This is a genomic window from Actinophytocola sp., assembly GCF_050699935.1.
Taxonomy (GTDB): domain Bacteria; phylum Actinomycetota; class Actinomycetes; order Mycobacteriales; family Pseudonocardiaceae; genus Actinophytocola.
In genome coordinates this window covers 1-57671 of the sequence record NZ_JBOHGB010000026.1, presented here as the reverse complement: position 1 = coordinate 57671, position 57671 = coordinate 1, and the positions used below count along the sequence as shown (strand labels likewise).

The 57671-nt window shown below is 68.7% G+C and carries 43 protein-coding genes, 1 tRNA gene and 1 pseudogene (1 of these 45 running past the window's edge); 22 read left to right on the top strand and 23 right to left on the bottom strand.

Annotated elements, in window-relative coordinates:
- The 5 genes and pseudogenes from ACRDTB_RS12000 to ACRDTB_RS11980 form a co-directional block, all read right to left on the bottom strand.
- A protein-coding gene (locus tag ACRDTB_RS12000; protein ID WP_431430188.1) for a phenylacetate--CoA ligase family protein crosses the window boundary here: on the bottom strand, window positions 1–743 show its 5' portion. It extends 673 nt beyond the left edge of the window; only the first 743 of its 1416 coding nucleotides appear in the window; it begins with the start codon at window positions 741–743; the stop codon falls past the left edge of the window.
- A gap of 269 nt (window positions 744–1012) precedes the next feature.
- Window positions 1013–1531, bottom strand: a complete 519-nt coding sequence (locus tag ACRDTB_RS11995; protein WP_431430187.1) for a hypothetical protein — start codon at window positions 1529–1531, stop codon at window positions 1013–1015.
- Window positions 1532–1806: 275 nt separating this feature from the next.
- Window positions 1807–1917 (bottom strand): annotated as a pseudogene (locus ACRDTB_RS11990) (hypothetical protein); the annotation flags it as partial.
- 25 nt (window positions 1918–1942) lie between these two features.
- On the bottom strand, window positions 1943–3376 hold the full coding sequence (locus tag ACRDTB_RS11985; RefSeq protein ID WP_431430185.1) for an MFS transporter: 1434 nt from the start codon (window positions 3374–3376) through the stop codon (window positions 1943–1945).
- A gap of 102 nt (window positions 3377–3478) precedes the next feature.
- Window positions 3479–5008, bottom strand: coding sequence for a flavin-containing monooxygenase (locus ACRDTB_RS11980; RefSeq protein WP_431430184.1), 1530 nt, complete (start codon window positions 5006–5008; stop codon window positions 3479–3481).
- Between the two features lie 147 nt (window positions 5009–5155).
- On the opposite strand from ACRDTB_RS11980, the gene ACRDTB_RS11975 reads away from it, so the two are divergent.
- The 4 genes from ACRDTB_RS11975 to ACRDTB_RS11960 all read left to right on the top strand — a co-directional run bounded on the left by ACRDTB_RS11975 (window position 5156) and on the right by ACRDTB_RS11960 (window position 10210).
- Window positions 5156–6655 carry a flavin-containing monooxygenase gene (locus ACRDTB_RS11975; RefSeq protein WP_431430183.1) on the top strand — a complete coding sequence of 500 codons (1500 nt, stop codon included), beginning with the start codon at window positions 5156–5158 and terminating at the stop codon, window positions 6653–6655.
- A gap of 17 nt (window positions 6656–6672) precedes the next feature.
- Window positions 6673–7536 (top strand): SDR family NAD(P)-dependent oxidoreductase, encoded by an 864-nt coding sequence (locus ACRDTB_RS11970; protein ID WP_431430182.1) that lies wholly within the window; start codon window positions 6673–6675, stop codon window positions 7534–7536.
- Window positions 7533–8435: an alpha/beta hydrolase fold domain-containing protein gene (locus ACRDTB_RS11965; RefSeq protein WP_431430181.1), complete on the top strand. Its 903-nt coding sequence runs from the start codon at window positions 7533–7535 to the stop codon at window positions 8433–8435. The genes ACRDTB_RS11970 and ACRDTB_RS11965 overlap by 4 nt, the downstream gene beginning before the upstream one ends.
- A gap of 212 nt (window positions 8436–8647) precedes the next feature.
- Window positions 8648–10210, top strand: a complete 1563-nt coding sequence (locus ACRDTB_RS11960) for a helix-turn-helix transcriptional regulator (RefSeq protein WP_431430180.1) — start codon at window positions 8648–8650, stop codon at window positions 10208–10210.
- Here ACRDTB_RS11960 and ACRDTB_RS11955 read toward each other — a convergent pair whose 3' ends face one another.
- Window positions 10211–10831 (bottom strand): TetR/AcrR family transcriptional regulator, encoded by a 621-nt coding sequence (locus tag ACRDTB_RS11955; RefSeq protein ID WP_431430179.1) that lies wholly within the window; start codon window positions 10829–10831, stop codon window positions 10211–10213. It lies immediately after the preceding gene.
- 266 nt (window positions 10832–11097) lie between these two features.
- Between ACRDTB_RS11955 and ACRDTB_RS11950 the strand changes: the two genes are divergently transcribed.
- Window positions 11098–11916, top strand: coding sequence for an AfsR/SARP family transcriptional regulator (locus tag ACRDTB_RS11950; protein ID WP_431430178.1), 819 nt, complete (start codon window positions 11098–11100; stop codon window positions 11914–11916).
- Window positions 11917–11959: 43 nt separating this feature from the next.
- Here the strand turns inward: ACRDTB_RS11950 and ACRDTB_RS11945 are convergent, their stop codons facing one another.
- The 12 genes from ACRDTB_RS11945 to ACRDTB_RS11890 are packed head-to-tail and all read right to left on the bottom strand — an operon-like array spanning window position 11960 to window position 24457.
- Window positions 11960–12646, bottom strand: coding sequence for an SGNH/GDSL hydrolase family protein (locus ACRDTB_RS11945; RefSeq protein ID WP_431430177.1), 687 nt, complete (start codon window positions 12644–12646; stop codon window positions 11960–11962).
- A gap of 46 nt (window positions 12647–12692) precedes the next feature.
- Window positions 12693–14195 carry an MmgE/PrpD family protein gene (locus ACRDTB_RS11940; protein WP_431430176.1) on the bottom strand — a complete coding sequence of 501 codons (1503 nt, stop codon included), beginning with the start codon at window positions 14193–14195 and terminating at the stop codon, window positions 12693–12695.
- 9 nt (window positions 14196–14204) lie between these two features.
- A complete protein-coding gene (locus tag ACRDTB_RS11935) occupies window positions 14205–14744 on the bottom strand; it encodes a flavin reductase family protein (RefSeq protein ID WP_431430174.1) in 540 nt (179 codons plus the stop codon).
- Window positions 14738–15691: a diacylglycerol/lipid kinase family protein gene (locus ACRDTB_RS11930; RefSeq protein ID WP_431430173.1), complete on the bottom strand. Its 954-nt coding sequence runs from the start codon at window positions 15689–15691 to the stop codon at window positions 14738–14740. Before ACRDTB_RS11930 ends, ACRDTB_RS11935 begins: the two co-directional genes overlap by 7 nt.
- 12 nt (window positions 15692–15703) lie before the next feature.
- Window positions 15704–17068: a cytochrome P450 gene (locus ACRDTB_RS11925; protein ID WP_431430172.1), complete on the bottom strand. Its 1365-nt coding sequence runs from the start codon at window positions 17066–17068 to the stop codon at window positions 15704–15706.
- Window positions 17055–18374: an NAD(P)/FAD-dependent oxidoreductase gene (locus ACRDTB_RS11920; RefSeq protein WP_431430171.1), complete on the bottom strand. Its 1320-nt coding sequence runs from the start codon at window positions 18372–18374 to the stop codon at window positions 17055–17057. Before ACRDTB_RS11920 ends, ACRDTB_RS11925 begins: the two co-directional genes overlap by 14 nt.
- A complete protein-coding gene (locus tag ACRDTB_RS11915) occupies window positions 18365–19531 on the bottom strand; it encodes a flavin-containing monooxygenase (protein WP_431430170.1) in 1167 nt (388 codons plus the stop codon). Before ACRDTB_RS11915 ends, ACRDTB_RS11920 begins: the two co-directional genes overlap by 10 nt.
- Before the next feature lie 25 nt (window positions 19532–19556).
- Window positions 19557–20033, bottom strand: coding sequence for a hypothetical protein (locus tag ACRDTB_RS11910; protein ID WP_431430169.1), 477 nt, complete (start codon window positions 20031–20033; stop codon window positions 19557–19559).
- A 9-nt stretch (window positions 20034–20042) separates the two neighbouring features.
- Window positions 20043–20558, bottom strand: a complete 516-nt coding sequence (locus ACRDTB_RS11905) for a type II toxin-antitoxin system RatA family toxin (RefSeq protein ID WP_431430168.1) — start codon at window positions 20556–20558, stop codon at window positions 20043–20045.
- Window positions 20551–21831 carry an aspartate aminotransferase family protein gene (locus ACRDTB_RS11900; protein WP_431430167.1) on the bottom strand — a complete coding sequence of 427 codons (1281 nt, stop codon included), beginning with the start codon at window positions 21829–21831 and terminating at the stop codon, window positions 20551–20553. The genes ACRDTB_RS11905 and ACRDTB_RS11900 overlap by 8 nt, the downstream gene beginning before the upstream one ends.
- 5 nt (window positions 21832–21836) lie before the next feature.
- Window positions 21837–22973 carry an acyl-CoA dehydrogenase family protein gene (locus tag ACRDTB_RS11895; protein WP_431430166.1) on the bottom strand — a complete coding sequence of 379 codons (1137 nt, stop codon included), beginning with the start codon at window positions 22971–22973 and terminating at the stop codon, window positions 21837–21839.
- Window positions 22973–24457, bottom strand: coding sequence for an aldehyde dehydrogenase family protein (locus ACRDTB_RS11890; protein ID WP_431430165.1), 1485 nt, complete (start codon window positions 24455–24457; stop codon window positions 22973–22975). Before ACRDTB_RS11890 ends, ACRDTB_RS11895 begins: the two co-directional genes overlap by 1 nt.
- 328 nt (window positions 24458–24785) lie before the next feature.
- Between ACRDTB_RS11890 and ACRDTB_RS11885 the strand changes: the two genes are divergently transcribed.
- From ACRDTB_RS11885 to ACRDTB_RS11875, 3 genes are all read left to right on the top strand, one after another.
- Complete coding sequence (locus tag ACRDTB_RS11885; RefSeq protein ID WP_431430164.1) at window positions 24786–25790, top strand: bifunctional lysylphosphatidylglycerol flippase/synthetase MprF; 1005 nt, start codon at window positions 24786–24788, stop codon at window positions 25788–25790.
- A 10-nt stretch (window positions 25791–25800) separates the two neighbouring features.
- A tRNA-OTHER gene (locus ACRDTB_RS11880) sits at window positions 25801–25886 on the top strand.
- 32 nt (window positions 25887–25918) lie between these two features.
- Window positions 25919–26374 carry an SRPBCC family protein gene (locus tag ACRDTB_RS11875; RefSeq protein ID WP_431430163.1) on the top strand — a complete coding sequence of 152 codons (456 nt, stop codon included), beginning with the start codon at window positions 25919–25921 and terminating at the stop codon, window positions 26372–26374.
- 419 nt (window positions 26375–26793) lie between these two features.
- On the opposite strand, the gene ACRDTB_RS11870 is transcribed toward ACRDTB_RS11875, so the two are convergent.
- The 3 genes from ACRDTB_RS11870 to ACRDTB_RS11860 all read right to left on the bottom strand — a co-directional run bounded on the left by ACRDTB_RS11870 (window position 26794) and on the right by ACRDTB_RS11860 (window position 28591).
- Window positions 26794–27291, bottom strand: a complete 498-nt coding sequence (locus ACRDTB_RS11870) for a GNAT family N-acetyltransferase (protein WP_431430162.1) — start codon at window positions 27289–27291, stop codon at window positions 26794–26796.
- Between the two features lie 10 nt (window positions 27292–27301).
- A complete protein-coding gene (locus tag ACRDTB_RS11865; RefSeq protein ID WP_431430161.1) occupies window positions 27302–28000 on the bottom strand; it encodes a thioesterase II family protein in 699 nt (232 codons plus the stop codon).
- Between the two features lie 108 nt (window positions 28001–28108).
- On the bottom strand, window positions 28109–28591 hold the full coding sequence (locus ACRDTB_RS11860) for a hypothetical protein (protein ID WP_431430160.1): 483 nt from the start codon (window positions 28589–28591) through the stop codon (window positions 28109–28111).
- 723 nt (window positions 28592–29314) lie between these two features.
- Here ACRDTB_RS11860 and ACRDTB_RS11855 point away from each other — a divergent pair.
- From ACRDTB_RS11855 to ACRDTB_RS11810, 10 genes are read left to right on the top strand one after another with little or no spacing between them, the layout of a single operon-like run.
- On the top strand, window positions 29315–30487 hold the full coding sequence (locus tag ACRDTB_RS11855) for a cytochrome P450 (protein WP_431430159.1): 1173 nt from the start codon (window positions 29315–29317) through the stop codon (window positions 30485–30487).
- Between the two features lie 26 nt (window positions 30488–30513).
- Entirely contained in the window at window positions 30514–32172 is a 1659-nt protein-coding gene (locus tag ACRDTB_RS11850; protein WP_431430158.1) for a condensation domain-containing protein, read from the top strand.
- A 35-nt stretch (window positions 32173–32207) separates the two neighbouring features.
- Window positions 32208–35594 (top strand): amino acid adenylation domain-containing protein, encoded by a 3387-nt coding sequence (locus tag ACRDTB_RS11845; RefSeq protein WP_431430157.1) that lies wholly within the window; start codon window positions 32208–32210, stop codon window positions 35592–35594.
- Window positions 35591–39190: a type I polyketide synthase gene (locus ACRDTB_RS11840; RefSeq protein WP_431430156.1), complete on the top strand. Its 3600-nt coding sequence runs from the start codon at window positions 35591–35593 to the stop codon at window positions 39188–39190. Before ACRDTB_RS11845 ends, ACRDTB_RS11840 begins: the two co-directional genes overlap by 4 nt.
- Window positions 39177–40418, top strand: coding sequence for an MFS transporter (locus ACRDTB_RS11835; RefSeq protein WP_431430155.1), 1242 nt, complete (start codon window positions 39177–39179; stop codon window positions 40416–40418). Before ACRDTB_RS11840 ends, ACRDTB_RS11835 begins: the two co-directional genes overlap by 14 nt.
- Window positions 40419–40438: 20 nt before the next feature.
- Window positions 40439–41737 carry a cytochrome P450 family protein gene (locus tag ACRDTB_RS11830; RefSeq protein ID WP_431430154.1) on the top strand — a complete coding sequence of 433 codons (1299 nt, stop codon included), beginning with the start codon at window positions 40439–40441 and terminating at the stop codon, window positions 41735–41737.
- Window positions 41738–41741: 4 nt separating this feature from the next.
- Complete coding sequence (locus tag ACRDTB_RS11825; protein ID WP_431430153.1) at window positions 41742–42755, top strand: NAD-dependent epimerase/dehydratase family protein; 1014 nt, start codon at window positions 41742–41744, stop codon at window positions 42753–42755.
- Window positions 42752–43528, top strand: a complete 777-nt coding sequence (locus ACRDTB_RS11820) for a hypothetical protein (protein ID WP_431430152.1) — start codon at window positions 42752–42754, stop codon at window positions 43526–43528. Before ACRDTB_RS11825 ends, ACRDTB_RS11820 begins: the two co-directional genes overlap by 4 nt.
- A gap of 1 nt (window position 43529) precedes the next feature.
- Window positions 43530–45704 carry an amino acid adenylation domain-containing protein gene (locus tag ACRDTB_RS11815; RefSeq protein ID WP_431430151.1) on the top strand — a complete coding sequence of 725 codons (2175 nt, stop codon included), beginning with the start codon at window positions 43530–43532 and terminating at the stop codon, window positions 45702–45704.
- Window positions 45701–46987, top strand: a complete 1287-nt coding sequence (locus ACRDTB_RS11810; RefSeq protein ID WP_431430149.1) for a homoserine dehydrogenase — start codon at window positions 45701–45703, stop codon at window positions 46985–46987. The genes ACRDTB_RS11815 and ACRDTB_RS11810 overlap by 4 nt, the downstream gene beginning before the upstream one ends.
- 319 nt (window positions 46988–47306) lie before the next feature.
- Here ACRDTB_RS11810 and ACRDTB_RS11805 read toward each other — a convergent pair whose 3' ends face one another.
- Complete coding sequence (locus ACRDTB_RS11805) at window positions 47307–47813, bottom strand: IS3 family transposase (protein ID WP_431430148.1); 507 nt, start codon at window positions 47811–47813, stop codon at window positions 47307–47309.
- Window positions 47814–48251: 438 nt separating this feature from the next.
- Between ACRDTB_RS11805 and ACRDTB_RS11800 the strand changes: the two genes are divergently transcribed.
- The gene (locus ACRDTB_RS11800) at window positions 48252–48971 is read left to right on the top strand and encodes a hypothetical protein (protein ID WP_431430147.1); all 720 of its coding nucleotides are present in this window, start codon (window positions 48252–48254) and stop codon (window positions 48969–48971) included.
- A gap of 5 nt (window positions 48972–48976) precedes the next feature.
- Here the strand turns inward: ACRDTB_RS11800 and ACRDTB_RS11795 are convergent, their stop codons facing one another.
- Window positions 48977–50104 carry a hypothetical protein gene (locus tag ACRDTB_RS11795; RefSeq protein WP_431430146.1) on the bottom strand — a complete coding sequence of 376 codons (1128 nt, stop codon included), beginning with the start codon at window positions 50102–50104 and terminating at the stop codon, window positions 48977–48979.
- A 426-nt stretch (window positions 50105–50530) separates the two neighbouring features.
- Between ACRDTB_RS11795 and ACRDTB_RS11790 the strand changes: the two genes are divergently transcribed.
- Genes ACRDTB_RS11790 through ACRDTB_RS11780 form a run of 3 tightly spaced genes read left to right on the top strand, consistent with a single transcriptional unit; the run spans window position 50531 to window position 57550 of the window.
- Complete coding sequence (locus ACRDTB_RS11790; RefSeq protein ID WP_431430145.1) at window positions 50531–52936, top strand: N-6 DNA methylase; 2406 nt, start codon at window positions 50531–50533, stop codon at window positions 52934–52936.
- Window positions 52929–54248 (top strand): restriction endonuclease subunit S, encoded by a 1320-nt coding sequence (locus tag ACRDTB_RS11785; RefSeq protein WP_431430144.1) that lies wholly within the window; start codon window positions 52929–52931, stop codon window positions 54246–54248. Before ACRDTB_RS11790 ends, ACRDTB_RS11785 begins: the two co-directional genes overlap by 8 nt.
- Window positions 54245–57550: a type I restriction endonuclease subunit R gene (locus ACRDTB_RS11780; protein WP_431430143.1), complete on the top strand. Its 3306-nt coding sequence runs from the start codon at window positions 54245–54247 to the stop codon at window positions 57548–57550. The genes ACRDTB_RS11785 and ACRDTB_RS11780 overlap by 4 nt, the downstream gene beginning before the upstream one ends.
- Window positions 57551–57671: the final 121 nt, after the last annotated feature.

Sequence of the window (57671 nt, the reverse complement as noted above, 5' to 3'; positions counted from 1 at the left end):
TCGAAGTCGGCGGGGCTGAGCCCGCGCCGCCGGGCGGCCGTGACCAGCTCGCCGATGTAGCTGGGATAGCCGTTGAGGATGGTGGGCCGGCCGGCGCCGGGGTCCAGCAGGTGGTCGAGCGACTCGTCGGGCGGAACCTGGCCGACCACCCTGCTGGACGCGTTGGCCAGCCGCAGCATGTCGATGTCCTCCTGCACCGCGGCGGTGGCGCGGGAGCTGATGTTGATCTGCATGCAGTCGCCGGGCCGGACCTCGCCACGCAGCAGCATCGACAGCGCGATGAGCGCGGGCCACAGCTCGACCTCGTAGCGAGACAGCCACACCTGGCCCGGACGGCCGGTGGTACCGGTGGTCTGGGTGATGATCTGCGGGCGGCCGCAGAGGAAGTCGCGCTGGCGGCTCACCAGGTCCGCCTTCACGGTGACGGGGACGCGCGGCATCGTCGCCGGGGTCAGCTCGCCCGGATCGACCCCGGCCCGCTCGAACCGTTCCCGGTAGAACACCGAACGGTCGGCCAGCCGCCGGGCGGTGCGCTGGATGGCGCGGGTCTGCAGGTCCAGCCGGTCGTCCGGGTCGGCGAACGGCCCGTCGACCAGCTGGTCGACGTCGGCACCCGGCTCACCGAACTCGTCCAAAGTGGCCAGCGCGTCGTCCACCAACCGGCGTACGTTGCGGACGGACAGCGGGCGTCCCGTGATCATGGCGATAGCGACCCGTACCTGCCGGACCGCGGTCTCCAGCATTTTCGGGGCCTCCCGCATGAAATGGGCAGGGCGCGAGGACGTTCCCTCGCGACCCTGCCTACTACTCAGTATCGAATCACGAAGCGCCGCAGGTGGCGAAGAACACCGCGGTCATCGCGCCGAGCACATAACGAACCTGCTTCAGACTCCTCTTGACTGGCGCCATGAAAAGCTCCCTTCCAATCTGGGGCGAGCTGACGCAATGATTCTCGGCTACGCCGACGGCCGGTCAAGCGTGCATTCGGACGGACCAGATGCCACCACTCGTCTCAGCATTTCCGAGTGGGTCGAGAAATTGTCACCGACGGTATTCGCATTGTCCAAGAATGCGAAGTCCGACGCGGACCGTGGCGGCCCGCGTCAGCCCGGTTCGGCCAGCCGGGACCGGACGCCGGCGGCTTCCGGCTCGCCCAGTTCGTCGTCGATGGCCAGCGCGTCCCGCCAGGCCGGCGGGCTCTGGCCGCGTCGCCCCGCTCGCGATGGGCGGCGCCGCGGCCGTCGTAGGCGCGCCCTGCTCGTACCGGTCCGGTGCGGCGGCGGTGGGTCAGCCCGAGGTCGTGCTCGCGGATCGCCTGGTCCGGTTCGCCGAGCAGCGGCCGGGTGGCACCGAGGTGGTCGAGGGCGTGCGGCTCGTCGCCGAGTTCGCCGATGTCCCGGCGCAGGATGAGGGACCGCTGGTCGTCGCGTGCGTGCGCGGGGCCGAGCCGGGCGCTGTGCTCCTGCCGCAGCGCGAGCGCCCGGCGGTGGCAGTCCACGGACTCGGTGTGTCGCCGCATCCGGCGGTACACCGAGCCCAGGGTCTGCGCCTCGCTGAGGAGTCGCCGAGCCGCACCGCCCGCTCGATGTGCTCGGTGGCGACCTCGAACCGGCCGTGCGGGCGTGCACCGCGGACAGGTTGGTCAGGGAGCCCGCGTGCGCGGCCCAGTTGCCGGCGTGCCGGGCTGCGGTCAGCGCCTGCTCGTGCACCATCGAGGTGCCCAGCAGAAGGCACCCAGCACGCTGGAGCCGAACAGGAGCGAGTGGCCGCCAGGAAGTCGTTGTCGGCGAACCCTTCCACGGCCCAGGTGCCGGTCGTCTCGATGACGCCGGTGTGCACCGGCCCGGCGACCATCACGAACAGGCCCATGAAGAAGGCCAGGGTGGGCCACTCGACCTCGCGCAGGACGTCACCGACGTCAGCGCGCCGGTGTCACCGCGACCTACCCACGCGTGCGGGGAAGCGAAAACACCAGCACCGCCGCGATCCCGGCGATCACGAATGTCCCCAACGAGGACATCGCGAACGCGAATCCGGCCATCTCGACCCGGCTCCCATCGGCGGCGTCGAAGGAGCGGAAGAACACCGCCCCGATGATCGCGACCCCCACCGCGCCACCCACCTGCTGGGCCGTGGACAGTGCGCCCGAGGCCATCCCCACTGTCTCCGGCACGATCCGGCCGAGGACCGTGTTCAGCAGCGGGGTGATGAGCAGACCGCCGCCGACACTCTGCACCATCAGTGTCGGGATCACCAGCTGCGGCGTCAGCTCGGGGCCCGCCAGCAGGACGACGGCCGTCGTCAGGTAGCCGGCGGCCAGCACGATCGCACCCACCTCGAGAACCCGGCGCCCGTACTTCGGGACGATCCGGCCCGCGACCATGCTGAACACGAAGAACGTCGCGGCCGCGGGCGTGTATACCAGGCCCGCGCCGAGAGCGGACATGCCGAGCCCTTCCTGCATCGCGATCGACAGCGCCAGGTAGTAGCTGCTCAGCAAGGCGTACACCGCGAGCACCAGCACGATCCCGAGTGAGAACGACCGCTGCTGGAAAAGCGACAATGTCAGCAGCGGGTCACCGCCGCGCCGACCGACGGCCCGCTCGATGGCCACGAACACGGCGAACGCGACCACGCTGGCCGCGAGGCACACCCACGCCCACCACGGCCACCCCGCCTCGCGGCCCTGGATGAGCGGGAAGGTCAGAAGGAACAAGGCCGTGCTCAACGACACGACACCGGGAACGTCGAGTCTGCGCGCGCTCTCCAGCCGGGACTCCGGGACGAGGCGGAACGAGAGCAGGATCGTCACCAACCCGATGGGAACGTTGACCCAGAACACCGAGCGCCAGCCCGACCCGAACAGGTCGGCGCCGATCAGCAGGCCGCCGACGAGCTGACCGCTGATGGTGGCCATGCCGATGACGACGCCGAGCACGCCGAACACCCGGTGCCTGCCCTCTTGCGACACCACGAGGGTGATCACCGCGAACACCTGCGGCACCATCAACGCCGCACCGAGCCCCTGCACCGTGCGCGCGAGGATGAGCACCCCGGGGTCGGGCGCCAGCGCGCAGGCGATGGACGCGACCGTGAACAGGCCGGTGCCCGCGACGAACACCCGACGCCTGCCGTGGAGGTCGGCGAGGCGACCGCCGGTGATCATGAAGACCGCGTAGCTGAGCTGGTAACTCGCGAGCACCCACTGCAACGCACCGTCCGAGGCGCCGAGATCGGCCTGGATGGCCGGTCCGGCGACGACGACGATGAACGAGTCGAGGATCGCCATGAACATGCCGACCATGACGATCGACACCGTCGGCCACGGGACCGCACCGGCGGACGGCGGCGCCGACGACTCCTGCGCTCTGGTCACGACGGAGGTCCTTTCTCCCGGCACCGGACGACGGAAGTCGGAGGCGCAACGGTAAACATACGATCGACCGTATTAATACCATACGCCGCCGGACCATCTGCCTCACTGGCGAACGGTCAGCACATCGGAGACCAGCTCACGGGTGGCCGCGTTCGAGAGGGTGAAGGCCCGCGCGTCGGGTTGCCGGGTGGCTCGCCGGTAACCCGTGCCGGTGCCCGGCCACGACTGGCGGTTGTGCCCGGTGTGGTCGAGGAACCAGCTGTCGCAGCCACCCGAGTTCCAGACCGACTTGGCTAGCTTCGCGTGGATGCCGGCGTTGAAGGAGCGCTGCACGTCGGCACGGACCTCCATGCGGGTGGCGCGGCGCGACTTCATCAGCCGGAGACAGTCCACGATGTAGCGGATCTGGTTCTCGATCACGAAGAGGATCGACTGGGCGCCGCCGCCCGAGTTCGGTCCCATGATCAGGAACATGTTGGGAAACCGCGAGACCGTCATGCCGAGGTACGCCGTCATGCCGTCCCGCCAGGCGTCCTGGATGGTCTCGCCCGCAAGGCCGGAGATGCGCTCGTCCGCGAACCGGGTGCCGGTGGTGAAGCCGGTGCCCAGGATCACGACGTCGGCCTCGTGGTGCGCTCCGTCGACCGTCTGGATCCCCGTTTCGGTGAAGGACTCGATGCGGGAGGTGGTCAGGTCGACGTTGGGGCGCATCAGTGCGGGTAGGTAGTCGTTCGTCAGCAGGATGCGCTTGCACCCGATGGTGTATGAGGGTTCCAACTTGGCCCGCAACTCCGGGTCCGGGACCTGCTTTTCCAGCATCCGCCTGGACGCGGCCGCCAGTGGCTTGAGGAACCTCGGGTTCAGGAACGCCAGCACCGGCACCTCGTGCGTCCAGTAGGCCAGCATCCGGTAGAGGCGTTGGGTGAAGGGCAGGGCGGCGAACATCCGGTGCTCGAACGCGCTCAGCGGGCGGTCGGCCTTGGGCAGCAGCCAGTGCGCGTTGCGCTGGAAGACGACCACCTCGCGCGCGGTCCTGGCGATCTCCGGGATGAACTGCACCGCGCTGGCGCCGGTGCCGATCACGGCGATCCGCTTGCCCGCCAGGTCGACCGAGTGGTCCCAGTCTGCCGAGTGGAACACGGTGCCCGCGTACCGCTCGACGCCCGGGAAGTCGGGGACGTTGGGCTTGTGGAGCACCCCGCTGGCCAGGACCACGATGCGCGGGCGGAACTCCTGACCGGAACGGGTGTGCACCACCCACCGGTCGGTGACCTCGTCGAACCGGAAAGACACGGCCTCGCAGCCGTACCTGATGTACCGCTCCAGGTCGTGTTCCTTGACCACCCGCTTGATGTAGTCGAGGATCTCCGGCTGGCCCGAGTACAGCCTGCTCCACGACCGGTTGGGCGCGAACGAGTAGGAGTACATCGGGCTGGCGACGTCGCAGGCGCACCCCGGGTAGGTGTTCTCCCGCCACGTACCGCCAACCCCGTCGGACTTCTCCAGCACGACGAAGTCGGGCTGGCCCGCCTCACGCAGCCGCACCGCCATGCCCAGCCCCCCGAACCCCGCTCCCACGATCAGCACGTCCGGCGACTCGACGGGACCCGTTTCGGTCGGCGTGGCTGTCATCTGACGCGCTCCTCACCTGGTGCCGGCTACTCGGTGACCATGATGGCGGCCACTCCTGAAACGGCTCTGTCCTTCGGTGCCCGCGCGGTTCAGGACGACGTCAGAACGGTCTGGGACAGTCCGAGTCGACGACCGATCCCGCCCCGGATGGAGATCGACCTTGTGAGCGATGCCCAGTCCCCGCAGGCCATCCGACACGTGGGCGTCGCAGTGATCGGCGGCGGCCTCGCGGGCCTCGCCGCCGCGATCCGCTTCCGTGAACGCGGCTGGCAGGACTTCCTCGTCCTGGAACGCGGCGACCGCGTCGGCGGCACATGGCGGGACAACACCTACCCCGGCGCCGCCTGCGATGTGCCGTCGCACCTGTACTCGTACTCGTTCGCACTGAACCCGGGGTGGACGCGGTCGTTCTCCCGGCAGCCGGAGATCCAGCGCTACATCGAGGACGTGGCGGACCGATACCGCGTGCGCGACAAGCACCTGTTCGACTGCGAGGTGCTGGGTGCGACCTGGCTGGCCGACGAGGCCAGGTGGGAGCTGAAGACGAGCAAGGGCCTGATCACCTCGGACGTCATGGTGGGTGCGTTCGGCGCGCTGTGCGAGCCGTCGCTGCCCGACATCAAGGGCATCAATTCCTTCGCCGGGCACATCTGCCACTCGGCCCGCTGGGACCACGACGTGGACCTGGCCGGCAAGCGGGTCGCGGTCATCGGCACCGGCGCGTCAGCCGTCCAGATCGTCCCGGCGATCGCGGACATCGTCGGCAGGCTGGACGTGTACCAACGGACCGCGCCGTGGATACTGCCCCGGCTGGACCGCAGGTACACCGCGCCGGAACGGTTCGCGTTCCGGCACGTGCCCGGCTACCAGCGGCTCGCCCGCGCCGTCGTCTACTGGGCGCACGAGGCGCAGGCGGTGGGCCTGACCCGCCTGCCGCTGCTGATGAAGCCGATGGAACTGCTTGCCAGGGCCAAGTTGCGACGCGAGGTGCCCGACCCGGCCTTGCGGCGGCGGCTGCGACCGGACTACACGATCGGCTGCAAGCGCATCCTGCTGTCCAACGACTACCTGCCCACGTTCAGCAGGAGCAACGTGCGCCTGGTGACCGACGGCATCGCCGAGGTGCGCGAGAACGCGATCGTCACCTCGGACAACGAGGTGCACGAGGTCGACGTCATCGTGCTGGCCACCGGCTTCCACGTGACCGACTCCCCGACCTACCGCAAGATCGTCGGGGAGAACGGGCGCAGCCTCGGCGACGTGTTCGACGACGTGGGCAGGCAGTGCTACCGGGGCACTGCGATCGCCGGTTTTCCCAACATGTTCCTACTGGTCGGCCCGAACACCGGACTCGGCCACAACTCGATGATCTACATGATCGAGGCGCAGGTGAACTACCTGATGGACGCGATCGCCACGTTCCGGCGCGGCGGCTACCGCACGGTGGAGGTGCGGCGGGAGGCGCAGGAGCGCTACGCGCGGACACTCCGGCGCAGGTTGTCGCGCAGCGTGTGGAACACCGGCGGCTGCACCAGCTGGTACGTCGACAAGCACGGGGCGAACACCACGATTTGGCCCGGCCTGTCCTACGAGTTCGGCCGGATGACCAGATCGTTCGACGCCGACGCGTTCCACCTGTCGACCTGACCGCGGATGGGGAGCACATGGCTGTGAAGCAGGACGATGACGTGTTCGTGAACAAGGTCGCGGTCATCACCGGCGCCGCGTCGGGCATCGGCCGGGCACTCGCCCTCGAACTGGCCGGCCGCGGTACCCGGCTCGCGCTGTCCGACGTGGACCTGGACGGGGTCGAGGCGACCGCGATGCGCTGCGAGTCCCGCGGTGCCGAGGTGGTCGCCAACCGGCTCGACGTCACCGAGCGCGCGGCCGTACGGGCGTACGCCGACGAGGTGCGGGCGCGGTTCGGCACGGTCAACCAGCTCTACAACAACGCGGGCATCGCGTTCTACGGCGAGGTCGACCGCCAGGACACGAAGGACATCGAGCGGGTGCTCGACGTCAACTTCTGGGGTGTGGTGGCCTCGACCACGGCGTTCCTCCCGCACCTGATCGCCTCCGGTGACGGGCACGTCATCACCGTGTCCAGTCTGTTCGGCCTGATCACGTTCCCCGGGCAGAGCGCGTACAACGCGTCGAAGTTCGCCGTGCGGGGGTTCACCGAGGCGCTGCGGCAGGAGATGCTGGTGGGCCGGTACCCGGTGTGGGTGACGTGCGTGCACCCGGGCGGTGTCAAGACCGCGGTGGCACGCAACGCCGCTGCCGCCGAGGGACTGGACGCCGCGTCCATCGCCAGGGCGTTCGACCGCAAACTCGCGTTGCACAGTCCGGAGATGGCGGCCCGCACCATCGTCAACGGCGTGCGGCGGCGCCGGGCACGCGTGCTGATCGGGGCGGAGGCCAAGGCGCTCGACCGGCTGGCCCGGCTCACCCCGACGGGGTCCCAGCGGTTCGGCGCGCTGTTGTCCCGCATGGTGGCGATCGCGCCCCGGCCGGGGAGCAGGCGGTGAGGGTGCCGACGCTGCCGCTGCCGCTGGCGCGGGCGATGGTGCATCCCTTCTACCGCATGGTCTTCCGCCCGGACCTGCCGTGGCGGGTGCAACGCGCGCTGCTGAACGGGGCCGCCCGCTTCCAGCCGCTGCCGGCCGGCACGGTCCGTCGCAACCTCGTGCTGGGCGACCGGGACGCGGAGCACGTCGAGGTGGACCGGGGCAGCGGCCCCGGCGTGGTCTTGTACCTGCACGGCGGCGGGTTCACCGTCGGCTCGATCGCCACGCACCGGTCACTGGCGGCGCACCTCGCCCGCGACACCCGCCGCCCGGTCTACCTGGCCGACTACCGACTGTCCCCGGAGCACCGCTGCCCGGCGGCCGTGGTGGACGCCGTCGCCGCCTTCCTGGCGTTGGTGCGCCGGGAAGGCCACGCACCGGGGGCGATCGCGCTCGCGGGCGACTCCGCGGGCGGGGGCATCGCGCTGGCGGCGGCGCAGTGGCTGATCCGCGACCATGGGATGACGCCCGCCGCGCTCGTCCTGATCTCGCCGTGGGCCAACCCGGCACTCGTCGCCGAACGGCACCGCGACGTGGTGGTCAACCGGGCGTGGGGATTCGCGTGCGCGAGCGCGTACCTGGGCGACGGCGACGAACGGGACTGGCGGTACGCACCGGCGCTCGGCGCGCTGGGCGGGCTGCCACCGACCTACGTGTACGCCGCCGAGCGGGAGATGCTGCGTGACCAGATCGTCGACTTGGCGGTCGGGTTGCGGCGGTCCGGGACGGCAGTGCGTTACGTGGAGAGCACACGCCTGTGGCATGCGGCGCAGGCGCAGGCCGGCATCGTGCGGCAGGCGGCGGACTCGGTGCGCGACATCGCGCGCTTTCTCGGTTCCCGCTGGTCCGCCGTGGAGTGATCTCCTCGTACGTCCCTTGAATTTTCTTCGCACCGCATTCGCGTGGTCAAACCGCGGTAAAGTAACTCACGCGGATTGGCAATCCGACGGACGGGTGAACGCGTACCACGATCCGCGCAGGACGGCGCTGCATCGGCGGATGACGGATACGAACTCGTGTGTTTTACTGGATCGGCAGGGGAGGAGTACCACGTTCACCAGGGGGCTTACCGGTGCTGGGTAGATCGGACGACAAAAAGGGCATACCGAACGTCATCACCGCCGCCGGTGAAATCACCCCCGCGTCACTCAGTGACGTCCTCTATCTCATTGCCACCCATTACACTGAAGTAATTGCATCGGAAACCATGCAGAAGCTCGGCTGCGCCAACATCGCCTTCGTCAGGGGCGCGATCGGGACCGCGCTACACCTTGTCAACGAGGCGCTGCAGGAACTGAAGCCGGGCAGCGCAGCCCACGCCGACGCCCGCGCCTTCCGCTTCTTCCTGCGCACGATGACGACCGAAAATCCACTCCGTTCGATGCGCCAGGACATCGAATCCGCACACGACGAAAGTGGCTCGGTGCAGATTGTCGCCCTGTGCGCCGAGGCCAACGAGTTCTGGCATTCCGGGAATTTGTTCAAAGGATTGTGGCTGAATCAATCCGCCTTTCAGTACGCCCACGACGCACCTACAATCTGGCAATTGTACACGGGGATGCTGCTCGCCAAGAAGCTCACCGACATTCATATTTCCAACCAAGCGACCAGGATAGTCGGCGAACTGCGGGGGATGATTGAGACGGCCGGGCTCCATGTTTTCAGCTCGATACCGGAGGCGTTGTCCTCGGTACTCCACCTGCAGGCCGGAGAACTCGACCGAGCCGCCGAGACCGCGACAGCCGCGATCGACACCGCACGGCAACGGGACACGGTGATCGGCGTCTCGGCGTCCCTGTCGGTGTCGGCGCTGGCGCACCTGGGTCAAGGCGAGTTCGAGCGGGCCGCGGCCGACCTGGCGGCCTACCACGCGCAGCCACCGGACTACGCGCTGCCGGACTCCGTCGCGCGGGCGGCGGTCGCGGAGGTCGCCCTGCTGTCGCTGCGAAACGGCGCACGGGTGGCGGCCGACCGGATGTGGCAGGTGTGGTCGCGCCTCGCCCCGGCGTCGGCGTGCTTCGTGGAGGACCTGACTCGACCCGCGTGGCTCGTGACGGTCGCGCTGCACGCGGGTGACACGAAGCTGGCCGAACGTGTGCTGGCCACGGTCCGGCGCCTCGCCGCAGCCAACCCGGGTGTGCACCTGCTGGCGAAGGCCGTCGAGCACGCCGACAGCGCATTCGCGGGCGAACACCCGGATCTCTCACCCGTCCTGGACTTCGAGGCAGTCCACCGACAACGCCGCATGTCCCGCCAGGACGGGACCACGCAGTCACCGGCGAGCCCGCTCCCGGTCGTGGACGCCAACGGCGTCCGCGCGCACAACTCGCGCCGGAGCAGGGTCGGCAGGAGGAACGGACCGCCCCCGGGCCCGACGTCGGAGCGATTATCGGCGCTGAGCCAGCGAGAGAAGGAGATCGCCCGCCTCGTCGGCCAGGGTATGACGAACCAACAGGTGGCCAACCACCTCGGGGTGTCACCGCACACCGTCAACTTCCACCTGCGGAGCATCTTCCGCAAACTCGCCATCTCGACTCGCGTCAACCTGGGGCAGCTGATCACGCAGATCGACTGGGAGATAGACCACGCGGACCCGCCGCCGGAGACTCGCGCACACAGTGCGCCTGCAGGGTGATCAGCAGGCGGTCAGCAGTGTGTCGGCGATCCGCCGGATGTTGTCGATCGCGTCCGTGTTGCCCACACGCAGCGCGGTGTTGGCCGCGCACAGCACCGCGTCCAGGAGGAACGCCGTGACGCGGGGATCGGTGTCGGGTATCTCGCCCGCGGCGACCGCGTGGCGGAGCTCGCCGGCGAGCAGGTCGAGCCACTCCTGCTGGTCGCGGAACAGTGCGTCCCGGACCGGCCCCGGCCTGCTGTCGTAGTCGGCGAGGTTGGCCACGCGGAAGCAGCCGCCCTCGAACAGCGGGGCCTCCGCGTAGACGATCCAGTGCTCGATCAGCGCGCGGAGCCGGGCGACGCCGTGGGTCGCGGTACGAGCCGGGCGAACCACGGCGTCGACGAACATCTCCCGCGCGTGACCGACCGTCGCCAACTGAAGCGCTTCCTTGGTCTTGAACAACGTCTGCACCCCGGCCTTGCTCATCCCGGTGTCCGCAGCCAGCTTGCCGAAGCTCAGCCCCGCGAGCCCCTCGACGGACGCCACGTCGACAGCCCGGCGCAGGACGATGTGACGGGTGCGGACGCCACGCAGAAGGCGCTTGTCCGTGGTTCCCGTCCCACCCGCCGCGACGTACATACGGTCGAGTATATGCGCGCTTCCGGCGTACCGCGCGATTCTGTGCGGAGCGCGTGAGAATTCGCCGCCGAGTCGATCATCGGAGCGCACGATGATTCATTTCCCGAACCTGCGGCACGTGCAGATCTCGTTGCCGAATCGCCCGCACGCATCTCCCGCCACCGGTGGGCACCTACCCGATCGAGTAGGTGTCGAGCCGCGACCCCACGTGGGTAAAGTTGGCGGCGGCAACGTCGGAGACTCTGTCCGGTAATCCCATCGTCTCCGTGAACCTGACCGAAGCGCTAGTCGACCGACAAGCAGAGGAAAGCATGGTCGTTGCAGACATCGGTATTCTCGGACCACTCCGGATCACGTTCGCCAATGATGAGCACGTACTCAGCGGTGCAAAACTGCGCAGTATTCTCGCGATTCTCGCGTACCGCGCGGGAGACGAGGTCAGGCGTGATGAGCTGATCGAGGAACTCGACCTCGTCCGCACGACGAACAACGCCGTCAACGCCCTACACGCGCACGTCGTCCGATTACGGCGCTGGCTCCAGCCCCACGGCGCCAGGCGCGGGCTCCTGAAGACGGTCAACTCCGGCTACCGGCTGAATCTCGACCGCAGCGGCGTCGACGCACACCGCTTCGCCGACCTGGTCCGGCGAGCGCTGAACCTCGCACCAGGCACACCGTCGGTGGTGGCCACCATCCTGGAGGAGGCTCTCGCGCTGTGGCGGGGCGACGCGCTGCAGGACACGCTCGACGGGCCCCTGGTCGCCGCAGCGGCCGACGAACTGCACCAATTGCGCTCCGCAGCGCGTGAAACGTTGATCGACGCATGGGTCTCGCTCGGTCACAACCAGAAGGTCGCACTCAACGCGCGTAGGTTCATGGCCGATGACCCGCTCAACGAGTCCATTCGAACACGACATGTGGTCGCACTACGCCGAATGGGGCGCCATGCCGAGGCGATCGAGTCGTACAAGACCGCGGAACGCACGCTGCACCGTGAGCTGGGAGTGGCGCCCGGCCGCGAATTGCGGGCCGCCGCGGCCGATATCGTGCGTGCACCCACCACCCAGCTCACGACGACGCGCTAAAGACCGCGCGGCCGGTTGACCGGCGGAACACTCGCCCACCACCTCACACCCGGGCATTGTCGTTGTCGAGCAGGTGAGCCAGCCCCCGCGCCACTTCCGTGGCCATCACGGCCTGACCGGAGGTGGAGAAATGGATGCGATCCGCGCTGAGCAAATCGTCCCGGTCGTTGACCGGGTGGTCGTACATGTCCACGACGACGGCGCCGTAGGCGGCGGCCAGTGCCCGGGTGATGTCGTTGAGCCTGGTGACGCGCTCGGTCCAGTCCGGGAAGACGGGCACCACGTAGGCCCGCCCCAGGGTGAACGTCGTGAGCTGCGCCCCGGTGCCCGACGCCACGTCGTACATCCGGCGCAGCGCGGCCTCGATCGCGGCGAAGTCCGGCTCACGGCGCACGATGTCGTTGGCGCCACAGGGCACGTGCAGCAGGTCGGGTGCGAACTCCAGGATCCGGTCCTGCTGTCGCGCGAGCGTTTCCTCGGTGGTCGAGCCGATCTCGGCGGTGTTGAGGTAGGCAAGGCCGGGCACAATCAGCCGCAGGACGGCCGCCACCCGATCGGCCCAGCCGAGGTCGACGTACCCCGGCGACGCGTCACCGGTGCCCGCGGAGAGACTGTCACCGAACACGCCGAACCGCCGCCACGGCGCGGCGCGCAGCAGTCCGGCGGCGTCTTCGGTGGACAAGCAGAAGGGGTCGTTTTCCTCTGCCGCGAAGGTCGATGTCACCGTCATCCTTAAAGTGTACGTTCGGTCGTATGTATACGACAAGGTGCGGCCGTCAGCGCACAGCGAGCGCCTCGGTGAGTACGGCCGCGGTTGCCGGCGGGTCAAGCTCGTCGACGTGCTCCAGCGCCGTCAGCACGGCCGCGGAGCCACCGGTGGCCAGGAACTTCTCCCGGACGATGGCAGGGTGGTCGCGACGGGTGGCGGGCCCCGCCTGGCCGATCGCGGAGTCCGCCGCCTCGACGAGGACCCGGCCGTCCGCGAGCTCGACCACCACTCGGGCGCCGATGGCCATCGTGGCCTGGTCGAACGTCTCCTCCGGCCCACCGAGGCCGTCCAGCAGCCCGCGGGCGTCGTCACCGCACCACGCGAGCAGGTCCGACCACGCCAGCGCCCTCTCGCCCGCCTGGCGCAGAGCCGCGCCCAGTGGTGAGGTCGCGCGCGCCATCCGCAGGGACAGGTCCCAGTCGTGTTCGACGGTGACCTTGTCGGCGAGCGCCCACCGACGCTCGTCCGCGATGCCGGCCGGGTCCAGGTCCACCGGGCCGAACGCGCCGTTCATCAACATGGTGGCGATGCCGTAGCCGACGGACAGGGTCGCGGCGGAGACGGTGGTGCGCGGACCGGCGAGGTCCCCGGCAACCTTGCGCTGCAACTGCCAGGTCAGCAGGTTCGCGTGTACGACGACGCGCTCGACCCGGTCCGGGTCCAGCCGGTCGTGTGCCCGGCACAGCCGCTCGGCGCAGTCGATGGCCGAGTGCAGGTAGGCACTGCCCGGAAAACGCTTGTAGGTCAACGTGTTCGTGTGCCATCGGGTGCCGAGGCCCGCTGTGACCACCTCCGGTAGCGGTACCTCCGACAGGTGCGCCAGCAGTCCCTCGTGGTGCTCCAGAACCGTGTCGGGGCCGCTCAGTCCGTGCCGGGCGGCATCGCACGCGTCCAGTGCCATGCGTACGGGCGCGGCCGCGCTGAGCGCCTTGAGGTCGCTGGTGACCACGCCGTGGTGCAGCGGTACGGCCAGGGTGCCCAGCGCGAGACCGAGCCCGGCGGTCCACTCGGGCAGCGACGCGCCACGGGCGTGCAGCCGAGCCACGGCGGCACTGGCCAGGTGCGTGTGCATGTTGGTCTGGCCACGGAAGAACACGCTCAGGATGGTGGCGGCCGTGATCCGCGAGGCGCACTCGGTGGCTGCGACGATCGTGGCCAGCAGGGCACGGCCGTCCAGACCGTTGCGACGGGCCTCCGTCACCGCGACGTTCACGGCACCGGCCGACGGGTGGCCGGCAAAGGCGACCTCGTCGAAGTCGAGCATGGTCGCCAGAGCGGCGAGCACATAGGCGGCGCGGGTCGGGTCGGACTGGGCGGGCGGGCCGAACGCGGCCACGATCCGCCGCCCGGCCGGGTGCCCAAGGGACGCGCGGACCGCCGCCAGGTTGGAGATGAGCTGGCTGCGTGCGGCCGCGATGGTGTCGCGCGGGATGTCGTCGTAGGTGACCTCGCGGGCCCACCGGGCGAGTGTGGTGCTCAGGGATGCGGCGAACGTCGTGGCTCGGGTCATCGTCGCCCGCTACGCCGTCGTGCGCACGGCGACGTGCGGACCGCCGAGCAGTTGGTAGGCGCGGTCGTGCCACAGCAGCGGCCTGCCCCGGCCGACGCGAACCGAGGTCAGCCGCCCGTACACCACCGAGTGGTCGCCCACCTCGGCGATCGAGTGCACGTCACACCACCCGGTCGCGAGCACGCCCGCGATCACCGGCGCGCCGCGGACCAGCCCCGTCTCGTAACCCAACTCGATGAAGCGGGTGCTGTCGCTGGGGGCACGACTGAACCTGTCGGCCAGGTCGGTCTGGTCGTCGGTGAGCAGGTGCACGGCGAAGCAGCCGGCGTGCTGGATCGCCGTCAAAGTGCGGGAGCCGTCCCGGACGCAGCACAGCAGGATCGGCGGGTCGAGGGACACGCTGGTCAGTGTGCTCACGGTGGTGCCGGACCAGCCGGACCGTCCGCACGCGGTGACCACGGCGACGCCCGCGGCGAGCATGCGGTAGTAGCTGAGGCACAACGTGTCGGTCAGGTCGGACTGGCTCGGGCGTGACGTGCCGGTCAGCACGGGCCGCGCCCCTGGAACCAGGGCTGTGGCTCCGGCAGCGTGAGCACGCGGAGCGCGGCCGGGAGCACACTGCTGGTGTATGCGGACGTCGCCCGCGGCATGACCTCACCGTCGTGCTCGAACAGGATGGGCTCACCGTCGGTGCGCTCGATGGTGATGCGGACTCCCCTGCCCCACCTGATGCCGGGCACGTCGTACACGCAGCCGTGCATGGCCGCTCGGGCGAACTGAGTCATGTCGGCGGCGGTGGTGACCAGCGTGACGTCCAGCAGCCCGTCGTCCAGCACGGACTCGGGCACGAGGTTGAGCAGACCGCCCCGGTAGCGGAACCCGCCGACGATCGTCTCCACGACGCCGCCCTCGTACAGCACCTCTCCGTCCACCACGACCCGCCCCGAATAGGGCTCGTAGGTCTCCATGGCGGCCAGGGCCGCGGCCATCAACAGCTCCCGTCCCGTCTCCGTCCTGCTCCTGGTGGCCACCAGGCTGGCGGCGAACAGGCCGCTGCCCGAGCCCAGCAGCATGATGTGCTCGTTCTCCTCGATGCGAGCGAGGTCGAGGCTGCGGACCGCGGCGCCGCCACGCAGTGCCACCCGGAGGACGTCCTCGAACGGGATGTCGTCCCACATGCCCCGGTAGCAGGAGTTGCCGGTGCCTGCCGGCGCGACCAGCAGCGGCGGCACCCCGACCACGCCGGACTCGACCGCACGGTACAGACCGGTGGCGACCTCGCCGACCGTGCCGTCCCCGCCGACGGCGACGACGAGGTCGGGCCGGGCGTCGCCGGCCGCGAACTTGTAGGCGATGTCGGCGGCCACACCGGACGCGGTGGTGCGGACGACGTCGACCTCGGCGGTGTCCGCCGCCGTCAGCGCGGCCACCGCACGGTCGCCGTCACCGCCCGCCGCGGGATTCACGATGGCGGTGACGCGGGAACGATCTGTCATGGCGAATCCCTCTCAGCCGAGCCTGCGGACGACGCGGACACGCGCCCCCTGCTTGGGGATCATGGTGATGGTGTGCATCCTGCTGCCCTCGTCGGCGGAGCCCACGGCCGCCAGGTCGACCGTGCGCAGGATCGCCGCGAGCACGGTCTCCACCTCGATCTGGGCGAACATCGCGCCGATGCACCGGCGCACGCCACCGCCGAAGGGAATCCACGCGTGGTGGGGCGGGTCGGGCTCCAGCCAGCGTTCCGGGCGGAACTGCCTGGCGTCGGGGCCCCAGATGCGCGCGTCGGTCTGCACGGCGCCAACGGACGGCAGCACGGCGACACCGGCAGGCAGGTGGTAGCCGCCCAGTTCGAGCGGCGCGGTGAGCCTGCGGGCGACGTTGTGGATCACCGGCCGGACCCGCAGGGCTTCCTTGAACACAGCCACGCGGTACGGGTCCTTCTGCCGGTCCAGTCCCTCCCGCACCCTGGCGAGGACCGTGGGCCTGCGCAACAGGCGCTCGAACAGCCAGGCGATGGCGACCGCCGTGGTCTCATGCCCGGCGACGAGCAGGGTCATCAACTCGTCGCGAATCACCTCGTCGTCGTCCTGGCCATCGAGGAACATCGACAGGGCGTCGGAACGCTGGTGCCGCCGCGGGTCGCGCCTGCGGTCGGCGATCTCGGCGTAGATCAGCTCGTCGGCGCGGTCGAGGTTGCGCACCACGTTCCGCCACGGCCACACCTTGCCCAGCTCGGGCCGGATCCACACCAGGATGTCCTTCAGACCGACCTCGGACACCTGCCGCAGCACCTTTCGCAGCTCGGCGGCCCGGTCGGGGTCGTCGATGCCGAGCACCAGCCGGATGATGATCTCCAGCGACAGCGCGTAGGACCGGTCCAGGAGCCGGAACGGCTCACCGACCGGCCAACCGGCGGCCTCCTGCTCGGCGATCTGGCGCATGTCGGCGGTGAGCGCGTTGACTCGCTCGTTGTGGAACGGCGGCATCATGCGCTTGCGCGCGGGCCGGTGCTCCGGCGCGTCGAGGGTGAGGATCGAGTGGCGACCGACGATCGGCACCAGCAGCGAGTTGCCCGCACCCGCGTGGAAGACCTCTGGGGCGCCCCGGAACACCTCCTTGATGAGGTCCGGATCGCGCAGGATGACGAACGGCCCACCGGGCTTGACCCGCAGCGTGACCATGTCGCCGTAGCGGTCGTGCATCTCCGGCAGGTAGTGCTGGCGCCCGCGCCGGAAGCGGATCGTCTGCCGCAGCACCGAGTCGCCGGGGCCGGGCGGCAGCCCGTCCAGCGGCCCCTCGACGGCGACGCTGCTGATCGTGGCGGACGAGCGCAGCCGCTGTCCCGCACTCGTGTGGTCACGGGTGACCATGGCGTTCCTCTCCCCTCGTTCGCGGGCCGGTCGGCCGGCGGCCGGCCGCGGTGGTCAGGTGCGCCAGGTAGCGGTCCAGCACCCGGTCGGCGAGCCGCCCTCGCGGCACCCACGGCGCCCCGGATCGCACCCAGGGCAGGGCGAAGGACAGCTCGTCCTTGTCGCCGTTGACGATCCAGCGCGCCAGGAACGCGCCGCTGTGCAGTGACACCGCGAGCCCGTGGCCGTTGCACCCGCCCGCGTAGTACCTGCTGCTGTCGCCGGGGTGGCGGCCGACGACGGGCAGGCCGTCGGTGGTCATGCCGACCGGCCCTGCCCAGGTGGCCTCGATCCGTGTCCCGGCCAGTGCCGGTGAGAGCGCGCGGACGGCCGCACGCAGCCTGCCGGGCGCGGGCGCGGCCGTCGCGGCCGTCCCGCCGCGGACCACTCCCCCGCCGACCACGAGCCTGCGGTCCTCGGTGAGCCGGTAGTAGGGGGACAGCTCGGCCGCCCCGATCAGCGGCTCGGTGCGCAGCCCGGCCACCTCGGCCAGGACCGCGTCCGGGAGCGGCTCGGTGACACCGGCCTGCACGGTGACGCCGACGACGCCGCGTGGCACGCCGAGGTCCGCGCCGAAGGCGTTCGTCCCGACGACGACGTTGTCCGCATGGATCTCGCCGCCGTCGGTGACCACGCTGGTGAGCAGGCCGCCGCGGATGCGCCGCACCCGGGTGCGCTCGTAGATCGTGAGTCCGCGCTTCTCCCCGGCACGCGCGAGCTGGGCGGTCAGTGCGGCCGGGTCGAGGGTCGCGGCAGGCGCGTAGCGCAGACCCGAGGCGAACCCGGCGGCGACCGGTGGCAGGTCATTCCCCGTGACCAGGGTGATCGGCAACCCGAGTGCGTGCGCCGCGGCCGCCTCCGCCTCCTGGGCGCGGGCCCCCGCCTCGTCGGCTGCGACGACGAGCTGGGAGCCCGGCACCAGGTCGCAGGCGATCTCGTACCGGCTCACCAGGTCCAGCGCGTGTCGGACGGCCGACACCGACCACAGGTACGCGGCGCGGGCGACGTCGTCGCCATGGCGCTTGCGGGTCCTGGTCAGTGCGGGGCCGACGCGGGGTCCGAGCAGGCCCGTGCCCCGCCCGCTCGCCCCCGCCCCGACGACCGCCGCGTCGACCACGGCGACCCGCAGGTCCGGGTCGAGCTCCAGGAGCTCGAGTGCCGCGGACAGACCGGTCAGACCCGCCCCCACGACAGCGACGTCGACCCGCCGGGTACCACGCAACCGCAGCCGCGCCTCGTCGGCGACGGCCCAGGGAGTCACCACCACCGCAACGCCTCCGCCAGCCGGGACCGGGACCGGCCCGAGATACCGCGGGCGATCGCCCACGCGTCGACCGACATGTCCGGCAGCTGGCCGGGCGGCAGCCGGTAGCCCTGGAAGTACAGGCCGGGGGCGTGCGGGAGGGTGTCGGCGCCGAACATCTTCGGGCGTCCGCCCCGCTCATTCAGCACGCCGAGGTGCCCGAGCAGGCCCTCCATGTCCGGCCGCTGACCGGTGGCGGCGATGACGACCTCCGGCTTGATGCTGACGTCGCCCTCCAGCAGCACCGACTTCCGGTCGAAGCCGGTCACCCCGCGCACGACCTCGATGGCGCCCTCGCGCACGGCCGGGATCAGACCGCGGTCGATGGCGCCGTAGGCGTGACCGATGCGTGCGGTGCCTGCCATGGTGCCCTCCACGGGCATGGCGATGCCGTACTCGCTCAGGTCGCCCCACTGCAACCGGTGCATCAACAGGCTCGCCCGGTTGACAAGCCAGTGCGGCACCGGGCCGTACTTGATCGCCTGGCTCAGCACCGAGGTCGTCCAGTGCAGCTTGAACAGCACGGGCATGTGGCGGATCGACAGGCGCACCCGCGACGCGCCCGCGCGGGCCAGCGCGACCGCGATGTCGATGCCGGTCGGCCCGCACCCGACGACCAGCACGTCCTTGCCGACATACGGGTCCGGGACGGTGTAGTCGCGGGCGTGCGTCAGCTCGCCCGCGAACTCCTCCCTGCCCGGCCAGTCCGGCATCCACGGCCTGCGGTGCAGCCCCGTGGCGACCACGACGTTCCTCGCGGACAGGTCACCGATCGAGGTGCGCACCACCCAGCCGTCACCTTCACGGTCGACGCGGTACACCTCGGTGCCGAACCGGATGTCCGGGTCGAGGACCCGCACGTACTTCTCCATGTACGTGATGAAGTCGTTCCGCATCGGCCACGGGCCGAACTCCGCCGTCAGCTTCATCCCGGGCAGGTGACTCAGCCGCCGCCAGGAGTTCATGCGCAGCGACGAGTAGTAGGTGTACCAACTGGAGCAGGCCACCTTCTCCCGGTCGAGGAGCAACGGGTCGAGACCCGCTTCCTTGAGGGTCCAGGCCACCGCGAGACCGCCTGGCCCCGCGCCGATGATCACAGGACGGTCGCTGCTGTGGGGCATGGGTGTTCCTCTCCTGCTGGCTGGATCAGATCCGTTCCGCGACCGGCGCGGGCTCGCCGCCGGTGTCCACGACCCGCCGGTCGAAGTCGACGAACGCGGGGATCGGGTGCGGCTCGAACGGCACGCTGAACGACTTCAGGAAGTTGCCGAAGATCGCCCGGTCACCGCACAGGTGGATCGGCACCGCGAGCATGGCCCACTGCAGCCCGTACAGGGCTCCCCACACACCCAGGACCACGGCGTGCGTGACGAAGCTGTGCATCACGTTGTAGAGCACGTAGTAGACCTTGGCGATGTCGCCGCCGGGCGTGCGACGGAAGGCGACCGCGCCGGGGAGGTAGCCGATCAAGTCGATGTAGGCGAACAGGAAGACGGCCACCACCCAGTCGATCTCCTGGAGGTGCCACAGGAACAGCGCCGAGCACACCACGAGCGCGACGGCGTACTCCGCGCGCAACAACCTCAGCGTGGTCCTGCTCTCGAAACGGTTCACCGTGTCCATCGCGTCCCCCTACGCACTCATCGCCCTGGCCGCCTTGTGGGCGGCCAGCCGAGCCGCGACCGCGGCGGCGACCGCCGGGTCGTCCACCACGGTGGCCGCACCCAGCAGCTGGCACACGATCAGCGCGATGCCCTCCTTGAGGACCTTGGTGGCGACCGGTTCGAGCACGCCCGCCAGACTGGGGATGCCGAAGTCGAACGTCGCCTCGAACGTGACCTCGCAACCATCCACATGCGACTCGACGAGCCACGTGCCGCGGAAGACCTCGAAGTCGCCCGTGGTCTGCTCGAACACGATCCGACGCAACGCGGGCTGGACGTAGTCCACTTCGGACCAGCGGAGCGGGCCGTTGCGGAAGAAGATCTCCCAGTCGCTGACCATCGGCTCGCCGGGCTCGCGCGTGTGCACGACGACCGAGCGGACCTCCTCGACGAAGTCCGGGTACCGCTCGAACTCGGTGATCCGCCGGAAGGCCAGGTCCGCATCGGCCGCGGTGGATCGAAGTTTCAGCTCCAGGCTACGCATCGGTGTGCACCTCGTACTCTGGGTTGCGGTCAGCGACCAGCCGGACAGCCAGTTCGAATCGTTCGACCAGGAAGTCCACATCGGACTCGGTCATCACAGCCGGCGGGGTGAGCCGAACGACGTAGTCGGAGTTGAGCGAGAGATTGGCCACCACCTGGTTGCTCACGAGCGCGATGAACAGGTCGGCAGCCAGGGACGGGTCAGCGAACTCGATGCCGATGAGCAGGCCGGCGCCGCGCACGGCCGTGTGGTGGTGCGGCAGCCGTTCGGCCGTGATCAGCCGGAACCGCTCGGTGAGCAGGCCACCCAGCTCGGCGGCTCGTGCCACCAGGTCGTCGTCCCGGATCGCGGTGATCGCGCCGCACACCGCGGCCATCGTGATGGGCGCCGCCGAGAAGGTGGAGGTGTGCAGGACCGGATCCCGGTCGAGCACCGAGAACACCTCGTTCGTGGTGATGGCGGCCGACACCGGCACGACGGCGCCGCCGAGCGCCTTGCCCGACAGCAGGATGTCCGGGCGCACGCCCTCGGCGTCCGCGCCCCACCAGTGCCCGAGCCTGCCGAGGCCGGTCTGCACCTCGTCCACGATCATCAGCGCGCCGTACTCCGAACACACCGCGCGGACTGCGGAGAGGTAACCGGACGGCGGGATGAGCACACCACCCTCGCCCTGGACGGGTTCCACGATGACGGCGGCCTCGCCGGGAGCGCGCTCCAGCACGGCGGTCAGAGCGGGCACGTCGCCGTAGGGCACGTGCGTGACGTCCGGCAGCAGTGGCCGGAACGGCCGCTGGAAGACGTCCCGGGCGGTGAGGGACAACGCGCCCATGGTCTTGCCGTGGTAGCCGCCGGTCATGGACACGAGCTGGTGCCTACCGCCCAGCCGCGCCAGCTTGATCGCCGCCTCGGTGGCCTCGGTGCCGGACGAGGCGAAGTGCACCCGCTCCAGCCCGGCCGGGACGACCGACATCAGCAACTCGCTCGCCCTGGCCGCGACGGGCTCCAGGAAGATGCGGGTGCCGACCGGGTGGGTGTTCAGCTGCCGCGCCACCTCGGCGACGACGGCGGGATGCCGGGCTCCGGTGATGAACACGCCGTAACCGCCCGCGTTGAAGATCTTCTCGCCGGAGCTGGTGGTGATCCAGGCGCCGGACGACTCGACCTCCACCTGACCGCCCATGAACTCGGCGAGTACCGCTTTGCCGGTGCTCATCGTGCGCCGGTAGACCGAGGAGATCCGTTCGGCGTCCAGCAGGGTGTTGTGGTCGGCCATGTGCCTCAGTCGATCCGCAGTACGTCGCCGGCGAACGTCGCGGCCAGCGCGCGCGCCGTGCTGGCACGGGACGGGGGATGGAACTTGACGCACTGGGCGGCGGCCACCAGGTAGGCGATCTCCGGGGAGGAGATGAAGGCCATGCCGCCGAGCGCCTCGACGGCCCGGCCCGCGACCTCCACGATTGCGTCCTGCGCGCCGTAGCGGGCGATCATGGTCTTGGTGAGCGCGGCGTTGTCGGTCTCCCCAGCCATGAGCTGCCTGGCGATGCCCTCCAGGAGCAGGGTCGCCGTCTCCAGCCGCACGCCCATGGCCGCGGCGAGGTCCTGCCCGAGCTTCTTGCTGGCGAACGCCCGCTCCACCAGCGCACTCGCCATCCCCAGATAACACGAGGTGATCAGCATCTCGAACCACATGAAGCCGACCGTCTGCAACTCGTCCAGCTCACCGCGGTCGCCGACCTCGGTGGGCACGAGCAGGCGGTCATCCACGAAGACGTCCGTCATGCGAACCTCGTCGCTCTCCGCGCCGCCCAGGACGTTGCTGGCCCAGAACGGGTGCACCGAGATGCCCTCGGTCTTCGCGGGCACGAGCATCATCACGACCTCGGAGCCGCCGCCGTCCTTGGGCACCGAGACACTCGCCGACAGCAGGTCCATCGACCGGGACATGCTGCACGGGCGCTTGGAGCCGTTGACGACGATGCCGCCGTCCCTGCGCACCGCGCCCACGGTCGGCGACAGGATGCCCTGACCCGGGTTGCCTTCAGCGAAGCCGGACGACACCAGCAGGTTCTGCGTCGCGATGCCCTCCAGCAGCGCCCACTCCACACCGCTGGAACGCAGGCTGTCGGCGAGGGTGAAGATCGTGGCCACCGAGAAGTGATGCATCGTCGAGGCGACCGACAGCGACGGCGCGGCCGCCGCGATCGCCCGGGTGATCTTGACGGCCTCCAACGGCGACGCGCCGGAGCCGGAGTAGCTGGTTGGGATCACCACGCCGGGACCGCCGGTCGCCTTGAACAGCTCCAGACCCGGGTTGCCCGGTTTCTCGAGCTCCAGGAATGGTGTGTCGGACAGTTTGGACAGCAGGCCGGGCAGATATGCGTCGCACACCTCACGTGCCTCACCGAGCGTGCGCATCACGCCGCTCCTCCCGTTTTGGCCGAGGACTCCGGGTCCACGACGATGGAAATACCCTGGATGTGCGTGGTGCGAAGCACCGGAAAGTTGGCCTCACCGAACGCACCTCCGGTCAGGCCGGTGCCGCCGTGCGACGGAAGCGGCGGGGTGAAAGCGATGTGCGAGTCGTTGACCTTCAGCAGGCCGCCGCTCGTGACCTCGTCCACGTACCGGTCGATCACCGCCTGGTCGGTGGCCCACAACGAGTTGCGCAGGCCGTACAGGTTGGTGTTCACGAAGTCGACGAACTCGTCGAACAGGGTTTCGTCGTCGGCGGGTTCGGCCACCACGATCGGCAGGAGTGGGAAGAACGTCTCGTGCTTCACGGCGTCCAGCTCACGTGCCCGGCTCAGCCCGTCCATCCGCAGCACCGTGGGCTCAAGGAAGAATCCCGCGCTGTCGCGGGTGCCGTCGATCTGCATGCCGTGCCCGCCGGTGACCAACGTGGCCCCCTTGGCCACCGCGTCGGCCAGCACCCGGTCGAACTTGTCGTGCCGCAACACCGGTGACAGCAGCACGCCCTCTTCGTCCGGGTAGCCGGGATGCAACGCGCTCGCCCTGTCGACGACCCTGGCGATCAGGTCATCGGCCACGTCCGGGTGCACCACGGCCTGGTTGGGCACCATGCACAGCTGCCCGGAACCGTAGAAGCCCTCGACCAACGCCGCGGCGGCGCCGTCCAGGTCGGCGTCCTTCCACACCACGACGATGTCGTTGCCCGCCAGCTCCAGGATCGGCTTCTTGCCGACCTCGACGCACCGGCGCTCGATCTTCAGGCCCACCGGTACGTCGCCGAAGTATATGATGTCGTTGACGTCCGGGCTGTTGATCCAGGTCTCCAGCATCGGCCCGGGGTGCCCGCAGACGACGTTGAGCGTGCCGGGCGGCGCGCCGAGCTCGTCCAGGACCGGCGCCAGCAGCGTGCGGATGACGTGGGTGATGCTGTACGGCGCGGTCCGCGGCGCGCGCACCACGACGCCGTTGCCGCCCGCCAGGCTCGTCGCGCCGAGCAGCGCGCTCACCAGCGGGGCGTTCGCGGGCGGGTTGACGCACACGACGCCGTCGGCAGCCCGCCGCACGATGTTGCGGCGGCCGTCGATCGTGAACTCCTGTCGCATCTGGGTACGCAGATAGGCGGCGGTCTCGGGCCGGGTGAGCGCGCGCATGCCCGACATCTCCCACCTGGCCAGTTCCAGCGGGTGACCTTCGAGGACGAGCATCCGGACGAACTCGTCCTCGTACGTGCGGATCGTCATGTGCAGCAGTTCCAGCCACCCGTCCAGCCGGGTGGACAACGGCTCACACCGCCAGATCCGCGACGCCTCGGCCGCGGCGGCGACGGCGTCCAGGACGGTTTCCTTCTCCGCCAACGAAACCCGGCCGACGACGATCCCCTCCGGCGCGTCGCGGGGTGAGAGCGCACCGGATTCGAGCCTCCGCTTCAAGGTCAGGCTTGCGAACGAGTCGTCCAACACAGCCCGGGGGGACAACGCGTACACCCACTGGCCGCTCTCGACATCCTTTCCCCGTACGAAACTGCCCAGTGACGGAATGGAGTGGGAATCCTGTGCAATCAACGTGCCCCCAGGTCTGGGTCCGGAAGTCCTTGGACGTGTGCGGCCGGACGGTCGATGATCCGGAGCGAGTATCGACACCACGTCTGAAAACTCCCTGACGTCGCCGTGAGGCGGGCGCCGGCCGGAAATAAGGGCCGCGTCAGAACGGCCATCTACCGTACGTCCCGTCGGGCTGGCCAACGGTTGGGGGCGGCGCATGGAGGTACCGGAGCGGGTGCGGTCAGGCAACCGGACGAGCAGGCTCACCGCGCTTGAGCACCACGCGGACAACCCGAACGGGTTCCTCGCGCTCAACGAGGGCAACGAGTACTTCACCGCACCCGGTATCGACGGCTACATCTGCTACCGGACCCATGGCAGGCGCTGGATGCAGTTCGGTGGCCCGTTCACCGGCCAGGACAGCAGGCACGAGCTGGAGTCGCGGTTCCTCACGCGGGCACACGCGGACAAGCGCAAGGTCGTGGCGGTGCAGCTCCAGCGTGCCGACGCCGAACTGCTCGCGGGTCTCGGACTGACGGTCAACCAGATCGGCGCGTCCTATGCCGTGGACCTGACCGGCTTCAGCCTCAAGGGTAAGCGGTTCGTCCGGCTCCGCAACAAGATCTCCCGCGCGCTGCGTGCGGGACTGGAGGTGGCCGAGGTCGATCCCGCGGACCTGACCGACGCCATCCACGACATCGATATCCGCTGGCTGCGGCAGAAAGGGAGGCACACCAGGGAACTGGCATTCCTGGTCGGCGAAATCGGGGGGCCGTGGCAGGCGCACCGCAAGCTGTTCGTTGGGCGCATCGACAACGCACCGGTCGGCTACATCTCGTTCTCGCCGGTGTACGGCACCCGTCCGGGATGGCTGCACGACCTGAGCAGACGCCTGCCGGACTGCCCGCCGGGCGTGATGGAGGCGATCAACGCACACGCGATCGACGTGTTTCGCGCGGCGGGAGTGCCGTGGCTGCACTTCGGGTTCACGCCGTTCACCAGCCTCGACACCGGGTTGCAGATGCCCACGGCGAGCCGGGCGGCTGCGCGGATCGTCCACCTGCTCGCGGAACGGGGCGACGCGATCTACCCGGCGAAGAGCCAACTCGAGTACAAGCTGAAATGGCAGCCCTCCACCATCCTGCCGGAGTACGCGGCATTCGACGGCGGGATGTCCCCGCGCTCGTTGTGGAGCCTGCTGCGGGTGACCAACATCATCTGACGAAATTCCTGGAAGGGTACTCGAAGCGGTCCAACGAGGACCTGGTCCGCCAGGTCGGGCTTGTTGCCCACGCAGGTTCGAATCCTGCCCCTTCCGCTGTCGCACCAAGGAAGAGGAGGTCACCCGACATGGGTGAGGTGTACTTCGTGGCAACCTGTGACGCCCCGGTCGAGGTGGCGTTCGAGTACCTCGACGACTACCGGCACGTGACGGACTACTGGCACGGCATGGTCAGCTACACACCGATCGGTGACCTGGACCAGGGCCTGGGGTCGATGTTCGAGGCGGTGAACAAGATTGGACCGTCCACTTTGGCCACTACGCTGAAAACCGTGGTCTGGGAGAAGAACACCCGGGTCGTCTACGAGTCAGTGTCCGGAATGGACACCACGACCGCCTTCGAGTTCTCCGCGACCGGCGAGAGCGCCTGCAGGGTCGAGATGAGGGTCCGGTTCCGCCTTCCCGGTGGCATCGCCGGACGGGCGATGGAGAAGGCGCTGGAGCCGTTCGTGGGCTCGGCGACCCGCAACACGGCCCAGAACATGGCCCGCGAGATCAACGCGTACCACCGCTCGCGGACCTGACCCACCGCGCCCGCCTGTATCTTGTGACCCGGGTCGGCGGCGCCCGACGGACGATGCGCTGGAAGCCCGTGCTTGAACGCGGTCCTAGCCTCCCCTGCATGGGTCTGCGTGCCGACTGGCTGAGCCTCGCGTCGCCCGGGATTTGCTCGCCACGGCTGGATCTCGACCCATGCAGGTCGAGTACCTGGACTTGATCATGGCCTGACCAGGCGGTTTTGCGCCCCCGGTGGGACTACCAAAGGATATGAACAGGGATGACCAGGGGTTTTGTATCGGCAGTCTGGTGATCGACTCATCCTTCGGACTGTCCGAGCCCGAGTAACTCCCGTTTGGGGGCGGGATCGCGCGGTAGTCGCCGCTCCATGGGGGCAGACTGCCTTGCCGCGTCCGGTCCCAGGAGACCGATCGCGACCATCGAGTCAGAGTCGGTAGTGGCGCGAGGGGGCGCCGTCGTAGAACTCCTCCGTGTACTCCTGGAAACCGATTCGTTCGGCCACTCCGATCGACGGTTTGTTCGCCACGTTCATGCTTGCCAGCACCGGTACCGAAGGCAGCTTGCGTCCGCGCCATCCCAGTATGGCCTGTGCCGCCTCGATCGCGTACCCGTTGCCCCAGACCTCCGGGCGGAATCGGTAGCCGAGGTTCAGCACCTTCTCGCCGTGGAAGTCCCGAACCCGGATCCCGGTCAGCCCGATCACCTCCGTGGCACCGCGATCGGTCACCGCGCAGTAGCCGAAGCCATGCTCGGCCCAGTGTGCCAGCCACGTGTCGACCAGTTCGCTCGCTTGCGCCACGTCCGGCGGGTCCGGCTGGAACCGGTTGGTGCGGGGATCGGTGTGGAGGTCGATCATCGCCTGCCGGTGCTCCTCACGAAGGGGGCGCAGGATCAGCCGCGCGGTTTCGATGTCGGTGAACATGGTGGCGAAGCTAGCGCAGCCGCCGGAGAGAAAGCCCCACCAGGGGCTGGGCGGCGCAGCGGAGCAGGGCGGCGATCGCGGGCCAGTGGTTCTGGAGGTAGAAGTGGTCACCCGGGAACGTCTCGAGGCGGAACGGGCCGGTCGTGTGTGCCGACCACGCCTGCAGGTCGGTCAGTGAGGTGACTGGGTCTTCCGTGCCGCCCACCGCGATCAGCGCGCAGTCCAGCGGTGCGTCCCCTCGGGGGCGGTAGGTTTCGCTGGCCTGGTAGTCGCCACGGATCAGCGGCAGCAGTAGTGCGCGCATCTCCGGGTGTTCGAACACCTCCGCCGCCGTGCCGCCGAGCCGGACCACCTGTTCCGTCAGCTTCTCGTCGTCCAGCAGGTGACTCGTCGTCACCTCCACGACCGACGGCGCGGGGCGGGCGGAAGCGACCAGTGCCGCCGGGCCTGCGGATCCCAGGCGTTGGGCGACCTCGTACGCGAGGATCGCGCCCATGCTGTGGCCGAAGAAGACACAAGGATCCAGCGCGGGCGGCAGGTTCTCCGCGATTCGGTCGGCCAGCTCGTGCAGGTCCGTGAGCACCGGTTCATCGTGGCGGTCCTGGCGGCCCGGGTACTGCACCCCGATCACCTGCAGGTCACCGGTGAGCTCCGCCGCCAACGGGCGGAATCCGCCTGCCGCACCGCCGGAATGCGGGAAGCAGACCACGCGGGGGACATCGTGCCCGTGTGGTTCGAGGCACTTCAGCCATACCGATGACGGAGCTGAAAGTTCGGCAACGGCTGGTTCGGATTCCACGGGGATTTCCTTCACCGGTCAGATCAAGGTGATGCGCTGGCCCGCCGTGGCTTCGGGAATGGCGGTGTAGCAGTAGGACGCCCTGATCGTCGAGACCAGTGGCGCCGCGCGGGATTCGGCGAGCAGGACCGAGTGACAGGCCGCCAGCACCTCCGCGCCACCGATCCGCCGTTCTGCACACCCAATGTAGAGCTGTGCTGCGGACATGGCGTCGGTCGACGTCAGTTCGGCGACCTCGACCGCGCCGCGTTCGTGGAACTCCCGGACCGAAGCTCCCGCAACGGAAGGGTGTTCCTGATCACACTCACTGTTCCAGCAGGTGCGCATAGCCACGGCCACGGCCAGCGCCACCGCTGACGTGACGAGGTGGATCTCGCCGTTCTGTGCCGAGGCCCTCAAGGTCAACCCGTCCGGGCTGTGTCCTACGACGATCGAGTAGAGCGAGAAGGAGTCGACCACGAAGGTCCCGGTGGTCCTCAGGAGATCATCCTCCTGTCCCATGGCGAATCTCCTCGAAATGCCGGTACCAGCCGCTTTCGCTCCTGCGCGAATCGGTTGTCTCACTCCGGGCTGTCGCGGGCGATATGGGCCGCGACCAGTCTAGCGCAGGGTGGTCCCGCTGACTCGGTGATTCGCGGGTTCGCCGCGCCTGCCCGACAGTCGGTCGTGGGAATCTTCGGCGTGAGATGGCCTGCTGCGGTGATTGCCGTGGTCGGATACCGTTCCACGCTGCCGTTCGGGTCATCTCGGGCCCCCGGTGAGCCCAAGTGACCGACTTTTTCTCTTGACCAGTCAAGACAAGCTCTGGCAGTGTCTGAGAGAGATGGGCCTACTGGGGTGGCTCGACCAAAAGAAGGAGCGAGACCGTCGTCCATGTCGCGTACTCGTAGTCGTCATGCGAGTCAAGTCGATTACCTCCGGTATCCCGAGGTGTGGCGGTCACGGCAAGCAGGGGTGATGTACTGCGCGGACCACCGAAGGGTTTGCGCTTGTGTGTAACGGTTTCTGTCGGTGCAGAGGGGTGTAGGTCTCGCACAACATGACGCGATGAGTTCACGTGTAACTCGCGCTTGTTCTCGCCAAGGTCATTTCCGATGAGCAGAGTCCAAGTGTCCGTGTCGCCTACTTTGTGCTGCGAAAAATAAGGAGCAGGTCATCTCTGTCGACTATTCCTCCGAGCCCGGGTGTCCGGTCGATTTGGGGGCGGCGAACCTCATCGACCCGATGCTCTACAGCGACGGCAACGCCTATGACATCTGGCGGGCGCTCCGTGAGCTGGACGGGCTCGACTGGCACCAGGTGGACGAAAGCCGTGGATTCTGGTCGATCGTGAAGTACGCCGACACCGATCTCGTCCTGCGGGACACCGCGACGTTCACTTCGGAGCGCGGTACCTTGCTAGACCTGCTGGGAACCGACGATCCGGCCGGCGGCCAGCAGCTCGCGGTCACCGATCCGCCGCAGCACACAGAACGGCAAGCCAGGCTGAAGAAAGCACTTGCCAGCAAGGCCGTCGACCGGCAGCGGGAGGCGATCCGCGGAAAGATCGTGGATCTGCTCGAACCGCTCGGCGACGGCGGCCTCTTCGATTTCGGCGCCGCAATGCTGGCCCTTCCGATGTCGGTCACCGGAACCATGATGGACCTGCCGGAGGAGGACTGGGCCTGGTTGAGCAGGCTCACCACGGTGTGCATTGCGGCCGACGATCCGGAGTTCCAGGACGACGGCGGCAAGGAAGCGACGCTGAAGTCCGCACACCGCGAACTGTTCGGCTATTTCCAGGACCTGATGCGGCACCGCCGTACCGTCTTGGGTGACGACCTGCTCAGCGTGCTGATCTCGACCGAGTTCGAGGGCAGGCTGATGTCCGCCTCCGAAATCGTGGCCAACTGCTACAGCCTGCTGCTCGGCGCCAATGTCACCACCCCGCACGCACCGACGTTCGTACTCGCCGAGTTCGCCGGAACCGACGTGCTCGCGGAATGGGCCGCCCATTCCGAAGTCAATGGCACCGCCTCCGAAGAGGCGTTGCGCTGGGCATCACCGGTCAACCACGTTCTGCGCTACGCGACGAGGGACGTGGAGGTGCGCGGTACCAAGATCGCCGAGGGCGATGCCGTCGTGGCGTGGCTGGGTGCCGCCAACCGGGACGAAGAGGTGTTCGAGAACAGCCACACTTTTGACATTCGCCGCAAACCGAACAAGCACCTCGCCTTCGGGATCGGGCCCCACTACTGCGTCGGGCACAGTGTGGCGCGGGTCACCGTCAGTGTTCTTTTCGAGGAATTGCTCGGCAGGTACGCCGACTTCGCCCTCGCGGGCACACCGGAGCGACTCGTCTCGAACTTCGCCTCCGGCTACAAACACGTGCCCATCACCGCGCGGGTCCGCAACTGATCACGAACCAGGCGAGGAAGGTTCTTTTGGCTAGACACGATTCGGCATCGCCGATCTGGTACACGGCCAATCCGGCGCAGAAAGGCCTGTGGGTGCTCGACCGCGTCGAGCAACTCCGGCGCACCAGCATGATCCCGACCATCGTGGAGTTCGCCTGCCCGGTCGACCACTCGCTGCTCGTCACGTCCGTTCAGCGCGTCCTCGACCGGCACCCGTCGCTGCTTTCGCGGTTCCGGCTGAACATCGAGGTCAAGCAGATCGAGTACCGCACCGACGGCGAGCCCGCCGTGGCCGGTTTCATCGACGCGGAAGCCGAGAACTGGTCGGAAGGGGAACTCGACCGGCTGCTGGAAGTCCTGTGTTACACGCCGTTCGACCTCGCCGCCGAGCCGCCGGTGCGCGCCGAGGTGATCCGGGTCGACTCCAGCCGCACGCTGCTCGTGTTCAGCGTCCACCACATCGTCTGCGACGGCTGGTCGCGCACGCTGCTGATGGCCGAGATTGCCGAGATCTACCGCGCCGCCGTCGAGGGCGTGGAACCCGCGCTCAGCTCGCCGCCGCACCCCAGCGAGGTCGTCACCATGCTGGGCCCGGATGAGGTGGCCGAGCGGCTGCCGGAGATCGTGGAGCGGCTGCGGCTCGTGCCGATGGAAGTCGAGATTCCCTTCCGGCGCACCACGGACGACACCTCGCTGGCCGGTGCGTCGCAGGCGGCGGAGTTCGACGAGGAACTGACCGAGGCGCTCATGAAGGCAGCGGCCGAGGAGGGCTGCACGCCGTTCATGACCGCGGTTGCGCTGCTCGCGGGCACGCTGGCGCGCACCGGCAGTCAGCGGGACTTCCTCTTCGCCTTCGGCTGGCCCGGCCGCGACGACCCGGCGGTGGCCGACGCGATCGGCATGTTCATGAACACCGTCGTGCTGCGGGTGCGCCTCGACGACACCACCAGCTGGCGGGACCTGTTGCGGGAGAGCAGGATCGCTGCGTTGGAAGCGTTCATCGACGGCGACGTCCCGCTGGACGCCGTGACCGCCGCGCTGCGCCCGAACCGCGACGTGATCTGGCCGCCGCTGTCGGCGATCCTGGTCAACATGACCGAGGTGCCCGACGACATGGTGCTGGCGCCTGGCCTCGTGGGCCGCCTGGTGCCGCTTCCTTCGCTGCACATGAAGTACGACCTCGGCCTGTTCGTGCGGCTGGCCGAAACGGCGGACGGCAAGCGGCTCGAACTGTCCGTGGACTACATCGAAGCCCTGTACGACCGAGACGCGATCGCCGGGTTCTTCACCGATCTCCGACACAGCGCCACCGATCTCGCCCACTCAATGGAGGACGTCGTGACCAAGCCGTTCGCTGCCGAAGCAGACCTCTCGACCGCTGAAGGGCGCATCGGCCTCGTGCGCTCCCTCTGGCAGGAGGTGCTCAAGCTCGACGAAGTCGGCGACGACGTGAGCTTCTTCGACGCAGGCGGCGATTCGCTGCTGCTCATCATGCTCGTCGAGCGGATGTGCCAGACCTCCGGCAGGCCGATCCGGACGATGGACCTCTTCCGCGCGGGCACTGTGCGGGGCCACGCCGAACTGCTCGCCGCCCCGGCGCGGAAGGCCGCTCCCAGTCCGGCAGGCGGCACCTCCCGTGACCGGTTGCTCGGTGCCGTGCGTGGCGGGACCGAGACGCAGGACTGACGCGGCCGACCGTTCCTCGTTGGGAGAGCACCACCATGACGCTTGACGATCTTGCCGTGACCGTGCTGGGTACCGGCGACAGCACCGCCTTCGGAACGCGGAGCTTCATCGAGCTCGGCGGTGACTCGCTGCGTGCCATGCGGCTCGCGGCGTTGGCGCAGGAGCGGCTCGGCGTGAAGATCACGCTGAAGTCGCTGCTCGGCGGCGTGCCGCTGGCCGACGCGTTCGCTCGGGTCGAGGTCCTCCCCGAGCCCGCCGCCGCCGAGGAGCCCGCCGGGTCGGTCCTCGCCGGGCTTTCGCACAGCCAGCTCGGGATGTTCCTGATCGAAAGCGTCACCGGGGGTTCGCCGTACAACCTGGTCTTCGCCGCGTTCGTCGAGCGGGGCACCTTGGACGTCGAGGCGTTGAAGGCGGCCGTCGACGCCACGGTCGCCCGCCACGAAGGTCTGCGGACCGTCTTCGCCGAGGGCGACACCGGGACCGTCCGGGTCGTCCTCGACGACCACACGCCGGAGTTCACCGACTTCACCCACGACGGCGAACCGGCCGATTTCGACAGCTACGTGCGGGAGACCATGGCGGTCGAAGGGCGCAGGCCGTTCGACCTCCAGGCCGCGCCCGCCGTGCGATTCCTGCACTTCGCGCACCCGGCCGGGCGCCAGGCCATCGTGCTGACCGCGCACCACATGGTTCTGGACGGTCTGTCGGTCGGGCTGGTGCTCACCGAGATCTTCCGGCGCTACCACGGGGAAAGCCACCTCGCGCCCGGCCCGCCGCTCAGCGCGTTGATCCGCCACCAGGAACAGCTGCGCGCGAGTGGGGTCTGGGACGAGCAGGCCGGGTTCTGGGCCGAGCACCTCGCCGGCTGCCCGTCCGTGCTCGAGCTGCCCGCCGACCGGCAGCGGCCGCCGGTGCAGGACGCCGCAGGGGAGCGCACCCCGCTCGACCTCGGCCCAGCCGTGAGCGCCGCCGTCACCGCCCGCGCCTGTGCGCTCGGAATCACGACGTTTTCCCTGTTGCTGGGCGCTTTCGCGCTCACGCTGAGCCGGACGACCGGAGCGCGCGGCCTGCTGGTCGGCGTCCCGCTGGTCGGCCGGGCGACCGAGGAACTGCAGGAACTGGTCGGTGTCGCGGGCAACCTCGTGCCGGTCCGGATCGATGTCGACGACTCGGCGACCGTCGCGGACTACCTGCGTTCGGTCCACCACTCGCTGACCCTGAGCATCGACCACGGGCAGCTGCCGTTCGAGGAGCTCGTCGCGCGGCTCGGCATCGAGCGCACCATCGGCTGCCACCCCCTGGTCCAGGTCTGCTTCGGTATGCACGACCAGCTCGTCCCGCAGCGCCTGACGACCGGAGCGCTCGACATCCGGATCGAGGAGGGCCACGGCGGCGGCGCGCAGTTCGACCTGACCCTGCTGGTCGGGCGGTCGAAACCGTCGCTGGCCGGGCACTTCGAGTACGCGACCGCCGTCTGGGGCGAGCGCGAGATCGACGGGTTCGGTGCGGACTTCGTCGCGGCCGTTGAGGAGCTGGCGGCGGACACCGGCGTCGCGCTCGAGGAGGTCCGCTGCTTCACGTCGGCTCGCCGGGCCCAGCTCGCCGCGGTCAACGACGTGCGCACGAACTTCCCGTGGACGTCCATGGACGCGCTGTTCCGGGACGTGGCCGCCCGCTTTCCCGACACGATCGCCGTCCGCGAGGGTGACGTCGAACTGACCTACACGCAGCTCGTGTCGGCCGCCGCGGAACAAGCGCGGCTGCTTCGCGAAGCCGGGGTCGAGCCTGGCGACCGAGTGTTGCTCGGCGTCGACCGGTCCGTCGCCGAGGTCGTGGCCCTGCTGGGCATCCTGACGGCCGGTGCCGCCTACGTCGGCGTCGACCTGAGCCTGCCCGCCGCGCACATTGGGCAGATCGTCCGGAAGGCGGGCCCTGTCGCGATCGTCACGTCGTCCACAGTGGACCACGAGGCGCTGCGGGACGTCCCGGCCGTGGGGACCTGGGACCGGTCCTGGGACGCCGCGTCCGCCGGCGCGCCCGCGGAGCTGCCCGACGCCGATCCGGCGCGGCAGGCCTATGTCGCCTTCACCTCCGGCTCCACCGGTGAGCCGAAGGGGGTCAGCATCCCGCACCGCGCCGTGATCCGGCTGGTCCACGAGGTCGACTACGTACGGACCGGGCCGGGCGAGACGATGCTGCGGCTGGCGCCGCTGGCCTTCGACGCGTCCACCCTGGAGCTCTGGGGCGCGCTGCTGACCGGCGCCACGCTGGAGGTCTACCCGGCGTACGCCCTGCCGTCCCCGACCGAGCTGAGCGAGTTCCTGCTGACGCGCGAGGTGACCGTCGCCTGGCTGACCTCCGGCCTGTTCCGGCTGGTCGAAGAGTTCGCGCCGGATGCCTTCGGCGGGTTTAGGCAGCTGCTGACCGGTGGTGACGTCGTCCCGCACGACCACGCCGCCCGGGCGCTGACCCGGCACCCCGGACTGGTAATCACCAACGGCTACGGCCCGACGGAGAACACGACGTTCACCACCACCCACACCGTCACGAGGCCCGAAGACATCGACGGCCCGCTGTCGATCGGTACGCCGGTCCCGGGCACGCGGGTCTACGTCCTCGACGAGCGAGGACGGCAGGTTCCACCCGGTGCGGTCGGCGAGCTGTACACCGGCGGCGAAGGCCTGGCCGACGGCTACGTCGGCGATGAGGCCGAGACCGCGCGGCGCTTCGGGCACTTCAGCCCCGACGTGCCGGAGCGGCTGTACCGCACCGGTGACGTCGTCCGGCTCGACACGCGGGGCAGGCTGGCGTTCCTCGACCGCGCGGACGACCAGGTGAAGCTGCGCGGCTATCGCATCGAGCTGAGCGCGATCAGCGACGCGCTAAAGGCGCATCCGCAGGTGAAGGACGCGGTCGTGATCGTGACCGGCGGTGACAGCGCCGAGAAGCGGCTGGTCGCGGCGGTCGTCCTCGCGCTGGGCTCGACGATCGGCACGGGCGAGCTGAAGGAGCTGCTGTCGGGCAGTCTGCCCGCCTACATGGTTCCGGTGCTGTGGACGGTCGTGGAGTCGATCCCGTTGACTCCCAACGGGAAGGTCGACCGGGACGCGCTGGCTGCGATTGCGGAGCCGGCAGGGAACGTCGCCGCCCCACAGGCCGAACCGGCGGCGGCCGACGAGCTGGAACGGATCGTGGCCCTGTTCGCCGAGGCGATCGAGACCACGGGGACCCACGCAGGCAGGCGTTCGCAGGTCGACGCGGACACCGACTTCTTCGCCCACGGCGGCACATCGCTCGGCGCGATCCAACTGATCCGCCTGATCAAGGAACGGCTCTCGATCTCCCTGCGGTTGCGGGAGTTCCTGCTGACGCCGACTCCTGCCGGTGTCCGTCAGCTCGCCGAAAAGACGCAGCGCCGATGAGCGTGAAAGAGCGGGCCGAGCCCGCGAACGCGATCGCCGTGGTCGGCATGGCCTGCCGGTTCCCCGGCGCGGCCGACGTCCGTGAGTTCTGGCAGCTGCTGCGTGACGGCGTCGAGGGCATCACGCATTTTGAGCCCGACGACCTGATCGCCAGGGGCATGGATCCTGAGCTGGTGCGCCGCCCGGAGTTCGTGCCCGCCAAGGGATACCTTCCCGGCTCGCGCGACTTCGACTGGCAGTTCTTCAAGTACAACCGGGCGGACGCGGCGATCATCGACCCGCAGCAGAGGGTCTTCCTCGAGTGCGCCTCCACCGCGTTCGACGACGCCGGCTTCGACCCCGGCCGGTTCGGTGGCCGCATTGGCGTCTACGCCGGATCCGACCGGACGCCGCTGGACTCGGCCGAGGAGCTGAGCCCGCTGGTGCGGGTGGTCAGCCACGAGAAGGACTTCGTCGCGACCCGAGTGGCCTACAAGCTCGGCCTCCGCGGCCCTGCGGTCACCGTGCAGACGGCTTGTTCGACGTCGCTGACCGCGATCCACATGGCGGTCCAGGCGCTGATCGGCGGCGAGTGCGACGCGGCGCTTGCGGGCGGTGTGGCCGTGTCGCCGAAGGGCGAGTGGGGCTACTTCCACGAGCCGGGCAGCGTTCTTTCGCCCGACGGCCACTGCCGCACGTTCGACGCGGAGGCGGGCGGGACCATCCCGAGCGAGGGCGTCGGCGTGGTCGTGCTCAAGCGGCTCGAGGACGCCATGCGCGAGGGCGACCGGGTGCTGGCCGTCGTCCGCGGCTCGGCGCTGAACAACGACGGCTCGGACAAGCTCGGCTTCACCGCACCATCGATCACGGGGCAGAGCGAAGTGATCCGGCACGCTCAGAAGGTGTCCGGGGTGGACCCGGCGGACGTCGACTACGTCGAGTGCCACGGCACGGCGACACCGATGGGTGACCCGGTCGAGGTGGCCGCGCTGGCCGATGCGTTCGGGTTCATCCCCGAGGACCGCGGCCCGATCTGGCTGGGCGCGGTCAAGAGCAACCTCGGGCACACCAGCGCGGCCGCAGGCGTCGCGGGCTTCATCAAGACCGTGCTCATGCTCGACCACCACAAACTGGTGCCGACGCTGCACTTCACCCGCCCGAATCCGTTGCTGGAACTGGATTCCCTACCGTTCGAGGTGTCGGTGCGCACCCAGCCGTGGCCTGAGCACGGGACGCCGACGGCGGCGGTCAGCGCGTTCGGCGTCGGCGGCACCAACGCTCACGTGATCCTGCAGGCCGCGCCCGAGCGTGAGCGACCCGATGTCGAGCCCGGCGACCGAGTGCTGATGCTGTCCGCCGCGACACCGGACGCGCTCGGCCAACTGCGCGAGAACCTGGCCGACCGGCTGGCGGCCGACGAGACCCTGACGCTGCCGGAGGTCGCGCGGACGCTGCTCGACCGGCGGAGGTACACGTGCCGCCAGACTGTCGTCGCGGCCGACCGCGCCGAAGCCGCGGAAGCCCTCCGCGCCGCGCCTGCGTCGGCGACGAAGTCCCTCGGCAAGGTCGCGTTCCTCTTTCCCGGCCACGGCGTCATCGGGCACCCGGCCGGGGCTCCGGCCTACCAGCTGCTGCCGGCGTTCCGCGCGGCCTTCGACGAGGTCAACGACTTCCTGCGCGGCGAGTACGACCTCGACCTGACGCCGCTGGTCACGCCGAACACGCCGCGCGAATGGTTCGATGACTTCGTCCGGCACCAGGTCTGCCTGTTCGCGCTGCCATATGCCCTCGGCCGTCAGCTGGGCGCGTGGGGGATCGAGCCCGCCGCGCTGGTCGGTAACAGCGTCGGCGAGTACGCGGCCGCCGCGCTGGCCGGGATGTGGTCCCTGGCCGACGCCGCCGCTCTCGTCCACGAACGGGCACGGGCGATCCTCGCCATCGAGCCCGGCCGGATGGTGGCCGTCGCCGCGCCGTTAGACGAGGTCGCCCGCCGCGTCGACCTTGGCGGAGAGGTGGCTGTCTCGGCGATCAGCCGCGGTGGTGTGGTGCTGTCCGGGACCCTCGCGGCGGTCGAGGAACTGCTGGCAGGCGCCGCACTCGACGGCCTGGACACCCGGGTCCTGAACGTCGAGCGCGCGGGCCACTGCGCCCTGCTCGCGCCCGCGGGCGACCGGCTCACCGAGCTGATCACCGCGACTCCGGCGCACGCACCGCAGCGGCCGATGGTCCTCAACACCACCGGCGGCTGGGCCGATCCGGCCGCGATCACCGGTCCGGAGTACTGGGCCGAGCAGGTCTGCCTGCCCGTCCTGCTCGATGACTGCATGCGGACCCTGCTCGACTCCGATTGCCGGACGTTCCTCGAGCTCGGCGCGGGCAGCTCGATGCTCGGCGTGTTGCGGCTGCGCGACGAGTGGGACGCGAACCGCAGCGGAATTCCGCTGCTCGGCCGGGCGGAGGACGGTGACCGCGGTCTGCTGCGTGCGCTGGGCACGCTGTGGGAGCACGGCGTCGACACTCTCGAGGAGACGCTCGCGCCCGCCGACGAGCGGCTGGTCCACGTCTCGCTACCGGGCCACCCGTTCGCGGCCCGTGACCCCGAGGCCGACGACGAACCGGTGGCCACTGCCGGAGCCGCCCACCGCGACCCGGTGCACGCCCTGCTCGACCGGCTGTGGTGCGGCGCGCTCGGCGTGTCCACCGCCGCCCGGGAGGACCACTTCCTTGAGCTGGGCGGCGAATCACTCATGGCGCTGCAGCTCATGCGGCAGGTCCGCGACAAGCTCGGCGTGGTCGTCCCGGCCGCGGAGTTCATGCGGCTGCCCACGTTCGGGAACCTGCTCGACCTGGTCGACCAGCGGCGTGACGACGACGAACCGGCGACCCAGCTGGGCGCGGTCGTGCTGCGCGAGGGCATCGGCAGGCCGCTGTTCCTGGTCGCCGACGCCGCCGAGTCATCGCTGAGCTACCTCGAACTCGCCGGGCACCTCGACGGCGCTCGTCCCGTCTACGGCCTGGAACCCCGGGGCACTGGGTCACGAAAGTCCATAGAGGACAGTGCGGCGCAGCACCTCGAAGTGCTGGTGCGCCTCCAGCCGGCCGGGCCGTACACCCTCGGCGGCTGGTCGTTCGGCGCGGTCGTGGCGCACGAGATGGCCGCGCAGCTGATCGCCCGCGGTGAGCGCGTCGACCTGCTCGTCTGCCTCGACGCCTATGTGCCCGGCCGGCCGGGGCGGTGGATCGGCGCCGACCCCGGGTTCGTGTCCGGCCACCTGCGGCTGATGGCGAGCTCCGTGCTCGGCTTCGGCGAGGTCGGCGTCCAGGCCAAGCGCAACTCCGCGCTGCCGCGCCTGCTGCTGGACAAGTTCCTCGTGCTCTCGCGGTACCGGCCGCGTCCGGTGGACTGCCGGGCGCTGGTGCTCAAGGTGGCGGTGAGCCCGCGCGAGGCCGAGGAGCTGGGCCGCGCCATCGAGACCTTCTACACCGGCGGAGTCACGGTGCGGCCGGTCGGCGGCGACCACTGGTCGATGCTCAGAACCCCGCATGCCGAGGAACTCGCCGCGGAACTGCTGGGGGCGCTCCCGGAGACGGAAGGAGCAGGCCATGGCAGTCACTGAGAGGCCCGAGGTCGAGGCGAAGAGGCCGTCCCTGCTGCGCAACAAGTCCTTCCAGGCGCTGTGGAGCAGTGAGGCGCTGGCGGGCATCGGCGAGAACGCCGCAGGCGTCGCCTACCCGCTGCTGATCCTGGCCACCACCGGCTCGGCCGCCTACGCAGGCGCCGTCGGTTCGGCGCAGCTGCTGGCCCAGGGCGTGATGTCGTTCTGGGGCGGGATCCTCGCCGACCGGCTCGACCGCAAGCGGCTGCTGTTCGTCTGCGGGCTGGTCCGCGCGGTCCTGCTCGCGGTGTTCTCCGTGCTGATCCTCACCGGCCCGGTGAACATCTTCGTGACCTTGGGCATCGCGATTGTCTCGTCGTGCTGCTTCGGGTTGTCGATGCCCGCCGGGATGGCCATGATCAAGCAGCTGGTCCGGCCCGACCAGGTCGGGCAGGCCACCGCGCAGAACCAGGTCCGCTGGTTCGGGGCGATCACCGCGGGACCGTCCATCGGCGGCGCGCTCTACGGTGTCGGCCGCGCGCTGCCGTTCCTGGGGGCCTGCTTCTCGTTTCTGGCCTCGGCCCTGCTGATGCTGTTCGTCCGGCGTACGCCGCGGCCGGAGACCCCGGCCGGGGGCGGCAAACACCTGCTCGGCGGATTCCGCTACCTGGTGCGGGATCCGGTGCTGCGGCCGCTGATGACCAGCGTGATCCTGTCCAACCTGGCCTTCAACACGGTCGGGATGACGCTCGCGGTGATCGCCACGGGCAAGGCACGTGGCGCGTCCGAAGCGTTCATCGGCATGACAGTGTCGGTCGCCGGGGCCGGGGCACTGGTCGGCGCGCTGCTGGCGGGTTTTGTCATCAAGCGCGTCCGGCCGTCGTATATCTTCATCGTTGGCTACTGGATCGGTCCGGTCGCGGCGGTGCTGCTGATGACCGTGCCCGGCGTGCTGCCGCTGGGCATCATCGTGGCCTGCGTGTACTTCCGCGGCCCGGTGATCAACGCGTCGTTTCTCACCTACACCACCAGGACCGTTCCGGACGCGCTGCAGGGCCAGGTGCTCGGCGCGATCGTCTCGGCGTCCACGATCGTCTCGCCGATCGGCGTGTTCGCGATCGGCGCGATCTTCGACGCGTGGGGCCCGAACTGGGTGTTCGCCGTGATCGGCGTGGTCGCGACGCTGGGCGCGCTGCCGACGTTGAGCCGGGGGATCCGGACCCTGAACTCACGGGAACTGTTTCAGTGAACGAAGGCAAAAGGAGTGCGATGACTCAGGACGCAACCGAAGGTTCGGCGACAGACACGACGGCCGGGCCGCTGCCGCCGGAGTTCTTCACGCACCCTCTTCAGGACCGCAACGCGATCTACGCCGGCCTGCGAGAGAAGTGCCCGGTGCGGGCGATCGACCACCCGCCGGGTGCCGAGGCCTACATCGTGGCCGACTACGAGATGGCGCTCGCCCTCTTCGGCGACCCGCGGATCTCGAAGTCGCTGGAGAACTCGCCGAAGTGGTTCCGTGACCAGCTCTACGGCGACAGCCCCGTGCAGTCGCGCAACATGCTCATCGCCGACGCCCCCGAGCACTCGCGGCTGCGGCGGCTGGTCAGCAAGTCATTCGTGCCGCGCCGGATGGAGGCGCTGCGCCCGCGCATCCAGGAGATCACCGACAAGCTGATCGACGCCTTCCCGGAGTCCGGTGAGTTCGACCTGATGGGCTTCGCGCGCGAGCTGCCGGTGCGGGTGATCTTCGAGTACCTGCGCATCGACATAAGGGACCGAGAGGAGCTCTTCGAGTGGTCGAAGGTGCTCGGCGGCGCGCCGTACACCGACGAGGAGGGCAGCAGGCGCCTCAAGGAGGTCAGCGCCAAGTTCGAGCAGTACATCCTGGACCTGCTCGAGGTCCGGCGGAGCAACCTCGGCGAGGACCTCGTCAGCCAGCTGCTGGTGGCGGCCGAAGACGACGTGTTCACCATCGAAGAGATCGCCTCGACGATGTCACTGCTGATCATCGCGGGCCAGCGCACGACGACGAATCTGATCGGCAACGGCGTGCACGCGCTGCTCACCCACCTCGACCAGCTCGAGCTGCTCAAGAACGACCCGGGCCTGGTGATCTCCGCGGTCGAGGAGTTCCTGCGCTACGAGTCGCCGAGCTACCGCGGCACGCTGCGCGTGGCGACCGAGCCGATGGACATCGACGGCGTCGACGTCGGCAAGGAAGCCTTCGTGCACCTGCTGATCGCCGCGGCCAACCGCGACCCCAAGGTATTCGAGGACCCCGACCGCCTCGACATCACGCGAACGGCCAACAAGCACCTGACCTTCGGCCACGGCGCGCACTACTGCCCGGGCGCCCCGCTCTCGCGGCTGGAGGGCTACGTCGTCTTCCCGACGCTGCTGCGCCGCCTTCCCGGGCTCGCGCTGGCGATCCCAGAGGAGGAGACCGAGTGGATCTACGACAACTCGGTCAGCCGTGGCCTCGACTCGCTGCCGGTGAAGTACGACAAGGTGCTGCCCGCCGACGTCGGATCCACCGGTTGCCCGGTCCAGCACGGGGGCGCGTGAGTGCATGAGGATCCTCGTACTGGGCGGCACCGTCTTCCTAGGCCACGCCGTCGCGGCGGAATCCGTGCGGCGGGGCCACGAAGTCGTCTGCGCGGCTCGCGGCACGTCGGGAAGGATCCCCGACGGCGCGACGCTGGTGAAGATCGACCGCGAGGCGCCGGACGGCTTGGCCGCGCTGGCGGGCCAGAGGTTCGACGCGGTCGTCGACGTCGCCACGATGTCCTACCCCTGGGTAGCGAACGCGCTGAACCTGCTCGGCGTGGGAGCCGAGCACTGGACGTTCGTGTCCTCGATCAACGTCTACGCCGACGCCGAGACACCCGGTCAGAACGAGGACGCGGTACTGCACGAGCCCGTGACGAGCGGGGCGGACGCCGCCGAGCGCATCCAGAACCCCTACCTGTATGCGGGGATCAAGGTCGCGAGCGAGACCGCGGTGCGCGAGGCGATGGGCGAGCGCGCACTGATCGTGCGGTCCGGCCTGATCGTGGGCCCCGGCGACGTCTCCGACCGGTTCGGATATTGGCCTGCGCGGATCTCGCGCGGCGGCCGGGTCCTCGTGCCCGCCACCGCGGAGCAGCCGGTGCAGATCATCGACGTTCGGGACATGGCGGCGTGGATCGTTGATGCCGGGGAACGGCGGCTGGGCGGGACGTTCAACGGCGTCGGCCCGACCCGGACGTTTGGCGAGTTCCTGGCCGACGTCGTGCGCGCGGTCGGTCCGGCGGGCACCGAACTGGTCCCGGCCTCTCCCGAGCAGCTGGCGGCCGCCGGTGTGCACGAGTGGCGCGGGGCGCGGTCGCTGCCGGTGTGGGTGCCCCGGGAGGACTACGGCTTCCTCGCGCACGACCACCGCAAGGCCGCGGGCGCGGGCCTGGAGCACCGGCCGTTCGAGGAGATCGTCACCGATGCCCTCGCCTACGAACGCGAACTCGGACTGGATCGCCCCCGGGAGGCCGGTTTGACCCCGGCCGAGGAGGCCGAGGTCCTGGAGGCACTAGGAGGGAAACAGCCGTGAGCTCTTGGCGCCGGATCGGCGAAGGCAGCGCGGACAGGATGATTCTCGCGGTCGACTTCGACTCGACCGCTCGGCCGGAGGCGGGTTTCCGCACGTTTGCGGGACTGGCGAAGTTCGCAGGCGAGATCTGGCTGACGACCCAGCCGGACGCCGCCGAGCGGGAGTTCCTGTCCGCCGAGGCGTACCTGGACTTCTGGAGTGCGCGTCCCGAGGGCCGGATCGAGGCGCTCGTCGGCTTCTGCGTGGGCTGCGTGTTCCTCCCGGCCTTGGCCGACGCGATCGAGCAGGCGCAGGGCTCGCGGCCCGCGCTGCTCCTGATCGACCCGGAACCCGTGGTCACGGCGAGCATCTACCGGGACTTCAAGAACACGGTTGAAGCCATGGGGATCCTGTCCGAGGACGAGCGCGCGGCCGCCGTCGCCGAGGCGCAGTCGGTTTGCGAGACGGCCGGGGACGACTTCGACTCGGCCGCCGTCGGCGTGGTCAAGCTCTACGAAACCACCGCGGGCACGGCGTTCGACCGGCTGGGCCTGGACGAGGAGACCAGCGAAGACCTGCTGGGCCTGTTCCGCTCGTACGTGTCCTACCTGCACGCGGCCGCCGCGCTGAAACCGGAGCAGGGCTGGGCCGCCTGCGTCGCGCTGACGTCGGCGCAGTCCAGCCCGGGCGCGCCGCACGCCGCTTCGGAACGGAGCTTTCCCATCGGGACCGAACACATGCTGGCCGACGAGCGCGTCGCCGAGGCCGCGCGCGACGTCTTCGAGGAGCGCTGACATGGCCGACATCCGGTGGCACGACCAGGCGATCGCCGCAGCCGCGGTCTACCAGGCGCGGATGACGCTGAGCCGCGACGTCGTCCTCATCGTCGCGGGTGAACCCGTGCGGGTTCGCGTCGACCCGGCGCTGACCTTCGCCGAGCTGGTGGGCGCCCGGGCCCCGCTCGCCGACGCACCGCCCGCCAGTGCGCACGTCCTGTTCGACGCGCGGGAATCCGCCGACGGCCCGGCTTTCGTGTTCAGCGAGGGACTGCGGGTCGAGGCGGGCGAGCACACCGACCGGCTCCAGTGCTTCACCGACCGGCTGCTGGCCGACCCCGGTGTCCCGGTCGGCGACGTCGACCTGCTGACCTCGGCCGAGTTCGACCGGCTCATGCACCAGTGGAACGCCACCGCCCACGACGTGCCTGCGCTCACCCTGCCGGAGCTGGTCGAGGCGAACGCCGCCGCGCACCCCGACCGCCGGGCCATCAAGCACCACGACGTCCGGCTGACCTACGCCGAGCTGAACGCCCGTGCCAACCGGATCGCCCGGCTGCTGCTCGATGACGGCGCGGGCCCCGGCGACGTCGTGGCGATGGTGTTGCCGCGCTCGATCGACTACGCCGTCACCGCGCTGGCCGTCACCAAGACCGGTGCGGCCTACCTGCCGGTGGACACGAGCTACCCGGTCGAGCGCATCACCCAGGTGCTCGCCGACGCCGCCGTCTCCCACGTCGTGACGATCGCCGAGCTGACCGACACGGTGCTGGTGCCCGCCGAGCAGGTCGTGCTGGACGCCGAAACCACCGTGCGGCGGCTGGCCGACGCCGTTCCGGCCGACCCGACCGACGCCGACCGGCGCGCGCCGCTCACCCCGGACCTCCCCGCGTACGTGCTGTACACGTCGGGGTCGACTGGGCGGCCGAAGGGCGTCGTGATCGCCCATCGCGCGATCACGAACCGGCTGCACCACATGCAGCACCAGATCCCGCTCGGCCCCGACGACCGGCTGCTGCAGAAGACCCCCGCCGGGTTCGACGTCACCGTGCGCGAAGTCTTCTGGCCCCTGCTGGCCGGCGCCTCCATCGTGGTCGCCGACCCAGACGGGCACCGCGACCCGGCCTACATCGCCGAGACGATCGTGGCCGAGGACATCACGATCACTCACTTCGTCCCTTCGGGGCTGAAGGTGTTCCTCGCCGAGCCGGATGCGGTGAAGTGCACGAGCCTGCGCCGGGTCGTGTGCGGCGGTGAGGCACTGCCCGCGGACCTGCAGGGGTGGTTCGCCTCTGTCCTGCCTGCGGACCTGTTCAACGTCTACGGTCCGACCGAAGCCGCGGTCGACGTCACGTCGATGCTGTGCCCGCGCAACCCCGAACCGGGGCCGGTCCTCATCGGACGGCCGGTGTGGAACACGAGGCTGTACGTCCTCGACGAGCAGCGCCGTCAGCTGCCGATGGGAGTCACGGGCGAGCTGTACCTCGCCGGGGTCCAGCTGGCCGAGGGCTATCTCGGTCAGCCGGAGCTGACCGCCGACCGGTTCGTCGGCGACCCCTACGGCGAGCCCGGTGCCCGGATGTACCGCTCGGGCGACGCGGCCCGCTGGCGCGAGGACGGTGTCATCGAGTTCTTCGGGCGGCTCGACCACCAGGTGAAGATCCGCGGGTTCCGGGTCGAGCTGGAAGAGATCGAGTCGGTGCTGCTGCGTGACGGGCAGCTCAGCCAGGCGGTCTGCCTCCTCCGCGAGGACACCCCCGGCGACCAGCGGCTGGTGGCCTACGTCGTCCCGGCGGTCGACACCGGGCCGGACGTCGACAAGCTGCGCGCCCAAGCCGTGGCGGCACTGCCGGACTACATGGTGCCGACTGCGTTCGTCGTGCTGGCCGAGCTGCCGCTGACGCCGAACGAGAAACTGGACCGCAAGGCGCTGCCGAAGCCGGAGGTCGTGGTGGTGCAGGCGGGCCGGGCGCCGTCGACGTCGGAAGAGCTGCTCGTCGCCGACGTGTTCGCCAAGCTGCTGGAAGTGCCGTCGGTCGGGGTCGAACAGCGCTTCATCGAGCTGGGTGGGAACTCGCTGCTGGCCGCGCAGCTGGTCAACGAGATCCACGAGCGCAGCGGCGTCCGGCTGCGGATCCGGCAGGTCCTGGAGAACCCGACCGTGCGGGAGCTCGCCGCGTTGCTCGTTCCGTGACGGCGACGCTGAAGGTCGCGCTGCTCGGCTGCGGGACGGTCGGCGGGGAGGTGGCCCGGTACCTGGACACGCACGCCGACGACCTCGCGGCCCGCATCGGCGCGCGGGTGGAGTTGGCCGGGATCGCGGTTCGCCGGGCCGACCTGCCGCGCCCGGGAGTGCCGGAGCATCTGATCACCACCGACGCGCACGAGCTGGCGCTGCGGCCGGATGTCGATGTCGTGATCGAGCTCATCGGCGGCGTCGACACCGCAGGCGAGCTGATCCGGACGGCGTTCTCGCACGGAGCTTCGGTGGTCAGCGCGAACAAGGCCCTGATCGCCGCCCAGGGCACCTCGCTGCATGAAGCCGCCGCGGCGGCGGGCGCGGACCTGTATTACGAGGCCGCCGTCGCGGGCGCGATCCCGCTGCTCAGGCCGTTGTGCGAGTCGTTGGCAGCCGACCGAATCACGCGCGTGTTCGGGGTCGTCAACGGCACGACCAACTTCATCCTCGACAAGATGGAGGTCCTCGGCGCCTGCTACCAGGAGGCGCTCAAGGAGGCCATCCAGCTCGGCTACGCGGAGGCCGACCCGACCGCCGACGTTGAGGGCCACGACGCCGCCGCGAAGGCCGCCATCCTGGCCGGGATCGCCTTCACCACGCGGGTGCGGATCGAGGACGTCCACCGCGAGGGCATTACCGCGATCACCTCCGCCGACATCACCGCGGCCAAGGCGCTGGGCTACAGCGTCAAGTTCCTGGCGGTGTGCGACCGGGGGGCCGACGACCGGTCGGTCAGGGTGCGCGTGCACCCGGCGATGATCCCGGCAGGCCACCCACTGGCTTCGGTGCGCGGCGCGAACAACGCGGTGCTCGTCGAGGCCGACGCCGCGGGGCAGCTGATGTTCTACGGTCCGGGCGCGGGCGGCGCGCCGACGTCCAGCGCTGTGCTCGGCGACCTGGTCGCGGTGGGCCGGAACAAGCTGGCGGGCGTGACCGGGTTCGGCAGCGCGAACTACGCCGGGCTGGTGTTGCGGCCGATGGCCGAGGTTTCGACCAGGTGCTACGTGCGGCTGGAGGTCACCGACGCCCCGGACGTGCTGGCGTCGGTGGCCACGGTGCTCGCGCGGCACGGCGTGCCGATCGAAACCTCTGGCCGGAGTGGCTGCTCGCTCGCGCTGGTCACGCACCAGGCGACGGACGGCGCCCTGGCCGCGGCGGTGGCGGAACTGCGCGGTCTGGACCACGTGCACGAGGTGGCGAGCCTGATCCGGATCGAAGGGACCGACCCGGCTCCCTGACGGCCGCCAGGGTGCCGTGGCGGCCGCCAGGGTGCCGTGGCTCAGAGAAGCACCGGGCGTTCATTTCGAGGCCATTGCGCGCGGGCGAAGGCGGGCTGCGGTGGTGGTGCGATTACGCGCGCCGCAGCACCAGGCCGGCTCGCCGACCTACCGACAGATGGCCACGGCCGTGCACTATTCGCCATCCACACTGCTGCGGCGTTCGGTAGGCGGATGCCGACGCGCGAGGTGATTTCCGCGTACGTTTTCACGCCGGCCCGGGGTGGACAGGCACCACCAACCCGGCGGGGTCGTCGTGTGGAGCGGTCCGGGCAAGGTGTCAAGCCCCGGATTTCGTGGAGAGTGGATTGGCTGGTTTCCAGGGGTGGGGTGACTGGGTGGGTAATCGTGTGTGGTGCTTCGTACTCGGCGGGTGGGAGGCGTCGATTGTTGTACCAGTCGGCGATTTCCAGGTCGTCGATGCCGCGCCAGGGCCGTGGTCGCGCACGAGAGTCCCCCGTGGAGCTGACCGAGGTGACCGCGCCGGCGTCGGCGAGCCGTTGGGTGTACCGGATCGCCCGGTGCACCCGCTCCGCGGTCGCTGTGACGCACGAGCCCGGTCAGGTCGGTGCCGTTGGTCCGGCGGCGCCAGATCGGCATCTGCAGCGGCGTCCAGGGCCAAGTCCGTGTACAGACTGGTGGCGACCTGCCAGCCGACGATCAGGCGAGCGAACACGTCCAGGAGCGCCACGTCGCTGCCCTGCCGGTTCAGCTCGGCCCACACCTTCCTTGCCCCGTAGACGCTGTAGTTCGCCTCGTACACCTGCTCGATCTTCTCGACCAGCACCAGGTCTCGCGCCGCGCGAACGGACTCGGGACGGGTCTTGGCGGCACAGTAGGTCGACGGTGCGATCTCAGGAGGGCCGGGAACTTGCGGCGGGCGAACCAGATCTTGAGGTCAACGGCACGTTTCTTCGCGTTGCGGAGCTGGACTGCCCGTCGCGACGAAGGTCGAGTTCGTCGACGACGATCCTGTTCCCATCCTTGTAGTGCCCCCGGCGCGGCTCGTACAGCATCCGCACGAACTCGTACCCGCCGTGAGCTGCTGGTTTCCACCACGGTCGAGATCCCGCGCCGCCGTCGTGGCCGGGGCGGTGATACCCGATGAGCGGCCGGCCGGACATGGACGTGTGGGTACGTCGCGGCTGTGCCCTGGTCGTGGCGGCACCGTCCGGCCGCTGCGCACCCACTGCCAGTACCAGACCTGGTGACAAATCCACATCCCGTGGTCGCGGCGCTGCGGGACGACGATGACCGGTTACCAGCATCGCCCGGCAACCGCGGCCGCGCGGTGCTGATCGCGCAAGCCGTTGCCGAAGAAGCAGAACAGCGGGAACTCGCGGTCCGCCGGGGAGGCGCCGGCCTACTGATGGACATCGTCGCCGGCGACTTCCGATACCGGTTGCGGATCACCGAGGAGACCAGTGCCCGATGGACATTTCGGCTGGCCCTCGAGCTGACCGGTCCCGGACTCGATCATCCGATGCGGTGGACCGACCGTGCGAAAAGGAACGTCGAGGACGACCTCGGCCAGGTGCTCGACGAGATCGCCAGCAACGCGGACGCCGCGCGTCGGGAGGCGGCCGAACGCGAACAGGCCGAGGCGCAGCGTCTGGCTGAACAGCAGGAGAAGGCGCTGCGCAAGTACCGGGCGAAGGTCCTTCGCAAGCAGGTCAAGGCGTGGCGCCAGGCCACGTCGATCCGGCGGCACTGCGATGAGCTGATTGCCGGCGGCCTGTCACCAGAGGACGAGTGGGTGCGGTGGGCTCGATCCCGCGCCGACGAGGTTGACCCGCTGACCGACCCGCCCGGCCTGCCGGATCCGGCCGACCCGGACGACACGGCCGATGATGAGCCGGAGCCTGTCGCGCCTTCGCCGTTCGCAGGGATTCACCGCGAGATCCCGAAGCCGTGGCATCCGAACCGTCGCTGGTGGGACCGCTGACCGCGTCACCCGGGGCCGTAGGGACTCCACCCGCGCAGATACGGACTCAGCTCGTCCGGCGAGGGCTTCGGCGTTGTCGGCATTCCCTCGGGATCACACCGAGGATCGACACGGTCGGCATAGGTCGCGACCCACTCGGCCCACGCCCGCACGTCCTCGCGACGGTCGCCATCGAGGGCAGCGGCGCGGTCGAGCAGCGCGGCACTGTAAGCCCTGATGTCGTCGGACAGGTCGGCGTTCTCGATGCGCTTGCGCAGGGTCTGTTCGCGATGCTGTTCGGCATACTTCCGCCGCGCCGTGGCCATCGCATCTTCCCATCGCCGTCGCCGGTCCTCAGTCCGCCGCCGCTCCTCCTCACGGCGTTCCTCGGCCGCCGCGCGCAGGTGCTCGACCTGATCGAAGAACTTGCCGAGCTGCCGCTCCACCGGCTCGGTCTTGGTGTCGGACCAGGTGAGGGCGCGAACCCGCCGTCCAGGCGGCTGAAGCCGCAACCACAACCCGTGCGTCGTGCCGCCGAAGGTGAACGGAAACTCGTCGTCCCACCCGATCGAGATCTCCAGGTATCCGTCGCGCACGTGGCCGGCCTTGCGCACGCGATAACCGCGGAACTCGGCCTCAGCAATGATTGCCTGCAGGATCCGCAGCACGCGCCCCTTCTTCTGCCGCGGAACATCCGGAATCCAGTCCTCGACCCGGGACCGCTGCCACTCAGCTCGCCACCAGTCCCGCTCCCGAGCCTCCAGCCCCTTCCTCAACGCCTCGACCAGCGGATACGGTTGGGCTGGCAGCTTGGCGGGTACCCGCACTGCTCTGCCCAACAGGTCTTCCGGAGCTCGCGGTTCCCGCTTTCCCTCCGCGACCGGATTGGCTGCCGTCGTCGCAACCTTACAGTCGGCGGGCTTTGCGGTCGGATCGGTGACGACGATCCTCAGCGAATCACCATCTGTCCACTTCTGCAGCCGAGCGGTCCCGACCCGCCACAACCTCAGCTGCGCCACCCGCGCCGCATGCCGCCACGCCAACAGCTCCTCACGACTCAACCCCTTGAGCAGCAAATGCCCACCCGCGGCAGCCGCCCGCTCAAGGACCTCCTCCGCCGTCACATGGACCGCGGACGAGTCATCGGAGACCATAACCCCGACCGTAGAGGACTTATGTTGTCTTGACTCAACACCAACGTCGTACTCTTGACCGATTACGGAAGGAGTCATGCTTGAGTTGGCGGGTGAGCGGATGGGTGGTGCTCCCGCCGGATCGCAATCGCACTAGATGAGGTCGACGGAGCTGACGAGGCGTTATCGGTTCTGGTGCAGGCATGGGCGCATCAAGGACCGCCGAAAGTCGCGCAGAGCACTAGGTGTTGGCTCCGCCGCCTCCCCAGCGAGGGCCGAGATCCGACGAGCTGCTCGGACGTAGTTCCGGTATGGACGGGACCGAGCGTGAGGGACGGCACGGTCTATCACGCTCATGGCTAAGGTTGCAGGACGACTAGCTCCGCCTGGCCCGACTCGGGCTCAGGAGCGAGGGCTGACGTGCAATAGGAAGGATGCCACTATCGGATGCCTCGCTTGACCTTGCCCCAGCTGGAGCGGCACCTGTTCGCCGCCGCGGATGTGCTGCGCGGCTCCATGGAGGCCTCGGCCTACAAGGAGTACATCTTCGGGATGCTGTTCCTGAAATACGCCTCCGACCAGTTCGAGGCGGAGCGGCAGCAGGTCATCTCAGAGCAGCGGGCAAGGGGGCGCACTAAGTCCGAGGCCGAGCAGCGGGCCGAGTCGCCCTCGTTCTATCGGACGTTCTACGTCCCGCAGCGGGCACGCTGGGATCAGATCCGCGATCACCTCCACAAGTCTGTCGGCAGCGGGCTGAACAAGGCCCTGGAGGAGTTGGAGCACCGCAACCGGTCGCTCGACGGGGTGCTGCAGCACATCGACTTCAACCGCAAGATCGGTCAGTCATCGATGTCCGACAAGAAGCTGCGCGAGCTGATCGTGCATTTCAACAAGGTGCCGCTCTGTCAGCAGGACTTTGAGTTCCCCGATCTCCTCGGCGCCGCCTACGAGTACCTGATCCGGGACTTTGCTGACTCGGCGGGCAAGAAGGGCGGCGAGTTCTACACCCCGCGTGACGTTGTTCGCCTTATGGTGCAGATCGCCGACCCGCATCCCGGCATGAGCGTCTACGACCCGTGCACCGGCTCGGGTGGCATGCTGATCCTCTCCAAGGAGTACGTCGAGGAGTCGGGTGGCGACGGACGTAACCTCGCCCTCGCCGGCCAGGAGAAGGATGGCAGCGTATGGGCCATCTCCAAGATGAACATGCTGCTCCACGGCATCCCCGATGCCGATCTTCGCAACAACGACGACGGCACGCTCGAAGACCCGGCACACATCGCAGGTGGGGAGCTGCAGCGGTTCGATCGGGTGATCACCAACCCGCCGTTCTCGATGAACTACAGCGCCCACGCGATCCCGTTCCCCGAGCGCTTCCGCTATGGCTACACCCCGGAGAAGGGTAAGAAGGCCGACCTGATGTTCGTCCAGCACATGCTGGCGGTCACGCGGCCTGGCGGGCTCGTCACTACGGTCATGCCGCACGGCGTGCTGTTCCGTAGCGGCGAGGAGGGGAAGATCCGCAGCGGTTTCCTGAATGACGACCTCATCGAGGCCGTGATCGGCCTCGGCCCTCAGCTCTTCTACGGAACCGGCATCCCGGCCTGCATCCTCGTGCTGCGGCCGGTCGGTTCAAAGCCAATGGATCGTACGGGAAAGGTGCTGTTTATCAACGCGGACCGGGATTACCGGGAAGGCCGGGCGCAGAACTACTTGGAGCCTGAACACATCGAAAAGATTGTATCAGCCTATCGCACCTTTGAGGACATGCCTGGCTTCGCGCGCGTCGTCTCCCGCACTGAACTGGCCGAGAATGACGACAACCTCAACATCCGCCGCTACGTCGACACTACGCCGCCTCCTGAGCCACAGGACGTGCGGGCGCATCTACACGGCGGAATCCCGAAGGCCGAGGTCAGCGCCAAGGCGGGCCTGTTCGCCGCCCATGGCCTGAAACCGGAACGCCTCTTGGCCCCGAAGAGCGACAGTTATCTGCAGTTTGCCGACGTCGTGACCAAGCGGCGCGACCTCCGTCGCCTGATCGAGGCTGACTCCGGAGTGGTCGCCACTGAGGACGCCGTGCTCGATGCCATCGGGCTTTGGTGGGATGCGCAGGAAGTGCGGTTCGACAAGTTGGAATCGCCTGGCGACCTGGTCGAACTACGTATGGACCTGATCGAGACGTTCCGAGACGCGCTGGCCTCCACGCCGCTACTGGACCCGTTCGCGATCCGCGGCATCGTGGCGTCCTGGTGGGGCGAGAGCCTGCCAGACCTTAAGGCGCTCGCGACGCACGGCTACCGTGGTCTTATTGAGGCCTGGGCAGCCACGGTGCTCGACGCCCTGGTCGAGGAGAAGGCCAGGGTCAACCCGCTCGACCACAAGGTGGCTCGGGCACTGCTGCCTGAGTACCTCGACCGGCTGTCCACCCTCGAAGCGGAGGTTGTCGAGCTGGACAGCACGATCAAGGCGGCGGCTACTGCCTCGGATGATGAGGACGACGCCGAGCCTAGTGAAGACGCTCTCTCGTCGGCCGAAGTCAGGAAGCTAAAGAGCAAGCTGACGGCTACCAAGAAGCAGCTCAAGTCGGAGAAGGGCGCTTTCGCGGACCGTCTTGCGGCGGCCAGTACCGCCCTCGACGACACGTTCGCGCGTCAAGTCGTGCTCGACGCCATGGAGAGAGATCTGGTAGCGGAAGCCCAAGACCGCATTACCCGGCATCGTCGAGCGGTGATCTCGGCGTTCGAGACCTGGTGGGACAAATACCGGACGCCGCTTGCGACGCTCGAAGCTGAGGGTGACGAAGCCGCAGCAACACTCGCGGGGATGTTAAAGGAGCTCGGCTATGAGTGATCGCGAGCCGGTGATTCGTGCTGAAGCAGACTGGCCTGTGCGTCCCCTGGGTGAGCTAGTGACGGTGCTACGCCGCGGTACGGCACCCGTATATGTCGACGACTCCGGCGTGAAGGCGATCGGACAGCGGTGTGTCACGGATGCTGATTTCGATGGGTCACGTTCGCGGCCACACTCGGCTAAGGCTATGTCGAACGTCGTAGTGCCTCAGGCTGGCGATGTGCTTGTCAACTCAACGGGGACGGGAACTATTGGTCGCTCCGTTACCTTTCGAGAGGACGGAGCTAGGTACATAGTTGATGGTCATGTGACTGTGGCCCGACCCCGCGAGAAGGACCTTATTGGCCGCTGGCTGAACGACGTACTTCGAAGCCCGCAAGGTCAAAGATACCTTGAGGCAAGGTGCTACGCGGGCTCGACGAACCAGATTGAGCTGTCGTCGTTGGCACTTGCTGCCATGCCAGTCGCGGTTCCTTCAGTTGACGAGCAGCGGCGGGTTGCGGAGGTGCTGGATACGCTCGACGATCAGATTCGACTGATTAAGAGCACGACGTCGAAACTGCGCGCGACACTTGTTGGTCTCCTAAGCCAGCTGATGACCCGGGGCGTGCGGTCTGGCCTGGCTCCTCTGGGTGATGTCGTGCTGGAGTTTGGCGAGCCATCTATCAGGTTGCCGGAGCGGTGGACGGTTGAGCCTATTGAGAGGCTTCTGGGCTCTGCGGACCCAGCGATGCGTAGCGGCCCGTTCGGAAGTGCTCTGCTGAAACATGAGCTTGTGGAGTCTGGTGTTCCGCTTCTCGGAATCGACAACGTGCAGGTCGATCGGTTCGTCTTCGACTTCCAGCGCTTCGTGACACCCGCGAAGGCGGCCGAACTATCCCGCTACCGCGTTCGACCGGCTGACGTGATGATCACAATTATGGGCACAGTTGGACGTTCGTGTCTGGTCCCCGAGGATATCGGATTCGCTCTGTCGTCCAAGCATGTGTGGACTCTGACTCTCGATGAAAACCGTTATCGCCCGTATTTGGCCAGTCTACAACTGAATCACGCCCCTTGGGCTCGCGCGCATCTGCGGCGAGATGAGCAGGGCGGAATCATGAGTGCGATTCGCTCCGACACGCTCAAGACTTTGATGCTTCCAACTCCACCAATCGACGAGCAGCTCGAGATCGAGGCGATTTTGAAAACGGTGGAGTCCAAAATTTCTAGTCAAGAAAAGGCGTTGAAGAAACTTCGGGCTATGAAAATTGGGCTTACGGACGATCTCCTCACTGGACGTGTCCGCGCCCCTGCTAAGGCTGCCTCATGAGCAAAGGCCCCGAGTACGCAGAGGTCGAGAAGCCGCTGCTTGACCAGTTGAATGGCTTCGGCTGGCACGTCATCGATGGCTCCAAGTCGGATCCGTCAGTCACCGAGCGCGACTCATTCCGCGGCTCAATCCTCGAAGACCGACTCCGCGCCTCTCTGCTCAAGATCAACCCAGGGCCGAACGGTTTGCCTTGGTTGGACGATGCTCGCCTTGCCGAGGTGGTCTCGTCGCTGACGCGCTCTGAAGTGGGCAAGCTCATCGAGCTCAACGAGCGTATGACTGGTCGCCTCCTTGGGGGCCTATCCGTGGCGGGGCTACCGGATTGGGATCAAGGGCGCTCGCAGCGTGTCCGATTCATCGACTTTGACGACCCAGCCAACAACGATTTTCTGGCGATCAGCCAGTTCCGGGTGGATGAGCCCGGCGGCCAGGCCAAGAAGTTCGTCGCTCCCGATGTCGTGCTGTTCGTCAACGGCATTCCGCTGGTGGTCATCGAGTGCAAGAGCCCATACACCACTGACCCGATGGCCGAGGGCATCACCCAGCTGCGTCGCTACGCCAACCAGCGTCACCTCGGCCTACAAGAGGGCAACGAGCAGTTGTTCTGGACCAACCAGTTCGTCGTCTCTACGTACGGCGACAAGGCTCGCGTCGCGACCTTCACCGCCGGACCGGAGCACTTCCTGGAGTGGAAAGACGCCTTCCCGCTCAGCCGCGACGAGCTGGCAGCGCAACGCGGCAAGCCCGCAGCCGAGCTGAGCGGACAAGAGCTGCTCACTGCCGGAATGTTGGCGCCGTCCAATCTGCTCGATCTCGTCCGGCACTTCACCCTCTTCACGGAGGTCAACGGCAGGCGGATCAAGATCATCGCCCGCTACCAGCAGTACCGCGCCGTCGGCCGGGCACTGAAACGCCTCCAGACCGGTAAGACGCGAGCCCACGACGGCGAGAGCGATCGCCGTGGCGGCCTGATCTGGCATACCCAAGGCTCGGGTAAGTCCCTGACCATGGTGTTCTTGGTGCGGGCGATGCGCTCGGATCCGGTGCTGCGCACCTTCAAGGTCGTGGTCATCACTGACCGGACCGACCTCGAAAGGCAGCTCTCCAAGACCGCTGCGCTCTCCGGTGAAGGCGTGGTCCGGGCACGGCGCACGGCTCAGCTGCGGAGGATCCTGGCAGAGAAGGGCCCTGCGCTCGTCTTCGCCATGATCCAGAAGTACCGGGACACCGATACCGCTGGTGTGAGTGAGACCCGTATGGCCGCGGACGAGAAGACCGATGCGCTCGGTGTCCTGAATACCGACGAGACCGTCGTGATCCTCGTCGACGAGGCGCACCGCTCCCAAACCTCGACGCTGCATGCCAACCTCATGGCAGCACTGCCGAACGCCGCCAAGATCGGCTTCACCGGAACGCCGATCATGCGCGAGGGCAAGAAGCGCACCGACGCGATCTTCGGTTCGTTCATCGACAAGTACACAATCCGCCAGGCTGAGCACGACGGTGCCGTCGTCCCTATTTTCTACGAGGGACGCACCGCTAAGGGGGCGGTGGCCGGCGGGAGTGACCTGGACGAATTGTTCGAGGACATGTTCGCCGAGCACACTGACGAGGAGATCGAGAAACTCAAGGCACGCTACGCCACGACCGGCGCGGTGCTCGAAGCGCCGAAACTCATCGCAGCCAAGGCGAAGTCGATTCTCTGGCATTACGTATCAACGGTGCTGCCCGGTGGCTTCAAGGCGCAGCTGTCAGCTACGAGCCGCCTCGCCACGGTTCGGTACCGCGGAGCGCTCCTCGCTGCCCGTGACGATCTCGTCGGTCAGATCGAGCGCCTGCCGGAGCACCTCGTGCGCGGCGCCGAGGACGGCAGCCTTGATATCGATGGCCTCGATCGACGCAAGCAGGTCCTGGTCCGCGCCTTGCCACACCTTGATCTCATCCGGATCCTGGACTTCGTCCCGGTCATCTCAGGCAGCAACAATGATGACCCGACCTGGCTGCAGTGGACCGACAAGTCCCGCCAGGACGCGGTCATCGCTGAGTTTAAGAAGCCTCTGGGCCTCCCGTGCGAGCAGACAAGTCCCGTCGCCTTCTTGCTGGTACGCACCATGCTGCTGACCGGCTTCGATGCCCCGGTCGAGCAGGCGCTCTACCTTGATCGCTTCATCCAAGACGCCGAACTGCTCCAGGCCATCGCCCGTGTCAACCGGACCAGCCCGGGCAAAGCCGCTGGCCTCCTTGCCGACTACTTCGGCGTTGGCGCCCACCTCCAGAAGGCGCTGCAGGCCTATGCACCTGAGGACGCCGAGGACGCCATCGGGGCTCTGGCCTCGATCACTGACGAAGTGCCGAAGCTGCGCGATCGGCACGCTCGAGTGGTGGCGCTCTTCGCCCAGGCGGGCATCGAGACGTTCGACCTAGACGACGACATCGAGGCATGTGTCGATCTGCTTTCGGACGACGCCCTCAGGGCCCGGCTTGGTGTGCTGTTGAAGCAATTCCTTACCACGCTCGACACCATCTTGCCCCGGCCGGAGGCGTTACCCTTCGCGGCCGACGCCAAGCGGCTCGGCCTGATCCAAAAGGTCGCCCGACGACGCTACCGAGACGACGGTCTCGGAGAATTCAACGCCTCGCTGTACGGCGAGAAGGTGCGCGCCCTGATCGACGAGCACGTCACGGCGCTCGACATCGCGACCAAGATCCCACCCGTCTCGGTCACTGACCCGGACTTCCTCGCGAAGGTCAAGGGCCTCACTTCCGACAAGGCGAAGGCCTCGGAGATGGAGCACGCCCTTCGCTTCCACATTCGCAAGAACTTCGACGAGGATCCCGCTCGCTACGCCAAGCTCTCCGAGCGCCTCGACGAGATTCTGCAGACGCTTACCGGCAAGTGGGACCAGCTTAGCCTCGCGCTCGAGGTGCTACTAGGCGATGTTGTCGACGAGCCAGCCTCGGGGCGTGTGCATGAGAACCCACTCGTTGCCCGGTTCTATGGCCTTCTGGAGAGTGAGTTCGCCACCAGCGTCGCCCTGCCAGGAGAGGTCCAAGTCCGCGTGGACATCATTCATCTCGCGGAAAGCATCGTCGTCGAGGTTATGCGGCACGCCGGCATCGTCCGGTTCTGGCACAATCCGCACGCCCAGGACGAGCTGCGAAAAGACATTATCCATCAGCTGGACGACCGCGATCTGTTTCCGTTCTCCGAACAGGCGGCCGTCGCTGACCTCCTCATGGAACTCGCGCGAGCCAACCAGCCATTAATCAGGGAGCAACTCCGTGCACAGGGACGCTCATGACACCCCTTGTGTCAACCTTTAGATCGAAATCAGGCTGCGACGTGCTGATCGAGGTGCTGACGGGCGCCGGCGTGCAGGGTGGGGTTGTAGGGTGTGCTGTTCTGCCAGCAGCGCCATATGA

Coding starts and splice junctions, on each gene's coding strand:
- ACRDTB_RS11980 (WP_431430184.1), bottom strand. CDS start 5,008: ATGACAGCCACGCCGACCGAAACGGGTCCCGTCGAGTCGCCGGACGTG.
- ACRDTB_RS11975 (WP_431430183.1), top strand. CDS start 5,156: ATGGAGATCGACCTTGTGAGCGATGCCCAGTCCCCGCAGGCCATCCGA.
- ACRDTB_RS11970 (WP_431430182.1), top strand. CDS start 6,673: ATGGCTGTGAAGCAGGACGATGACGTGTTCGTGAACAAGGTCGCGGTC.
- ACRDTB_RS11955 (WP_431430179.1), bottom strand. CDS start 10,831: ATGTACGTCGCGGCGGGTGGGACGGGAACCACGGACAAGCGCCTTCTG.
- ACRDTB_RS11945 (WP_431430177.1), bottom strand. CDS start 12,646: ATGACGGTGACATCGACCTTCGCGGCAGAGGAAAACGACCCCTTCTGC.
- ACRDTB_RS11940 (WP_431430176.1), bottom strand. CDS start 14,195: ATGACCCGAGCCACGACGTTCGCCGCATCCCTGAGCACCACACTCGCC.
- ACRDTB_RS11930 (WP_431430173.1), bottom strand. CDS start 15,691: ATGACAGATCGTTCCCGCGTCACCGCCATCGTGAATCCCGCGGCGGGC.
- ACRDTB_RS11925 (WP_431430172.1), bottom strand. CDS start 17,068: ATGGTCACCCGTGACCACACGAGTGCGGGACAGCGGCTGCGCTCGTCC.
- ACRDTB_RS11915 (WP_431430170.1), bottom strand. CDS start 19,531: ATGCCCCACAGCAGCGACCGTCCTGTGATCATCGGCGCGGGGCCAGGC.
- ACRDTB_RS11910 (WP_431430169.1), bottom strand. CDS start 20,033: ATGGACACGGTGAACCGTTTCGAGAGCAGGACCACGCTGAGGTTGTTG.
- ACRDTB_RS11905 (WP_431430168.1), bottom strand. CDS start 20,558: ATGCGTAGCCTGGAGCTGAAACTTCGATCCACCGCGGCCGATGCGGAC.
- ACRDTB_RS11900 (WP_431430167.1), bottom strand. CDS start 21,831: ATGGCCGACCACAACACCCTGCTGGACGCCGAACGGATCTCCTCGGTC.
- ACRDTB_RS11895 (WP_431430166.1), bottom strand. CDS start 22,973: ATGCGCACGCTCGGTGAGGCACGTGAGGTGTGCGACGCATATCTGCCC.
- ACRDTB_RS11885 (WP_431430164.1), top strand. CDS start 24,786: ATGGAGGTACCGGAGCGGGTGCGGTCAGGCAACCGGACGAGCAGGCTC.
- ACRDTB_RS11875 (WP_431430163.1), top strand. CDS start 25,919: ATGGGTGAGGTGTACTTCGTGGCAACCTGTGACGCCCCGGTCGAGGTG.
- ACRDTB_RS11870 (WP_431430162.1), bottom strand. CDS start 27,291: ATGTTCACCGACATCGAAACCGCGCGGCTGATCCTGCGCCCCCTTCGT.
- ACRDTB_RS11860 (WP_431430160.1), bottom strand. CDS start 28,591: ATGGGACAGGAGGATGATCTCCTGAGGACCACCGGGACCTTCGTGGTC.
- ACRDTB_RS11855 (WP_431430159.1), top strand. CDS start 29,315: ATGCTCTACAGCGACGGCAACGCCTATGACATCTGGCGGGCGCTCCGT.
- ACRDTB_RS11845 (WP_431430157.1), top strand. CDS start 32,208: ATGACGCTTGACGATCTTGCCGTGACCGTGCTGGGTACCGGCGACAGC.
- ACRDTB_RS11840 (WP_431430156.1), top strand. CDS start 35,591: ATGAGCGTGAAAGAGCGGGCCGAGCCCGCGAACGCGATCGCCGTGGTC.
- ACRDTB_RS11835 (WP_431430155.1), top strand. CDS start 39,177: ATGGCAGTCACTGAGAGGCCCGAGGTCGAGGCGAAGAGGCCGTCCCTG.
- ACRDTB_RS11830 (WP_431430154.1), top strand. CDS start 40,439: ATGACTCAGGACGCAACCGAAGGTTCGGCGACAGACACGACGGCCGGG.
- ACRDTB_RS11825 (WP_431430153.1), top strand. CDS start 41,742: ATGAGGATCCTCGTACTGGGCGGCACCGTCTTCCTAGGCCACGCCGTC.
- ACRDTB_RS11815 (WP_431430151.1), top strand. CDS start 43,530: ATGGCCGACATCCGGTGGCACGACCAGGCGATCGCCGCAGCCGCGGTC.
- ACRDTB_RS11795 (WP_431430146.1), bottom strand. CDS start 50,104: ATGGTCTCCGATGACTCGTCCGCGGTCCATGTGACGGCGGAGGAGGTC.
- ACRDTB_RS11790 (WP_431430145.1), top strand. CDS start 50,531: ATGCCTCGCTTGACCTTGCCCCAGCTGGAGCGGCACCTGTTCGCCGCC.
- ACRDTB_RS11785 (WP_431430144.1), top strand. CDS start 52,929: ATGAGTGATCGCGAGCCGGTGATTCGTGCTGAAGCAGACTGGCCTGTG.
- ACRDTB_RS11780 (WP_431430143.1), top strand. CDS start 54,245: ATGAGCAAAGGCCCCGAGTACGCAGAGGTCGAGAAGCCGCTGCTTGAC.